The sequence below is a fragment of the Alcanivorax sp. genome, assembly GCF_002726155.1.
Classification (GTDB): domain Bacteria; phylum Pseudomonadota; class Gammaproteobacteria; order Pseudomonadales; family Alcanivoracaceae; genus Alcanivorax.
Genome location: NZ_PBSH01000026.1, coordinates 1 through 55,177, shown reverse-complemented (window position 1 = coordinate 55,177; position 55,177 = coordinate 1). Strand labels below are relative to the sequence as shown.

The following is a 55,177-nucleotide window of genomic DNA, read 5'->3' as shown; positions in this document are numbered from 1 at the left end:
ATGATCCATAAAGATATGGGTGAGTTACTGTGCTGGATCGGCGTCGCCAGGCCTGGCTTTGGAAGCCAGTTTCCAATAATGGAGATGCAGGCGCGGTATTTTGCACTGCTTTGTGCGGGTCGGCTGAAGCTGCCTGACGAAGCGGCTATGACGGAATCAATAAAGCAGGACTATGAGGACAACACAGCGCAGTTTGGCAAAAACGCAAAACGGATCCGGAGCCTGGTGGATTACTTCAGGTACATGGATGGCCTTGCCGACATCATCGGCTGCAAGCCACCGTTAAAGGAATATTTTAGGCGCCACCCGCTTATCTGGCTAACTATTATGTATGGTCCGACTCAGGCTACTCAGTATCGGTTGGTCGGCCCAGGAAGCAAGAAAAGAGAGGCACACAAAATAATAAAGCAGTTGCCCGTGAGCAAGTTCAACAATGTGGTAAAGATTGGCTTCAGGATGCGTTTGGCCCATGCGCTGGACTCGATTAACGGTTTTGCTCAACAGAAGCTTCTGTGATGAATATTCGAGTCGCTGACATAAGGAAAAGTGTCCTTATTATTCCCAATATTGGGAATTTGACAGTAATGCGTATCGTTTTTTATATGCTTAGCTGTGTCATTCTTTTTAGTCTTGGTGAGTCCATGCTGAGTCAACTGCCAGCAGATGAACCCTTCATGACCGGTCGTGCTTTATTGTTCTTCTTAATGGGTATTGTTGGTGCGACCATTGCCAGCTCTACAGGCGCTGGAGGTGGAATTGTCTTTCTGCCGATATTTATCAGTCAAGGGTTTTCCCCGCTTGAATCGTTGTCCACGAGCATTGCGATACAGTGTTTTGGAATGAGCTCCGGCGCCTTGGCTTGGGTTCAGTATCAGAATAGTGAAAAGGTAGATTTTCCTAATCAGTGGAAAGGGTTTTATCCAGTTCTTCTGGTCGCTTTACTCTCATCTTGTGCGGGTATTCTTCTGACGCTACGTCTATTGCCCGATCCATATATAGACATAGAACTCCTTTTCTCCGTTTTTTCTTTGTTTGTCGGTTCATACATTCTGGCGAGAACACTAAAAGTTACTGTTGAATTGAAAGGAAGGGAAAGTGCGCTTTCAAGATTGGAGCTGATGGGGCTTGTTCTGGTTAGCTTTTTCGGAGGTGTAATTACAGCATGGATATCAGTGGGTGTCGGGGAGTTGCTGCTGATTTTCCTCATCATTATTGGTGTGCGTCTTAATGTGGCCGTCGCCGTGGCGGTATGTGTAAGTGCGGTTAGCGTTCTTGCGGCAGTTCCCTACTTTATTTCTAAGCAAGCGATCAGTCTCGATGTCCTGGTTTTCGCTGCTCCAGGCGCGTTGATAGGGGGCTTTCTCGCTCGACATCTGGCGGTGTGGCTCGGAGCACACAAGCTAAAGATCGCCGCTTCCGGATGGATAATATTGAGTTCATTACCATACTTAACGTTTCACCTTATAGATTAGATCTTGATCGTCTCAATGTCTGGGCTTTTAACTAACAGGGGTTTGCAATGGAAATGCGCAGCAAAGTAAGCATAGGGATTTTGGTAATCGGGATGGCGTGGATGCCGTTGGACCTCAAGGCCCATGACTTTTCAAGCCAGCGAGTTGATGCTTCCGGTCAGCTTAAGCAGGACTGGTACTGGCAAAAAAACAAAGGACGCGGTCGAGGCCGAGGTCACGGACATGGTCATGGTCATGGTCACGGCGGAGGTGGGGATGGCAGTGAAAATCATGAGCCTGATATCACTGTGACGTATACCCCCGCAGATGCGCTTGATAACGATTTTGTCACGGAAAGCGGTGAACTTATCCAGGATATTATCCCGGACCGGGAGATAGCTCGTCTTCATGCGGCCAGTGAGTATCAGACTATTCCGCTGGAGCGGCATCTTTTACCGGCCTACTACTATTTACCTGCCATGAACACGGTTGAAGATTACGTCACAACTGAGGATGAATTCGTCAACATTAACCCGGCTCCTGGTGAATGGGTGCGAATAATGGAAGGCAAGCGTCACGGCTTCCAGTCAACCACTGTGGGCATTACCTATACCCAGCAAGGTGGCGGCGCGCCACTGCATACCCATGAAAGTGAAGAAACCCATGTTCTCAAAGAAAATGGGAAAGTCAGATACCAATTGGGAAATGAGGTCTTTGAAGTTGAAGGGCCCTACGTGATTAATATCCCGCCCATGGTTCCCCATGCCTTCATGAATCTTAAAGAAGAGCCCATCGAGCTGGTTGTCTTTTTCCCCTATAACAAATGGGAAGCTGATTTTGTTCAGCATGACGATGCAATGAACTTCTTTACGTTACCCTGAGTATCCAGCCTCTCACCCATTGGTTTATGTGAGGGGGGCGTCAGAATAAATTTCTCTTAATAGCGGATGGTAATGGCTGTTATGGCTTTGTTTTGCCATTTTTATGTCTTGGCAGGGTATCCGCGAAACTTGAAAACAAGGAAGTGAATCCTGATGAGCACACTGCTTATGGATTGTAGTGCCAGAAACGAGTTGTCGATAAGCAGGGAACTGACTCGTTATCTTGCTGAAGGTCTGGGTGAATCGATTACTGATCGTGATTTAGGGAACACCTCCTTTCCTTCTCTTTCTGGACAAGACTTGATTGATCTGCATAACGGGAAGCGTATTGATCGGCCTAGTCTGGTCAGGCATCACTTTTTTGCTGACCAGTTCATCGAGGAGCTCCGTAGCGCGACTTCGCTTGTGGTGGGGGTGCCAATCTATAACTTTACGGTTCCTGCTGTTTTGAAACAGTGGGTCGACTATGTGCTCCAACCCGGTGTGACATTCAAGTACGAGTCGGGGAGCGCGGTTGGGCTTTGTGACAATCTCCGTAATGTCTACATTGTGACTTCTTCGGGAGGCACTCCGGTAGGTGGAGAAAAAGACTTTGCAAGCTCTTACTTCAGCTTTGTTTGCAAATTTATCGGCGCTAGAAACATCGAGCTTATTGATGCGGGCGGATCAAAGAGGGAGCGAGAGCAAATTGTTGTTCAGGCAAGATCCCGAATTGATCAAATTCTGTCGAATCAGCGGCTTGTCGCCATCAATTGATCAGGCTTTTCAGCCTTGGTATTAACCGTAATGAATAAACGGGAATTATTATGAAAGTCTGTGTTATTGGTGCTGGCCCTTCCGGGTTAACGACAATCAAACAATTGCTTGATGAAAGCCATGATGTCACTTGCTTTGATGCCAACGAAAGTGTCGGTGGCATATGGTATCGAGGTGGTGATGATGGGCAGCAGATGAAGGCCTATGACAACATGATGCTTACTGTTTCTATGAAAATGATGTCTTTTTCTGATTTTATTTTCAAAGACGGCAGGAAGTTTACGGACCATAAAGGATATCTTCGTTATCTTGAAGAGTATTCTGATGAATTTGGCCTTACCAGACACATAAAATTCAACAGTCTCGTCAAGGAAGTGATCCGAGAAAGTGATGGCTCCTGGATAGTAAAGGTAAAGGTGGGGGATAAAAGAGTTTCGTCTCACCGCTTTGAGGCTGTTGCAATTTGCAGTGGACCGTTTAAGACGGCCAATACTGAAATTAGTGAAATTGATGGCTTCACTGGCGAGGTTGTCCACTCCAAGTCTTATCGGAATAGTAAAGACTTTGAGGGTAAGAAAGTTTTGGCTATCGGCCTGGCTGAGTCGGGTGCGGATATGCTTAGAGAAGTTTCCAATGTTGCCCAGAAATGCGTGGTTTCGATCAGGTCCCATACTTTTCTTATTCCCCGTCTTATCTACGGGAAGTATTCGACGGACACGTTAACCACCCGGTCTCATCATTATGAAATGTGGAACAGGGCTTCGAAAATAAAATTCCAGATGAAATCCTATAGCCAGGATAGTTGGGCCCTCAGGAATATTTTTCTGGGGGTTGTGAATGCCTATGGTCTGGCCTCGATCCCGGCTAACTTTCTTTCCAGAAAGATAATGGGTGATAAAAAAAATAATGATCCTGGAAAGAATAATATGGGCCAGGATGGCGACCCATCAAAAATTGACTATGATACAAAAAATGAAAAAGAGGTGGTGGATTTCATTAATAAATGGAATAAAAAATCCCATCATGAAAAAGGGAATTGGTCTCAAAAGATTATTTTCTCAAAGAATGTAAGTTTTGTCCCTAATATCCTTAACAACAAGCTTGTTGTTAAGGATTGTGGCATTGGAAGGGTTGATGGGGGCACGGTTTACTTTAATGATTCAACTTCGGAAAAATTTGACAAAATTCTGTTGTGTACGGGGTTCAAAAAAGATTTTTCGTTGCTGAGCAATGTGGAAATTAAAGACAATAACGTTCGAAATCTCTACAAGCATGCTTTTCATCCGGATCATAATGGGCGCCTGGCCATGATCGGTTTTGTTCGTCCTATTAGTGGCGGAATTCCAATTTGCTCAGAAATGCAGGCGCGCTATTTTGCCCTTTTATGTAGCAATAAGATCAACCTCCCTGAAGACGTTGGCGATCGAATTGAAAAAGAGAAGGATTGGGAAGAACAATGGATGTGCCTCAGTCCGAATCATACTGAATCCATGCCTTCTCAGATCATGTTTCTGGACTCTATTGCAAGAGAAATTGGTTGCCACTACCCGTTTCATAAACTGATCACCAAGCCTCGGCTACTAGTAAGGTTATGGTTTTATTCCTTTAACCAGTCTTGCTACCGAATGATCGGCCCTCATCACCATTATGATGAGGCGGTTGAAGATATTATGACTGAGGAAGTTCCTCTTCATGACTACGGGTTTATGCTGACGATGATAGCGCTGTCTTTCATGCCATCATTTGTACACCCCAAAAATCTCGATTTCCAATACGGTGTAAAGAACTGACATCAGTGCATGGATGCTTAAGGATATTGAAAATGGAACCCAATAATACGGACAATTTGAATATTGAATCTCAGTTCATGCTGGTCAACCCTGAACAAATTAAAACATCTATGCCAGTGTCTGAATCGGGTGCAAAAACGGTTAGCGATAGTCGCCGTGTCATCAAGAACATTCTTGAAAAAAAGGATCACCGCCTCATTGCTATTGTTGGTCCTTGCTCTATCCATGATGTGGAATCGGCACTTGAGTATGCAAAAAGATTAAAATCGATATCCGAGAAGCTTTCCGACACGCTCTATATTGTTATGCGGGTTTATTTCGAGAAGCCCCGAACTACTGTGGGTTGGAAAGGGCTTATCAATGACCCTCATCTGGATAACAGTTTCAGGATAGAAGAAGGGTTGCAGATCGCGAGAAAACTCCTAGTGGAGATCACTTCAATGGGGGTTCCTGTGGCTACAGAAGCTCTCGATCCGGTAGCACCACAGTACCTGTCTGATTTGATCAGCTGGTATGCCATTGGTGCGCGAACCACCGAATCCCAGACCCATCGGGAAATGGCCAGTGGTCTCTCGTCGCCGGTGGGGTTCAAGAATGCCACTGACGGTAGTTTGATGTTGGCGGTTAATGCGCTGAAGTCTTCTGCGCATCCTCATCGCTTTCTTGGCATCAATGGTCAGGGTCAGGTGGCGGTTATCAAAACCAAAGGCAATGATTATTCACATATCGTGCTGCGTGGTGGTGATGCTGGGCCAAATTATGACAGGCAGAGTGTCGGGACGTGTGAGGCTGTATTAGCGGATGCCGGGTTGGAACCCACCATTATGGTGGATTGCAGTCACGCCAATTCAGGGAAGGATCCCACACGCCAGCCCTTGGTGGTGAGTGATATTGCCTCCCAGATTCAGCAAGGTAATCGCTCCGTCGTTGGCTTCATGATGGAAAGCCATCTTAACTTTGGCAATCAAAGCCTCGACGTTAAAGGCAAGGAAGAGCTTCGCCACGGGGTTTCCATAACGGACTCTTGCCTTGATTGGTCAAGTACGGAGAGCTGCCTGATCAATTTAGCCAATGATATTCGGGTCGCCTTGAAGGCCCGTTGCCAGTCGGAGCTTGAGCCCGCCTGAAAGGTGGGGCGGATCAGCGATAGCTCCCGACTTTGCGAGTCGGGCTTGATCCGAGGGAAGCCGGATCAGGCCGGGCTTGGTCTGCCAGCGCTTGCCCTCCCCTGTTTCTGTACGAAATTCTCCCAGGTTGGTCCTCTCGGGGCTCCTTGAGCTTGCAGCGCTCCTCCCCTCCCCGGATACTGTCCCCATGGAAAACACACCCTTGAAGCACCAGTTGCTGGTGGCCATGCCACAAATGGCTGACCCGGACTTTGAACATTCCGTTACCTATATCGTTGAGCACAGCAGCGAGGGGGCCATGGGGCTGACGCTCAACCGCCCGGTGCAGATCAGCCTTGGCGATATCCTCAGCGACATGGATATTGAAATCGAAGTACCGCCGTCCGAGCGGCACCGGGTGGTGGCGGGTGGGCCGATCCAGCAGGAAGCCGGCTTTGTGCTGCACAGTGCCGCCACCCGCTGGCACGCCAGCACCGTCCTCAGTGATGGCCTGATCCTGACCACCAGCCGTGACATTCTCGAAGCCATCGCCATTGGTGAAGGCCCGGAGCAGTCCCTGATCTGTCTGGGCTACGCGGGCTGGGATGCCGGGCAGTTGGAGCAGGAGCTGGTGGATAACGCCTGGCTCAGCACCCCTGCCAGCCGCGAGCTGGTGCTTGATACTCCCTTTGAGCAAACCTGGCATGCTGCCGCCGCGCGCATTGGTGTCGATATGAGTCTGATTGCCACGCAGGCGGGGCACAGCTGAAAGGCAATTAATAATGAATAGTTAATAATTAATAGCGGCGCGGTTGAAGTTCTTGTTCTTGCAAGGTTAGAAGCCGCGGTCGCAACACCGGGCGCGGCGACGAACCTTGCAAAATCAGAGCAACGAGATCGCGCAACTATTAACTATTCATTATTAGCTATTTATTACCTCTATGATTCTTGCCTTTGACTACGGTACACAAAAAATCGGTGTGGCCAGTGGCAACGAGCTGCTGGGCACCGCCACGCCCTTGAAGGCCCTGCCCTGCAAGAATACCCAACCCAACTGGGATGATATCGCCGCGCTTTTGAAAGAGTGGGAACCGGAAGCTCTGGTTGTCGGCTTGCCGTTGAACATGGATGGCAGCGATAGCGAGTCCACCGGCCGCGCGCGTAAATTTGCCAATCGTCTGCATGGCCGATTTGGAAAAAAAGTGTGGCTGGTGGATGAGCGTTTGAGTACCCGCGAAGCCCGTGAGCGTACCGGCATTCAGAAAGCCGATAGCCGGGTGGATTCCATGGCGGCGGTGATTATTGCCGAAGGCTTTTTTGCGGGTGATGCCGAGGCCATTGGCTAATGGGTGGTAAAAGGTAGGTCAGGTCCACCCGGCCGGCACAAAGAGCCGTAGGCGTAACCTGACATCCTCTGTTCTTCTTGCGTAAAAGTGTGGAGGTCGGATTACGCCTGTGGCTAATCCGACCTGCGAAAACCAGCAGAGCTTACTGCTTGATCCCTTCCACAGAAATAATAATTTCCACGGTTTCTGATGCCGGCCCCAAATTCTTGGTGATGCCGAAGTCTGCCAGTGTCAGTGTTGTGCTGGCTTCCAGGCCCATGCGGTAGCCGCCCCAGGGATCATCGCCGTAACCGATCAGTTTGGCATCCAGTGTTACCGGTTTGGTCACGCCATGAAGGGTGAAGTCGCCGGTGATTTTTGCGGTTTTCTCGCCGGTTTTTTCAATGCTGGTGCTCTTGAAGGTGGCTGTTGGATATTCGTCCACGTCCAGAAAATCATCACCGCGCAGGTGCTTGTCACGTTCAGCGTGGTTGGAGTCTACGCTGGCCGTCTGGATGGTCGCGGTTACCTGGCTGTTCTCCGGGTTTTCAGCATCCACGGTGAAGGTGCCGTTGAAATCATTGAAGCGGCCATACAGCCAGCTGTAACCCAGATGAGAAATTTTGAAGGTGACAAACTGGTGGGCGCCTTTTTTGTCGAACTGATAAGTGCCTCCGGGCTGGTCGGCGAACGCCATGCTACTGAGCAGTAGCGCCAGGGCGGGGATCGTGACTTTTTTCAATAACGTCGACATAAGCATCAAACTCCGTTTCAGGTGATTAAGATAGGTTGTGAGTGTCGTTTGGGATTTGCGTTGTGGCTCGTGGCGCCAGGCCAAGAATGCGGCGTAAGGTGTCGTCGCGATCAAAAAGATGATGTTTGACGGCGGCCAGCGCGTGCAGGCCGGCCAGGCCGATGACGGCCCAGGTGGCCCAGTAATGAATCAGCCCGGCGGTGTCTTCCAGGCCGGTCTGGTGGCCGCTCACCGAGGGAACGGCGAACCAGTTGAACACATCCACGGAAGAGCCATCGGCACTGCTGATCAGGTAGCCGCTGATCATGGCTACAAATAGCAGCAGGTACAGCGCCCAGTGAGTGAGATGGGCGCTGATTCTTTCCCAGGGTTTGTGGGTGGGCAGCGGTGCCGGCGGCGGTGAAATAAAGCGCCAGGCCAGTCGCAGCAGCATGGCGATAAACAGCAGTATGCCGATGCTGCGATGCAGATCCGGGCCTTCGCGATACCAGGGGTCGTAATAGCCCAGGTCCACCATATAAAAGCCCAGCGCAAACAGGCCGATCACCGCCAATGCCACCAGCCAGTGGAATAATAGCGCAATAGCGCCAAAGCGTTGCGGGTCGTTGCGCAGTTTCATGATGGTTCCCTTCCGGTGTTGCTGCCCGTGTTGCCGGGCGATCCCTTCTTGTTCAGAGTCCGCACAGCGCGTCAGGTTCCGGCTTATACAAAACTTACAGGCGTTATGCGTCAGCGACCAGCTTGTCGGTATTTCAGGCCGGGACACAGCGCAAAAAACTGAACGGTTTGATCAGCTGTTCCGTTGATTGCCTCAGCAGCCCGGCCTTCTGCTACTCTTACCGCTCTGGATATGCCTTATGGATTGTGGGAGAGCGGCCTTGAGCTGGGACGAGCAACAATTGCAGACACACCTGGATGCCATGGCGGTGGCCATCAATGAGCGCTTTGCGGACAAGTCGCCGTTGCTGGTGGGGATTGAATCCGGGGGCGCCTGGGTGGCGCAGGCACTTAATGAGCGTTTGCCTACGGCGTTGCCGCTGGGGTCGTTGAATCCGGCGTTCTACCGGGACGACTTCGATACCCGTGGTCTCAAGCCCACGGTGACGCCATCCAAGCTGCCGTTTGATGTGGATGGCCAGCATATCTTGTTGGTGGATGATGTGTTGATGACCGGGCGTACCATTCGCGCGGCCATGAACGAGTTGTTTGATTTTGGTCGCCCGGCGTCCATCTCCCTGGTGGTGCTGTTCGACATCGGCCATCGGCAATTGCCAATTCGTGCCGATATTTGCGGGGAAACTTTGGCATTGCCACCCCATCAACGGGTAGAATTACGGGGGCCCTCTCCGTTGATTGCCGAGATTCGCAATCTGGTGGTTGAGGACGACACAGAGACAAGGTCATAAGAATGACGCCGACGCTTGCGCCATCCTCCCGAGTACAACTTACCGACGACGGTAAGCTTCGCCATTTCCTCACTACTGAGCACCTTCCCCGTTCCTTGCTGGAAGATATTCTCGATACCGCAGCCAGCTTTGTGGATGTGGGCGGTCGGGCGATCAAGAAGGTCCCCCTGTTGCGCGGCAAGACCGTGGTGAACCTGTTTTTCGAGTCCAGTACCCGCACCCGCAGCACCTTTGAGCTGGCGGCCCAGCGGCTGAGCGCCGACGTGCTCAACCTGGATATCGCCAAGTCCGCCACCAGCAAGGGCGAAACCCTGCTCGATACCCTGCGCAACCTGGAAGCCATGGCGGCGGACATGTTCGTGGTGCGCCACCAGGATTCCGGCGCGCCGTTCTTTATAGCCAACGAAGTGACGCCCAGCGTGGCGGTAATCAATGCCGGTGACGGGCGCCATGCCCATCCCACCCAGGCCATGCTCGACATGTATACCATCCGCCACTACAAGGGCGGGTTTGCCGGGCTGAAAGTGGCCATTGTCGGCGACATCCTGCATTCCCGGGTGGCCCGCTCACAGGTTCACGCATTGAATATTCTCGGCGCAGAGGAAGTGCGCCTGATCGGCCCCAAGACGCTGCTGCCGGTGGATGCGGAAGCGCTGGGCGCCACCGTGTTCACGGACATGGCCCAGGGCCTGAAAGACGTGGACGTGGTGATCATGCTGCGGTTGCAGAAAGAACGTATGGATTCCGCCCTGTTGCCCAGCGAAGGCGAGTTCTTCCGCCTCTATGGGCTGAACAACGACAAGCTTCAGTTCGCCAAGGATGACGCCATTGTGATGCATCCCGGGCCGATCAATCGGGGCGTGGAAATCGCCTCGGAAGTGGCGGATGGTCCCCGTTCCGTGATTCTCAATCAGGTGACCTTCGGCATCGCCGTGCGCATGGCCGTCATGTCCATGGCCATCAGCGGCCAGGACAGCGACAGCAATGCCCTGGCCGCCTCGGCAGAAAACATGGAAGGAGCAGGAGGTGCCCGTGGCCAGCGCTAACCGTAACCGCGCCCATATCCTGATCCGCAAGGGCCGTGTCATCGACCCGGCCAGTGGCCGTGATGACGTGGCCGACCTGCTGATTGAAAATGGCCGCCTGACGCGTATCGGCGCCAGCCTGGATGCACCGGGGGCGGATATTGTGGAGGCCGAGGGGCACTGGGTGCTGCCTGGCCTGGTGGATGCCTGTGTGCACCTGTCGTTGCCGGGCAGCGGTCGCACCGGCGATATCGCCAGTGAAACCCGCGCCGCGGCGGCCGGTGGCATCACCCACCTGGCGGCTCAGCCGGACTGCGGCCCGGTGGATTCCACTGCCGTGGTGCGGTTGATCCGTGAACAGGCCGGTCAGGCCGGGTTTGCCCGTATCATGCCCATTGCCGCCATGACGCAGGGACTGCTGGGCGAACAGCTGGCAGAGATGTCGACTCTGGCGCGGGCCGGTTGTATTGCCGTGGGCAATGCCGGCGGCAAGGTGGCCAATGCGCTGGTGCTCAAGCGCAGCCTGGAATACGCCGCCACCTTCGATTTGCCGGTCATGTTTCGTCCGCAGGATTCGGCGCTTAGTGTGGGTGGCTGTGCCCATGAGGGGCCGGTGGCGACCCGTCTCGGTTTGCCCGGTATTCCCGCCGTGGCGGAAAGTGTGGACCTGTCCCGCGATCTGCTGCTGGTGGAAGCCACCGGGGTGCGGGCGCATTTCCAGCAGATCTCTAGTCGCGATTCCCTGCGCCTGCTGCGGGCCGCCAAACGGCGAGGCCTGCCAGTGACGGCAGATGTAAGTATTCAGCACCTGCTGCTGGACGAGTCGGCCTTGGAAGGCTTCAACAGCCATTGCCACGTGATTCCCCCGCTGCGTAGCGCCGAGGATCGGGAGGCACTGCTGGAAGCGGTGGCCGATGGCACCATCGATGCTATCTGTTCTCAGCATACCCCCATTGGCTCTTCCAGCAAGGCGGCCCCGTTCCCGGCCACCAAGCCGGGCATGGCTGGGGTGGATGTATTGCTCTCGCTGGTTTTACAGCTGGTGGATGACGGCAAGCTGGACCTGCTGCGTGCCCTGGATGCGGTCACCGCGGCTCCGGCCCGTTGCCTTGGAATTCAGGCCGGCCAGCTGGAAACCGGTCGTCCAGCCAGCCTCTGTGTGCTGGACCCGGTGGGCGTCAAAGACCTCCGCGAAGACTGGCTGTCCGCAGGCAACAACTCCCCCTGGCGCCATGCCCAGCTCAAGGGCAGCGTGAAACTGACGGTGTGCCAGGGCAAGGTGAGCTGGCTGTCGGATTGAGTCAGCGGCCAGCTACGAAGCCGCTGTAGGAGTTCCCTTCCAGGGGACGAACCGCGCGTAGCGCGATATTGGCGAAAGCCAATCCTCTGTTCACCGGGTGATGCTTTTCCTGTAAGGCGAGCTGCAGTCAAAGGCGGCCACTGCTTCGCTGTCGCTCGGTTCGTCCCCTGGAAGGGAACTCCTACAAATAGCGTTTACCTCTCTTCGAGCTGAAACACTTCCTCCCTTAGATCGGCTTCCCCAACGACCCCCGGCGCCACACGCCAGCGCCCCTGGCTGTCCTGGAAAATCAGGGCCGGTGTGCCTTGCAGGCCCAGCCCGATCATCAGCCCGGTGTTGCTTTGAATCTGGCTGCGGATGGCATCGGGCACCCGTTGCAGCGGGCGAATGCCGCCGTCATCGTAGTTCGCCTCGTGCTCCGCTAGGGCGGCGGCCGGGTCCGGGGCAGCCAGCACGGCACCGCCCTGGGTGAAGCTGCGTTTGGGATTGATCAGCCCGACGATGATGTGGCGTACCTGCAGCACGTTGTCCTCATTCTCGATCATTGGCTGCATGTTTTCCCACAATCTGGCGCAGTAGGGGCAGGCCATATCCGTGAAAACATAAGCCACCCGTTGCGGCTGCTGTGCGCCTTCCGCTACCCAGGTGCTGGCTTCCAGCTTGGCCAGCAGGCTGTCCATGGAGGGGCCGTCGTCGGCCTGGCCGATCAGGGGCATTAGCAAGGTGAGCAGCAAGGCAACAGGTTTGATCATGGGGTGTCTCCCGGAAGGTGTTGGCTGAGGAAATGATGCAGGCTGGCGTCGGACAGGGGGCCAAAATGGCGCCCTACTTCTTGGCCCTGCTGATCGAATAAAAGGGTTAGCGGCAGGCCACGATTGCCCGCATAGCGGCCCAGATCCGCATGTGGATCCAATAACAGGTGCTCAAAGTGCAGCTGCCCTTCGGTGAGATACTGGCGGACCTGATTGGGGTTTTCTCCCTGATTGGCAAGAATAAAGCGAACACCGGGATAGCGCTGCTGCCCGGCCTCGAGCACGGGCATTTCCCGCCGGCACGGCGGGCACCAGGTGGCCCACAGGTTCACCAGCGTTACTCTGCTGGAGGCGGCGTTCAGTGTGGTGGCCTCTCCTTGCAGGTTATACAGGGTGACTTCCGGTAGCGTGCTGGGCGTTGGCGACAAGGCTTCCAGTGCGGCAAACGTCAACGTCATGCTGAGCAGTGCTGCGGCACTGGCAGACATCAGCGCGGCGCGAACACGGGGCTGCCGGTACAGGCCCACGGCCAGCACCGGCAGTGCCAGTAATGCCCCGGGCCACCACCAGCCCCCGTCACGGATATCCAGCATGGCCAGCCAGGATTCATATTGGCTGTGATAGCGCAATAAGAACGCCAGCCGTGCGCCGAGCACGGCAGTGATGGCAATCAGCCAGAGCGTTGCTTCGATGTGTTGCCCACGCCGTTGCCACCAGAGGCTGGTCAGGGTGGCGGCGAGAAACCCGATCAGGACCATGAAGGTGCCTGCCGGCAGCGCGAGGGGGCCAATAATGACAGCGTCCACGGTATCTCCAGTCAGGGAAGCGCCAGTGTGGCCCGGCCGTATTAACCGTGGGTTAACCGGTGGCACCGACACTGGGCTGCAACTTGCGCAGCCTAACCGGGTCAGAGCCACATGCATATTTTATTGATCGAAGATGACGCCTTGCTGGGTGATGGTATTCAGGCCGGGCTGCAGGCCATGGGGTTTACCGTGGCTTGGGTGACGCGTGCGCGCGAAGGGCTGGCTGCCTGGAAAAGTGTGGAGTTCGATGCGCTGGTGCTGGATCTGGGGCTGCCTGATCAGGATGGGGGCCAGGCCCTTTGTCAGTGGCGCGACGCCGGGCTCACTGCGCCGGTATTGATCCTCACTGCCCGGGATGCGGTACAGGACCGCATTGATGGCTTGCAGCGCGGTGCCGATGATTACCTGGTCAAGCCGTTTGATCTGGGCGAGCTGGCGGCGCGTTTGCAGGCGCTGCTGCGCCGTAGTCGCGGGCAGGCGAGTCCGTTGATTGAACATGGCCGGGTGCGGGTGGACCCGTTTCGGCAGCAGGTCTGGCTGGTGGATCAGGAGGTGGAATTGCAACGTCGGGAGATGGCGTTGTTGCTGGCCTTGTTGCAAAGCCGGGGTCGGCTGCTCACGGCGGACCAGCTGGCTGACCGCGTCTATGGCTGGGTGGATGGCGTGGAGAGCAACGCGCTGGCGGTGCATATCCATAACCTGCGCCGCAAGCTGGGCAGCGGCATTGTGGAAACCGTGCGCGGTGGCGGGTATCGCCTGGGGGCGCCGTCGTGATGGCGCGCTCGCTGCGTTCCCGGGTGTTGTGGCTGGTGGCGTTCAGTTTGCTGAGCGTCTGGCTGCTGCTGGCACTGTGGTTGCACAATACCGTCAAGCAGCATCTGGGCACGGCGCTGGACCAGCGTCTGGCGGCGTCCGCACGGATGGTGGCGTCCATGGCTAATGCCAGTGCACCGGCGTTATCTGCCAAGCCGGAGCTGCAGGCGGTGGTAAATAGCGGGCTGTTTTGTCAGGTGATGAATTTGCGTGGCGAGATTCTGGCGCGCTCCGGCGGCGCGCCGTCCGCCCACCTCGCCAGCAGCCAGGACGGCTTTACTGAGCGCTCTCTGGCGGGTGAGCGCTGGCGTGTTTATACCGTCAGCGAGGGGCAGGTACGGGTTGCCACCGCTGAACCCATGGCGGTGCGCGAATCGTTGCTGGCGACGCTGGCCTGGGCGTTGCTGGTGGGGTTGTTGCTGGCCCTGCTGGGGGCGTGGTTGGCGGTGCGCTGGGCGGTGAGCCGCGGCCTGGCGCCGCTGGACGCGGTGCGCAAGGAGTTTGAGTCGCGCCCGGTACAGGCGGCGTCAGCGACGCCCAGCGCGGCCGGGATCACGGAGCTGGTGCCCCTGGTGGCGGCGCTGGATCGCTGGGCCGATCAGGCCCGGCAAGCGCTGTTGCGCGAGCGGCGCCTGACCGACGATCTGGCCCACGAACTGCGTACGCCACTGGCTGCCCTGAAAACCCAGTTGCAGGTAGCCCGCTTGAAGTTGCCCCCGGATGCACCGGCCATGGCGGCGCTGACGGCGGCGGAAAATGCCAGCTCGCGAATGGCAGATAACCTGCAGCAGCTGCTGGCGCTGGCCCGCCTGGATGGGGTGCCGCAGAGTTATCCGCGCCCGGTGCAGGCGGTTATCGATGACAGTCTGGCCCAACTCGCCGGACATCCGCAGCGTGCGGCAGTGCAGCGCGATGACGTGGCGTGTGCTGCAATGACCTTGGCGTCCCCTTCCCTGGCCAGCCTGGCATTACGCAACCTGCTGGAGAACGCGTTGCGCTATACGCCGCCGGGCGAGCCGGTGTGGATTCGGGCGGTGGCGGATGCGACGGACCTGCACATCCATGTGGAAGATCAGGGGCCGGGGATAACGGGCAATGCGGAGGATTTGTGTACGCGCGGGCACCGGGGAGACCGGGGGCAAACCGGTCTGGGGCTGGCCATTGTCGCCTCGGTGATGGCCCGCAGTGGCGGTCGACTGGCGCTGGAGAACCGTGCCGGCGCCGGGCTCCGCGCGACCTTGAGCTGGCCGCTTACGGGTAGCGCTTGAACATGTCCTCGACGGCTTTTTCGATATGCGCACTGCGGCGCTCGCTGCTCATGTCATCGTGGAGCTCGTCGCGGCTGGTGGCTTGCCAGACCACATCCTTGCTTTGCTGATCGATCAGTTGCACCACCAGTTTGTATTCCTCGGTGATTTCACCCTCGGTGGGAGTGCTGGCGCCCAGGCCAATGTTGTTGCGGGTAAAGCCGAAGCCGAACTGTAAGGTGGAGCCATCGAAGCGCTGCTCGCGTTTAAAGAAGTGTTTTACCTGCACATCGGCCTCGGCAGCGGTGGCGGCCGTCAGGCCCTTGGCGGCCAGTGCTTTTTTCAGGGCGGCCTGGGTGCGTTGGTCATCCAGTTCGCGGGGTTTGTCCTCGTCCTGGGACACAAAGGCGTAGGTGCGGTATTGCTGCAAATCGGCGCCCGACTGGCTGTCGATCACCACCGGGCTGACACAGGCGCTGAGCAGCAGTGTAGCGGCGAACACCCATAATGCCTGAATCGGTAATCCTTTCATGGCAATCTCCTGACGTTGAGCTGGTACTCTCATCTACGTCTTGCATTGTACGCCTTGTGCGTCATGTCCGGGTGAGGACGGCTAAACCGTGACCCCCGGACAAGATAAGGCAGCAGCATCGCGAATCCGTTCCCCGAGATAGCGTGCGGCCTGGCCGGCATACTGGCCATCGGCGTAAATCAGGTACAGGTCCACCATGCGCTCCACGCCTTCATCCAGCGCCAGTATCTTCAGCGCTCCAGTGTCCAGGCCGTCGCCGATTTCCGCTTCCGGCACCCAGGCAAAGCCCAGCCCACGGCGAATGGCCGCGATACGGGTGGTGGCGTGGGAGACGGTCCAGCGCTGTTCGGCGCCCAGCCAGCCGGAATCAATGCGGCGGCTGCCGGAATCGCGTATCACGATCTGGCGGTGCTGGCGCAGGTCTTCGTGGGTAAGGTGTTCGGCCTGGGCCAGCGGATGGTCGGCGGCGGCCACCGCCAGAAAACGCACCCGCATCAAGGGGTCGCCGAAAAACCCCGGTGGCACACGCCCGCCCACCACCACATCTGCTTCCTTGCGCAGCAGGGCTTCATCGGAGCCTGACAGGATGGTTTCGCTGTACTCCACCCGGGTCAGCGGGCTGTGCTGGGCAAAGGCATCCAGCGCGGAAAGCATGCAGTGCTGGGGGAACAGGCCGTCGGCGGCCACCCGTACCAGCGGCTCCCAGCCCTGGCTGAGCTGGATGGCGGCACTTTCGATGCGGCTGGCCTCTTCCACCAGCACCTTGGCCTGGCGGTACAGCATTTGCCCGGTTTCGGTGAGTTTGGCGCGGCGCCCTTCCAGGGTGAAGGCGCGCACTCCCAGCTCGGTTTCGATTTTCTGCACGGCGTAACTGATCGCCGACTGGCTCTTGTCCAGCGCTTCGGCGGCGCTGGCGTAGCCGCCCTCATCCACCACGGCGAGCAGGGCGTGCCATTGATCCAGCGTGATTTTGGCCGACATATCGAAATTCCTGAGCTAAATGTGCAGTTTTATCCCGTTTTATATCTTATTTACTGAAACCACAATAGCCCCATCGAAACAATCCCGTCGGCGCATGGGTGCCGACCGCACCATGCAAAGACAGAAAAAGGAGTTGGGGTCATGAATATTCTGGTCATCAAAAGCAGTGTTTTCGGCGATAACGGCAATTCCTCTTCGCTGGTCAACAGCCAGTTGGCGACGCTGCAAGCACAGCACCCGGATGCCACCGTGGTGGTCCGTGATCTTTCCACAGACCCGATTCCACACCTGGACGGGGAGCGCGTAGGGGCCTTCTTTACGCCGGCAGACCAGCGTAGTGAGGATCAACAGGCGGTGGACGCGTTTTCCATGGCGCTGATCGACGAGCTGAAAACGGCAGATCACATCGTCCTGGGCTTGCCCATGTACAACTTTGGTATTCCCAGCCAGTTGAAGAGCTGGATCGATCATGTGGCTCGGGCGGGTGTTACTTTCCGCTATACCGAAAATGGCCCACAGGGTTTGCTGGACGACAAACCCGTGACGGTGCTGTCGGCCCGGGGTGGTCTGTATGCCGGCACCGAGAACGATACGGTGACTCCGTATATCAAATTGTTCTTCGGGTTTATCGGTATCACCGATGTGAACTTCGTTTACGCAGAGGGGTTGAACATGGGTGACGAGGCGAAAGAGAAAGCCATGAGCGAAGCACAGGCGGCGCTGGCGGGTTAGTAAGCGCGAGTGACGCGTTGCGAGTTTCGAAAACCAAGACAGAGTTTTGTCTTTTGTTTCTCGTCACTCGCTCCTCGATAGTCAACTTAGGGAGGCAATGATGGGACTGTTGGTCGACGGCAAATGGCAAGACAAGTGGTACGACACTAAGAGTACCGGCGGGCGATTCAAGCGCTCCGAAAGTCAGTATCGAAACTGGGTGACGGCGGACGGCAGTGCCGGGCCCACGGGTGACAGTGGTTTTGCGGCTGAGAGCGGGCGTTATCACTTGTATGTGTCCTATGCGTGCCCCTGGGCCCATCGCGCCCTGGTCATGCGTGCCCTGAAAGGGCTGCAGGATCACATCGGTGTGTCCGTGGTGCATCCGCACATGCTGGAGAGTGGCTGGGAACTGGATGACGGGTTTGATGGTGCCACCGGCGATGCCCTGTACGGTTTCGGCAAATTGTACGAGCTGTACCTGAAAGCGGACAGCCATTACACCGGCCGCGTGACTGTGCCGGTGCTCTGGGACACGCAACGGGAAACCATCGTCAGCAATGAGTCTGCAGACATCATTCGCATGCTCAACACCAGCTTCGATGCTCTGGGTGCTACGCCGGGAAATTATTACCCGCAAGCGCTCCGGGCGGACATTGATGCCATTAATGAGCGGGTGTATCACGACGTGAATAACGGCGTGTACAAGAGCGGTTTTGCCACCAGTCAGGAGGCGTATGACGAAGCGGTGGTGACCCTGTTCGACCGTCTTGAAGAATTGGAGCAGCGCCTGGGCGAAAGCCGCTATCTGGTCGGCAACACCCTGACCGAAGCGGACATTCGGCTGTGGACTACCCTGGTGCGTTTTGACCCGGTTTACGTCACGCATTTCAAGTGTGACCGCAAGCGCATCAGTGATTACCCGAATCTGCAGGGGTTCTTGCAAGAGCTGTATCAGCTACCCGGTGTGGCCGACACCGTGAACATGGCGCATATCCGCCATCACTATTTTTGCAGCCACCCGACGGTGAACCCCCACGGGATTATCTCCATCGGACCACAGTTGGACTGGACCTCACCCCACGGCCGCGAACGTTTGGGCGAGCGAGAAATTATTAACCAGTAACGAGTGACGAGTCACGAGAATCGAAAGGCAAAAGCATTGTGTATTTTGCGTTTCTAAACTCGATACTCGAGTCTCGAAACGGCTTATCAGGAGGCACCCATGGAACGCACAATACTCAATACGCTTCGGGCGATGGATACATCCGACGGTGCCGGTGTTCGGCTGAAGCGGGCACTGGGGTCGACGCCTGCCGTGCGCCTGGACCCGTTCCTGATGCTGGATGCATTTTCCTCCGACAACCCGGAGGACTACATCGCCGGTTTTCCGCCGCATCCACATCGCGGTTTTGAAACCGTCACCTATCTGGTGGAAGGCCACATGCGTCACCGGGATCACCTGGGTAATGAAGGCGATCTTAAACAGGGTGGCGTGCAATGGATGACGGCCGGACGTGGCATTATTCATGAAGAAATGCCGCAACAGAAAGATGGCTTGCTGCGCGGTTTTCAATTGTGGATCAACCTGCCGGCGGCGGAAAAAATGCAACCTGCCGGGTATCGGGATGTTGCCGACCATGAGATGCCGCGGCTGGACCTGGCCAGTGGCGGTCAGGTCAAAGCCATCGCCGGTGAAGTGACGATCGCCGGGCAGACGTTGAGCGCGCCGCTGAAAGGGGGCAAAACCGATCCCTTGTATCTGGACGTGATCCTGCGCCCGGATGAAACCCTGACGGTGCCTGTACTGTCCGGCTATAACGCCTTCATGTATTTGTTCGAGGGCCGTGTCAGTGTGGCGGAGGCGACGCTGGAAAGTGATCACCTGGCCACCTTCACCGATGGCGATAGCGTTACTCTGGTGGCGGGAAAGAAAGGTGCGCGCTTGTTATTGCTGGCGGGTAAACCACTGGGTGAGCCCATTGCCCAGTACGGTCCTTTTGTGATGAATACCCAGGACGAAATTAATCAGGCCCTGCGGGATTATCGCGATGGCACGCTGACAGCAGAAGCGTCACGGCTATAGCACCTGCTAGTCGCCTCGCCAATGGGGCGGTAGATCGGGATACCAGGTGGAGCCGGCCATTCGAAAGATACGAATGAGCGCGGCTTCCGCCTGCTCCAGCCGTTTGGCGGGGACCAGCAGGTCAACGCTGTTGCGGGTGCCACCGTTGTAACCGTTATCACTGGCGGCGGCGCCAGGCATGAAGGTCAGGCTTTGAATCGCACCGGGCCGGGTGTGCAAAAGCAGATGTCCGCGCCCTCCTTCCAGCGTTACCCCTTCAATTTGTTCCACATCCTGACGATGAAAGCGGAAGGCCATGCCAAAGCGGCTCTGGCTGCTGCCACGAAACAGCGTAATGTGTTGTTGCTGATCAAGGCTCAGGTGCTGGATTTGTTGGGATTCACTTTTTTTGTCGCTTAGCCCGAGAATCAACAAACCATTGAGAATAGCCAGCTGTTGGTAGAGGGCCGGGCCGGGAATAAAGGGCGCGCTGGAGGGGGTGATATCAATGGGCATTGCGATCAGGTATCCGTGAATCGTTCAGGAATTGTATGCGGGGCATGACAGAAATGCGTCACCCATATGGGGGATAAATGGCCCGGCGATGATGAGGCTTATCTCTTGTCACTGGCGCGCGTGTGGAGGAAGCTGGAATGCGCGTTCGCTTTAGTGTGGCTTCGCGCTGACCGATTCAGGAAACAGGGAGTAATGGTATGAAGGTTCTGGCGATAGCAGGCAGTCTCAGGGAGCAATCCTATAACCGGGGTCTGGTGCGCGCCGCTCAGGCACTGGCGCCATCCGGCATGACCCTCTCCATCGGGGACATCGCCCCGCTGCCGCTGTATAACGGTGATGATGACGGAGATAACCGGCCCGCGTCTGTGATGGCGCTGGCCGAGCAGGTGGCTCAGGCGGATGCCTTGCTGTTTGCCACCCCCGAATACAATTACTCGATCCCCGGCGTGCTAAAGAACGCCATCGATTGGTTGTCGCGTGTGCCGGGTGATATTTTTATGGGTAAGCCTGCGGTCATTATGGGCGCGTCCATGGGCGGCATGGGCACCAGCCGCAGCCAGTATCACTTGCGCCAGGTACTGGTGTTTCTGGACATGCATCCACTGAACAAACCGGAAGTGTTTGTCTCGGCCGCTCATGAGAAATGCGATGAGAACGGCGATCTGGTGGATGAGAAAACCCGGGAGATGGTGGCCAAACAACTGGTCGCCTTACAGGAATGGCATCAACGGTTGTCGTGACCTTTCCTCTGTGGGGCTGTCGATTAACGATAACCCGATAACAGAAAATGAAAGGGGTGGGCTACGGCCAAGTCATAGCCCACCCGTGTTGCCACTGTCATATCTTCGGGCCGCGGCCTCTCACCGCATTGGCCACCAGGCTGATGACCAGCAATACCAGAAAGATAAAGAAAATAATTTTGGCAATGGAAGCTGCGCCGGAGGCGATGCCGCCAAAGCCGAGTACGCCGGCAATAATTGCCACAATAAGAAATGTCAGAGCCCATCCAAGCATAACCGTTACCTCGTCCATGGTTGGTGTGTGGTTGCACTGTCCATGTCACCGTAACGGGTTCCGGTTGGTCTTGGCCCGGAACGATTCGACTATTTGACCTTCTTTCACATTGTTTTTGTTACAGCTGGGATTGGCGATCCAGCCATTTATCCACCGGGGGTGGAGAAAAATTCTGAAAATGATCCAGCAGTGTGGCCGGGTCCGTGTGGGCTTGCAAAAGTTGGTGGTGCTCCGCTTTCAGGAAGCCTTCCGCCACACTGTGTTCCAGAAAGTTCTGAAGGGAATCGTAATAGTGGTTCACGTTTAGCAGCGCGCAGGGTTTTTGGTGAAAGCCCAGTTGTGCCCAGGTAAGAATTTCAAAAATTTCCTCCAGGGTGCCCATGCCGCCAGGCAGGGCAATAAAGCCGTCGGACTGATCCGCCATGGCGGCTTTTCGCTCATGCATGGAATCGACCACCTGCAGTTCCGTCAGATGATCATTGCCGATCTCACGACGCATCAAGGCCTGCGGAATAATGCCGACGACCTCGCCGCCCTGGCGCATCACTGCGTTGGCAATGGCGCCCATCACGCCGACGCTGGCGCCGCCATAAACCAGCCCGATATTACGACTAACCAATGCATCGGCCAGAGCTTCGGCGGCCTGAATGTAGACCGGATTATTGCCGGGACTGGAACCACAATAGACGCAGATTCTTTTCATAAGTTTCGCTCATGCTCTGTGCTGATGGAGACGTGGTACAAATATTTCGACAAGGCCGCTGTAGGAGTGCCTCTTGAGGCGCGAATCCGTGAGTAAATGGGAAAGGGACAGAACTCGCCGCCTCTGTTTAACAGCCGGTCGCTGCGGGCGGCGATTCTGTAGACTCGCTACGCTCGGTTCGTCCCTCAAGAGGAACTCCTGCCGTGTTTTTACCCCGCCACCGCTGTCGGCTTGCTTACCAGCCGGTCCGCCGGGAAATGGCAGGTGAAGGTGCTGCCTTTGCTGAGTTCGCTGGTGATTTCCAGGCGACCGTTATGGCGGATCATCACGTGCTTGACGATGGCCAGTCCCAAACCGGTGCCGCCGGTCTGGGTGACGCGGCTGTTGTCCGGTCGATAAAAACGTTCGGTCAGTCGGGGGATATGGGCCGGGTCGATACCGATGCCGTTGTCGGTGACGGACAGGTGGGCGCCGTGGGCATCCTGCCACCAGCGGATGTGGATGGTGCCTTCGGCCGGGGTGTACTTCACCGCGTTGGTAATCAGGTTGCCGAAGGCGCTTTCCAGTTCGGCAGGGTTGGCGATCAGGCGGGCCTCCAGGGGCACATCCAGTTCAATCCGGTGGTGTTTGTCGCTACTGATGGCCAGCGCGTTGTCTTTCATGCGGTTCAGCATGCCGTGCACCGGTACGGCCTGGCGGACGCTGTCGGCTTCGGTGCCTTCCAGCCGGGCCAGCAGCAACAGGTCGGCGACCAGGGCTTCCATGCGGTTGGACTGGTTGTCCATCTGCACCAGCGCCCGGCGCAGGCGGGCCTGCTCATCGGGGATGGTATCGAGCAGGGTTTCCAGGTAGCCCTTGAGTACGGTGAGCGGGGTTTTCAGCTCATGGCTGACGTTGGCAACGAAATCTTTGCGCATCTGCTCCAGGTGATGCAGGCGGGTCACGTCACGGGCGATCAATAGTTGCTCACCGACACCAAACTCGGTGACGCGGAACTGGAGGATGCGGTTGTCGTCTACCGGTGAGGGGATTTCCAGGGCGTCGTCAAACTCGCTCTTGTTCAGGTACTCGGTGAAGCGGGGGTGGCGAACCAGGTTGGTGAGCGGTTGCCCCAGATCCTGGCCGGCATTGAAGCCCATGGCGCGTTCCGCAGCATGGTTCCAGTATTCCAGGTAACCGTGTTGGTCGATCAGGATGACCACGTCGTCCAGGGCATTCACCGATTGCTGGGCACGATGAATGATGCCCTGCAGGTTTTCCTGGGCGCGGCGTTCTTTCTGGAATAAATGCTCAAGGCGGGTATAAAACTCGCCCCACAGGCCGATGCTGTCCGGCGGTTCAGTGTGGTCATCGCGAACCAGCCAGCTGTACAGGGCGAACAGTTGGCGGGTGCTCCAGAAAATATACCCCACCAGCCCTGTCAGCAGCGGCCAGATATGCCCTACCGCAAGGGCAGCAAGGGCGGCCAGAAAAATCAGGCCGGCAATGCGATTTACTTCCTTGGCCAGGCTGGCTTTCATGCGTCAGTCACCGCGATTGGTTGCCGGGTTCGCAGGTTGTCGGGCGAGGGCTCGACAATGGGTTTCCAGTATAGGCAGCTGCGTGGCTGCTGTCTCAGCCTGCTTTGGCCGATTTTACTGAAAAGCGGTAGCCGGTGCCGCGTACGGTCTGGATAAAGCGGTCATAGTCGAACGGCGCCAGGGCCTTACGCAGCCTGCGGATATGCACGTCGATGGTGCGGTCTTCCACGTACACGTTGGCGCCCCACACCTGGTCGAGCAGTTGGGTACGGGAGTAGGCGCGCTCCTGGTGACTCATGAAGAACTCGAGTAACCGGTATTCGGTGGGGCCCATGTCCACGGGGTAATCGTCAGCGCTGATGCGGTGGCTGACCGGGTCCAGACACAACCCTTCCACTTCAATGGCCTTTTCCGCTGCCACACTGGATGCGCGACGCAGCACCGCTTTGATGCGCGAGATCAGTTCGCGGGTGGAGAAAGGCTTGGTGATGTAATCATCGGCCCCCACGTCCAGCCCCTGAATCTTGTTATCTTCCTCGCTTTTTGCGGTGAGCATGATGATTGGCACCTCGTTGGTGGTTTCATCACGCTTCAGGCGGCGGGCCAGTTCGATGCCGGTGACGGATGGCAGCATCCAGTCCAGAAGCACCAGATCCGGGCGTTCATCCACGATGATTTCATGGCCGCGCTGGGCGTTTTCTGCTTCCAGCACATCGAAATCAGCCAGCTCAAGGGCGACGGCAACCATCTCACGGATGGCGGGCTCGTCATCAACAATCAAAATGCGGTTACGGGACATGGCTTACCTTCCTTGCCTGTCATGGGCGCGCATGCGCTGCCCGGAATGTTGCCCTATTAGATTGCCTTTTTATGACATCCGTATGACAGATAGAGACGCGGCATGCAACAAGCAACATGCGACAACGCGGATCTGGGCTTGTAAGAAAGGGCAGAAATGTGGAGGGCCGCGAGCCATGAAAGGCGGTTTCTACGGTGTCCGGCATGGCTCGGCCGAAGGCCGCAGATGAAACTCCCCGGCGCGAAGTGATGCGGTTTCCCGTTCCCTGCAGGGGGTAGTTCGTGTTGTTGCGTGGCGCGTACAGCGTGCTGCGTCTCTCAAAAATACTGAAAATACAGCCCGATAAACACGCAGGCCCCGGCCCAGTGGTTGTTCAGGAAGGCGTGGAAGCTGGGCCAGCGTTCGCGGTAGCGGATCAGGCTGTGCTGGTAGGCAAAGCTCAGCGCCATGCCTGCCAGGCCCACGTACCAGGGCCAGCTAAAATCCAGCCGCTGGCCGACCATGATCAGTGCCAGCAGGGTTAGACCCTGGAGGATGGCGATCATCAGCCGGTCCGCATCGCCGAACAGGATGGCGGTGCTCTTGATGCCCAGCTTCAGGTCGTCTTCACGGTCGCACATGGCGTATTCGGTGTCATAGGCCACAGTCCACAGCACATTGGCCACATACAACAGCCAGGCGATTTCCGGCACCTCGCCGGTTTCGGCGGCAAACGCCATGGGAATTGCCCAACTGAAAGCGGCGCCCAGGAACAGCTGGGGCATAAAGGTGAAACGCTTGGTAAAGGGGTACAGCACGGCCAGCCCCAGCCCGCCAAAGGACAGCCAGAACGTCAGCTCGTTGAGGAACAGGACGAGGCCAAAGGCCAACAGGCCCAATCCGCAGAACAACGCCAGCGCCTGTTTGGCGCTGAGCGCGCCGGTGGCCAGTGGGCGGCCCTGGGTGCGTTCCACGTCGCCATCGAAATCCCGGTCGGCAAAGTCGTTAATCACGCAGCCCGCCGCCCGCATGATCACCACACCGAGGAAAAACACCACAATGACGGTCAGGCTGGGAGTGCCCGCCCCGGCAATCCACACCGCCCACAGGGTGGGCCAGAGCAGCAACAGCGTACCGATGGGGCGATCCAGGCGCATTAGCTGGATATAGGGCCAGAGGGCGGGGTAACGCTGTTCAACGAAGGCAAACATGGGACATCCGGTTGTCAGGGCGAAGAAGAGTTTCAGGCGACAAGCTGCAAGTTTCAAGGTGCGAATCGGGCGGCCCAGGCGGAGCCGCCTGCCCGAAATCAAACCGCCTGTAGGAGTACCTCTCGAGGTGCGAACCGAGCGAAGCGAGGAAAAAGCGTGGTCTCCATGCCAATCCATTCTATAGGGATTGATGAATTATTCGCCCGCCATCCGCATTGATACGCGGGTTCGTCCCTCGAGAGGAACTCCTACAGTGATTCTGTTCCAGCGGGGACGGTTGCAAATACCTTCTCCCACAACGCCGGCAGAAAATACTCGGCCACCAGCAGGGGGGCGCCGCGTTTGAGAAAGCGCGACTGCCGGCCCCAGCACACCGGGTGGTTCTGGCCCGGTGAGGCCAGCCGTGCCCACACCTGATCCCGCTGGCAGACCGGGCGGTTATATAACTCCAGGCCCAGGGAGCGGCTGCCCATGTGGCCAAGGGAGCGGTTGGCGCCGGCCAGGCTGGTCAGCGGCAGCACGCTGCGGGCCGCGACCACCGGGGTGCCGTCCAGATGCAGGGTGACTTCGCGGATCAGCGCAGCACGACGATCGGGCAGCGCCAGCAGCTGCCGTTCGTCGGCCCGCGGAAAGGCAATGGTATGCAGGCCAGGCATGACACTGAAGTGACCGTGACGTTTGAGGCGCCGGGTCAGGGAGTCCGGGTCGGCCATCCAGTCACGAATCACCGGGGGCAGCACCAGCTGTTCCAGCGGGCGCCAAAGGCTGTCAGGATGCAGGGCGGCAGGCAGCATGGCTCTCTCAGGATATCGCGTACTCTCGCGGGCGGCAGGACTATGGCCCATGTCTTGCAGCAGAGCAAGCGGTCGTCAAATTGCCCCGGGGGGCAGAGAAATGGCGCCCTCGCGTCCCAATATGACAGCGCTTGCTGTCATTGATTTTTGCGCCGCACGCCGATAGGTTAACGCCCCCCGAGATACACCCTGTATGTAGCGCAGTGAGCAAGTGCTCACTTTTACCGATGAGGTTCACGATGAAGAAGTGGGAATGTGTAGTGTGCGGTTTCATCTATGACGAAGCCGAAGGTCTGCCCGATGAGGGTATCGAACCGGGTACCGCCTGGGACGACGTGCCGGAAGATTGGGTTTGCCCCGATTGCGGCGTGGGCAAGGAAGACTTCGAAATGGTGGAAATCTAGACCATTACGTCAGCCACATCGCCCGTCCATTAATCGTTAAGGATTGCTCATGCACCCTATTGTCATCATCGGTACCGGCCTGGCCGGCTTCAACACCGTCAAGGAATTCCGCAAGCTGGACAAGGAAACGCCTATCGTCATGCTCACCGCTGACGACGGCCGCAACTACTCCAAGCCCATGCTGTCTGCCGGTTTTACCAAGGAAAAAACCGCCGATGACCTGTGCATGGCCACCCCGGAAAAAGTGGCCGAGCAATTCAATGTGGACGTGCGCACCGGCGTGCATGTGGCCGGCATCGACGCCGCCAACAAGCGCGTGCTGCTGCCCGATGACCACCTGGATTACAGCAAGCTGGTGCTGGCACTGGGCGCCGACACCTGGACCCCGCCGCTGGAAGGCGACGCTGTGGGTGAGGTGTTCTCCGTCAATGATTTGATGGACTACGGTAAATTCCGTGCGGCGGTGGACGGCAAGAAAACCGTGACCATCCTCGGTGGCGGCCTGATCGGCTGTGAATTCGCCAATGACCTGTCCAACGGTGGTTTCCAGGTATCCCTGGTCGAGCCCATGGGCCGCTGCCTGCCGCTGCTGCTGCCGGAGCAGGCCTCCGAAGCCGTGGGCCGTGGCCTGGCGGAACTGGGGGTGCAGTTCCATTTTGGCCCGCTGGCCAAGGCGGTACATCACGGTGATAACGGTCAACTGGTCACCGAGCTGTCCGACGGCAGCAAACTGGAATCCGATGTGGTGCTCTCGGCCATTGGCCTGCGCCCGCGCATCAGCATGGCCAAGGAAGCTGGCCTGGACACCAATCGCGGCATTCTGACCGACAAGACCCTGCGAACCAGCGCAGACGACATTTATGCGCTGGGTGACTGCGCCGAAGTGCAGGGCCATGTGCTGCCCTACGTCCTGCCACTGATGGCCTCTGCCCGAGCCCTGGCGAAAACCCTGGCCGGCGACACCACAGAAGTCAGCTACGGCGTGATGCCGGTGACTATCAAGACCCCGGCGTGCCCGGTGGTGGTCTGCCCTGCTGCAGAAGGCAGCGAAGGTGACTGGGAAGTGGAAGCGGATGGCAATACCGTGCAGGCACTGTTCCGTGGCAAGGATGGCAGCCTGTTGGGTTATGCCCTAACCGGTGAAGCGGTGAAAGAAAAAATGAAACTCAACAAGGAACTGCCGGCGGTCATGCCGTAGGGACGCAGCAGGCAACACGCTGCACGCCTCACACGCGTGATGCGTGTAGTCTGTGGCGTGTTGCTGATTTGATTTAAGGACGCTCGATGAAATTTTCACTGGTATTGCTGGTTCTCGGCTGGCGGCTGCGCTGGCTGGCGTCGCGTAACGCCGGCTTTCAAAAGCAACTGGAGAACCGCAATGTGGTGATGCAGTGGCGGACGTTTGCGGGCAAGCCGGCGCGCAGCTTTCACTTTATGCCCGGCAAAGTGGTGTCCAAAGGGGGGATCCATGGCGAGCCGACTGTGATCCTGAACTTCAAGAACGCCAGCTATGCCTTTGCCACCCTGCAACAGGCGGGCAAGAACCAGATGGCCTTCATGGAAGGCATGCAGGCCGGTGATATCAAGATCGAAGGCGACCCGGGCCAGCTGATGTGGTTCATGACCCTGATGAAATTCATCATGCCCGGAGGTAAGAAATAACCAGTCTCGAGATACGAGAAGCGAGTTTCGAAAGGCAAAACCGTTCCTGCAGCAGGTTGTCGCAACTCGAAACTCGTTACTCGCTCCCCTCCACCTAGCAATAGCGACCAGGCTGCGTTTCTGTCGCGGCCACTGATATTCCGCTGGCGCGGCGCTTTTCGCTGTGGCCTCTGTGCGTAAAACGCCTTACTCTGTCAGCACTTTACTTTGCATATCGAAGGATTTCCCATGCAGATGGTTCAACGTGCCTTTGTTTTCTGTGCGGTACTGTTGCTGGCGGCCTGTGCCACCACCACCGAAACCAATTCCACCTGGCAAACCAAAACCGGCGAAGCACGGCCGAGCTTTGCGCACCTGTACGTGCTGGTGCTGTCAGAGAATGCAGTGGCCTCTGCGGCGGTGGAACAACAAGTGAAGAAGAGCCTGGCCAAGCGCAAGGTCGAGGCGACCCTCGGTAGCGCCACGTTGCCGGCAGCTAACCAGCAGGCGGCGGATTTCCGGGGCAAGGTCGAGCAAGCGGTGAAAGACAGTGGCGCTGATGGTGTCATGGTGGTGACGCTGCTGAAGAGCCAGGAGCGTGATGAATACATGCCGCCCACGGTGGATTACCTGCCCATGGCCTCTGCGCCCATGTATCTTGGCTATGGCCCCTACGTCGGCTATAGCTACAGCGCTGTGTACCAGCCGGGGTACTACCAGAATGCGACGGACTACTACCTGCAAACCCAGCTCTACAACGTCGAGACGGAAAAGCCGGTGTGGCAGGCCCAGTCCCGCAGCATGAATCCTTATAATCTGAAGAGCGGTGCGGAAGGCTATGCCAAGAGCGTGGTCAGCAAGCTCGACCGTGATGGTGCCCTGAAGCGTTAGGGTATCGCGTTAACCGGTATGCCTGGGTGCTGTGGTGCGACGCCACAGCACCCAACCCATCAAGATGCCCCGCCCGGCCATAAAGCCGTTCATGGTCAGCCACAGGCCATGGTTATCCCAGCCCCGTGTCAGCGCCCATAGCGTAAAGAACAGCCCCATGGCGACCAACATGGTGTTGCGCATGGCGGCCCCCCAGGTGGCGCCGACAAAAATGCCATCCAGCCAGAAGCCGGCACTGGCGGTGAGCGGCAATAGCAGCATCCAGGGAAGATAGGCCACCGCCGTATCGCGGATCGATGGCAGGTCGGTGAGCAAGTGAATCAACGGCACGCCCCCCAGCGCAAAAACCAGCATCGCCAACGCCGCGCAGCCCACGGTCCAGCGGCCGGTGGCGCGCACTGCGGCCTGGAGGGCTGAGCGATCGCGTTGCCCGTGGGCCTCGCCGACCAGTGCCTCGGCGGCATTGGCAAAGCCATCCAGCAGGTTGCTGAGCAACAGCAAGAAAGTAATCAATACCGCATTGGCCGCCAGCGTCGCATCGCCGAGTCGGGCCCCCTGGGCGGTGAAGAAAAAGAAGCAGGTGAGCAGCGCCAGGCTGCGGATGAAGATATCCCGATTTACCGCCATCAACGCCAGAATCGCCGACGGCTGCCACAGGGTTTCCCGGTTGGCAGGTGGGCGCAGGGCGGCACGTAGCCAGAACAGCCCGCCGGCCAGGCCCACATACTCCGCACAGGCGCTGGCGATGGCCACGCCGCGCACATCCAGATGCCAGACCTGCACCAACAGCACATCGAGTAAGGCGTTGGTGCTGTGCATCAGCACGGTCATCTTCAGGGGAACGCGGGTGTTGTGGGTGCCGATGGCGAAGCCGATCAGGGCGAAGTTGGCCAGCGCGGCGGGGGCGCCAAGAATGCGGATGTTGATGTAATCCTGCGCCAGGTGTTGTACGGCGTCACTGCCACCCAGTAACCACAGGCCGGTATCGCGCAGCAGCGGTGACAACAGAATCAATCCCAGCCCGAGTAACGCAGACAGCAGCAAGCCACGCAGTAATACCACCCGGGTGTCCCGTTCCCCGCCCCGTGCTTGCGAGGCAAAGCCGGTGGTGCCCATGCGCAGGAAGTTGAAGGAGAAATACAGGAACATGAAAAAGTTGCTGCCCAGCGCCACGGCGGCCAGATAGCGGGGATGATCCAGGTGCCCCACCACCGCCGTATCCACTAGCCCCAGCAGCGGTGCGGTCAGGTTCGACAGCAACAACGGCCAGGCCAGCATCCAGATGCGTTGGTTAAGGGTCAGATTCATTCAAACTCCGGAAAAACCTTTTAACGAAGCCGCTGTAGGAGCTCCCTTCCAGGGGGCGAACCGTGCGCAGCACGGCATCGACCGAAGGGCGATCAGGCATGTCTGGTCGCGACAGGTCCAGAGAGAAACCGTCAGGCGGGTTTGCGCAGCAACGTCAGCACAAACAAACTGCTGGCGGCCACCACGATAGACGGCCCCACCGGGGTATTGGCGAACCAGCTCACCGCCAGCCCGGCCAGCACTGATGCGGTGCCCAGCACGCTGGCCACGGCGGCCATCTGCGCCGGGGTGTGGGTCAGGCGGCGAGCGCTGGCAGCGGGAATCACCAGCAGCGAGGTAATCAGCAGCACGCCCACGGTGCGAATGGCGCCGGCAATCAGCAAGGCCAGCAACAGCATCAGCAGTAACCGGGTGCGCTGCACCGCGATGCCTTCCACCTGGGCCAGTTCTTCGTTGACGGTAATACTCAGCAATGCCCGCCATTGCCATAGCATCAGCAGCAAGATGACGATGGCGCCCACCCACAGGCCAATCACATCCTGCCAGCCCACGGCCAGCAGGTCCCCGAACAGATAGGCGAACAAGTCCACCTGGATACCGGTTTGCAGGCTGATGGCAATCACCCCCAGCGCCAGGGTGGTGTGGGCGACAATGCCCAGCAGGGTGTCACCGGCCAGTTGCCGTTGCCGTTGCAGGCCGCTGAGTGCAGCGGCAAGCCCCAGGCACACCGCCACCACAGCCACGTACAGGCTGATATCCAGGGCCAGCCCCAATGCCGCGCCCAAGAGCGCGCCGTGGGCCAGGGTGTCGCCGAAAAACGCCATGCGCCGCCACACCACAAAGGCGCCCATGGGGCCGGAAACCAGGGCCACGGCGAGCCCTGCCAGCAGCGGCGGCAGTAACAGTTCAATCATGGTTACAGGGCCCGTCGTGGTCGTGGTGATGGCTGTGGCTGTGCTCGTGAGAATGGGTGGCGTTGCCGTGCAGGTCATGGTCGTGATCATGATCGTGGGTATACAGCGCCAGGTTCGGGGTGCCGGCGCCGGGGCCGAACAGCTCGTGGTAGGCCGGGTCCCGGCTCACTGACTCCGGGCTGCCGGAACAGCAGACATGGCGCTGCAGGCAGATCACCTCGTCGGTGGCGGCCATGACCAGATGCAGGTCGTGGGAGATCAGCAGAATGGCGCAGCCCAATTCGTCTCGCACCGTTTTGAGCAGGCCATAGAGAGCGTTCTGCCCGGCCACGTCCACGCCCTGGGCCGGTTCGTCCAGCACCAGCAGGTCCGGTTTGCGCAGCAGGGCCCGGGCCAGCAATACCCGCTGCATCTCGCCGCCGGACAACTGCTGTACACCGCGCCGGCGCAGATGTGCCACCCCGGCCCGCTCCAGCGCGGCCCGCCGGGAGGCCGTAGGCCCCGGTGCGGCCAGCCACAAAAAACGGTCCACGGTGAGTGGCAGGCTGTCATCAACCTTGATGTGCTGGGGCATGTAGCCCACCCGCAGGCCCTTGCGGCGGCTGACGGTGCCACCGCTGCCGTTGCCGTTATCCGGTTGCACCAGCCCCAGCACTAGCCGCGCCAGAGTGCTCTTGCCGGCCCCGTTGGGGCCGATCAGTGTGGTGATGCGACCGGGCGCCAGGGTCAGGCTGACGTCAGAGAGCACGGCATTGCCGCCGAGGGTGACGGACACCGACTGCACCGTGACAAGAGGTTCTGACATAAGAAAGGGCCCGAAGTACAAAGGCGCAATGATATACTGCCGCTCTGTCGCCTGCACGAAGCAGGCTTGCTGTAGGGGCGCCGCCAGCGACGCGATAAACCCAGTGACGAGTAATGAGTAACGAGAAGCGAAAATCATCGGGCTTTCCCCCTGTTTGAGGTTTGCCTTTCGAAACTCGCTTCTCGCAACTCGATACTGCATCTATCGTATCGCGCCGCCAGCGACGCTCCTGCAGGGGGCTATTTGAGGAAGTGATGCGCAGTTTGTGGTTGGTAATGTTGATGGTACTCAGTGCTCCGGCAATGAGTCAGACGGTGGTGGCCAGTGTGGAGCCGCTGGCCAAGGTGCTGCGCAGTCTTTACGACGATAGCGTTACGGTAACGACCTTGTTGCAGGCCAACCAGAATCCGCATCAGCTGGCGCTCTCCCCCCGGCAGGCTCTGGCCGTTCAGCAGGCCGATCTGATGGTGTGGCTGGGGGCCGGAGTGGAAGCGCCACTGGCACCACTGGTGGCTCGTCGCCAAGGGCCATCGGTGGCCTTGCTGGGATTGGAAGGCGTACACCGACGCAATGGCGGACACGATCATCATGAGGGTCATGACCATGATGAGCACCCCGGCCATGACGCCACCACTGACCCACACCTGTGGTTGTCCGTGGATAATATGGCGCTACTGGCGGGGGCGGTGGGCCAACGTTTTCCGGCGGGGTTGCAGCCGGGCCAGCCGCAGCAGTGGCAGCAGGCGGCCGCGAATCAGTTGCAGGCGGAGCGCGCGCAGCTGGCGTCGCTGGCCCGGGTGCCCTGGCTTAGCTATCACCAGCCCTGGGGCTACCTGAGCGAGAGCCTGGGGTTGGCGGAGCCGTTGGTGGTGTCGGAACAGCTGGATGCGGGGCCGGGCAGCCGGCGTTTCGTTACCCTGGCCGGGCAGGTGCGTGATCAGCAGGTACGCTGCGCGCTGCAGGAACCGGAGGCGCGGGCCGGCTTGCTCAAGCGTTTGTGCCCGGACTGTTATGTCCAGCCCCAGGACCCGTTGGGTCGTGATTCCTCGCAACAGGAATACCTGCCCTGGTTGGCGGAGCTCAGCGCCGGTTTCGCCCAGTGTCTGCGGGCGGCCGATCAGGGCTGAGTCCCAGTCAGCCCTTATGCGAGGCCGGGTGACAGTGGGCCACTTTACAGGTCGCGTATCGGGATCAGGTTGGGCGGTGCGGGTGGCGGGGTATTGTCTGGCACTGTTGCCGGGCGCACGGTTTCGGCCTGCCGCTGGCGCATCTCCTGCTGTTCGTTTTCCAGATAGCGCGCTTCTGCACTCAGGGCATTGAGCCCTCGGCTTTCGTCGCTGGTATCCAGCTCCACCGGTGATTGCAGGTACAGGGAATCCATCTCCTCGCCATCCATGGGGTGGGCGGGGCCTTTTCCCCGGGTTTGCGGGGCCGCATCGTCCGGCGGCGCGGTGTCCGGCAGTTGCTCGGCCGCCCAGGCCAGGCCCGGGGCCAGAATCAGTGTTGTCAGTATTGTTTTCATGGCATTGATAATAGCGCTCCCGGGGAGAAGGGGGAATCGGTTCGCACTTTTGAGCGTTTTTATGGGGGCCTTGAGTGTCAAGGCGGGTCAATACGCGGGTGACAGGGTGTAGAGCCATTGAGGCAACCTCCGAAACGGGTATGCTGATGCGCTTGATCTAAAAAGGCGGTAAGACCTGCATGGCGCAACACGATGCACAACCATTGGCGATGGCCTGCTGGGATATATCCTGGCTGCTGCAGCGCGATATTCGCGATGGCGCCTATGCTTCGTTGGAGCGCGTGCTGGATGAGACCGAGCGGCGGGGCTTCAATACCCTGCGCCTGGACCCCTGCCCCCACCTGATCGCCACCCCGGAAAACGGTATCCACATGGACCGTTGCGAGCTGATGCCCCAGGGCGCGCCAGCGGTGGAAGTGAAAATCCGTCATCAGCTTCAGCAGTTACTGCAGTCGGCCCATGAGCGTGGCTTCAAGGTCTGGTTCAGCAGCCGTTTTATCAACGACAGCCGCGCGCGCCGTTCCTTTGTGCGTCGCCCGGAAGATTTTGTCGCGGTGTGGAGTGAAACCCTGTCGCTGGTGGAGCAGTGGGGGTATCTGGGTGACGTGGCGGGGCTGGATTTCTGCTACCAATTTCCGTCGTTGCCTCACGCCCACGGGGTCGCCCGGCGCGTGTTCCGGCGCTCCCCGGAACGGTCACTGCCGTCGCACTGGTCCCCTGCGTCCAGTGAACGTCTGGAAGAGTATCTGCGCGATATTCCCCGCGCCTTGCACGCCCTGTTTCCGTCTGTGCCCGTGGGGCTGAGCACCACGGCGGCGCTCAGTGAGCAGCTGCGGCAGCTGGATACCAGTGAGCTGGATTTCCTCGATTTCAGTTTGTGGCTGGATGATGACCCCCGCTACCGGCTGGCCAGTGGTGAGGCCATGCCGGCCGCCGGCCTGCTGGGCAAGCTGGCCAATCCCATGAAGCAGCTGTTGCTGGACGCCGGTGGCATGCATTGGCAGCGGCGGCTGGAAGACCAGTTGCAGAGGCGTATGGCATTCACCCGGCTGCGCCGCCTGCAACCGGTGATCAGCGAAGGCTTTGTGCGCCAGCCACAGGGTTTGCGCAAGCTGCCCACAGGGTGGGCGGACTTGCATGAAATGATGGTGGTCAATGCCCTGACCCAGGGCGTGGAAGCGCTGACGCCCACCTCGCTGGCGTGCCCCAGCTACCCCTGGTTATGGCAGGAAGAGGAATACCTGGCGCACCTGAATCATCTGATTCTGTCTGGCGCAAGTTAGGGTGGAGCGGAAAGTTGAAAGTTCAAACGCGAGGAAGGCCATTGCAGCATCGAAGGCTGTGCCCGCGCCTTTCAACTTTGAACTTTACACTTTTAACTGTTTCTTAAACCGTTAACGCCTTCAGCCGCTGCCGATAAATCCGCGCAAACTCCTCCGGGTCCTTGCTGCCCTGCCCTTCGCTGTCGTCGGACACCGGGCCGGCCAGGCGCGATAACCAGAATCGCAGCGCGGCCACGGCCAGCGCTTCGCACAGGCGGCTGTGGTCCACGCTGCGGCCCTGTTCCCGGTAGGCAGACAGCAGCGCCTGTTCCCGCTCGGGTTCGATCTGGCCATGGGCGTCCACACACCAATCGTTGAGCGCCACGGCCAGGTCGTATTCCGGATGGTCCAGGCAGGCGTTGTAGAAATCCAGCAGGGCGCTGATCTGCCCGTCTTGCCATAACAGATTGTCGCGAAACAGGTCGCCGTGGATCAGGGTGCTGCCGGCGGGCTGGGCCAGCCAGTCGTGCAGCAGGGCGGCGGCGGTGTCGCGGTCGGCAGCGGGCAGTTTATCCAGGTGAGCGGTGAAGCCGCGCAGACGGTCGCGCTCGCTGGGCAGTGGGGCCAGTGGAGAGGTGTCGCTGGCGTGTAGCCGGGCCAGCAGGGTGCCCACCTGGCGGCAGCGATCCGCATCCACGGCAAAATCGTGTTGGCCAGGTAGCCGGGGCATCAGCACGGCGGGTTTGCCTGCCACGGTAATCTGGTCCTTGCCGTTGGTATCCGGCAGCGGCGCGGGGACCGGCAGGTGCTGCTCCGCCAGATGTTCCAGCAGGGTCAGATACGGCGCCAGGGCTGTTGGGTCCAGCGATTCGAATACAGTGAGGACCAGCGGGCTGGGCTGACCATGGCGATCACGGGCCTCGATCAGGAAGGTGCTGTTCTCGATGCCGTGGCTGGCGGCGTGGTAATCACGCAGCTGGAAACCGAACGGCGTCAGCACGTCTGCCAACTGGGCGTGGCTGAGCGGGGTGTAGACCGACATCACAATCCTCTTGCTTGATGAAAAAAGGCCGCAGATGACCAGACTCTGCACGCGGGCAATGGTATAACAGGCCGTCGGTGCGCATCAGCAAAGCGCATAATCCCAACAATAACAAAAAGGACGACAGGCAATGCGTTACTGGATGCTTTTCGGGTTGTTGTTCAGTCCCGCTCTGTGGGCGGACCCGGTGGCCCACTATCAGGATCAGCGTTCCGCCTATGTGGCCGGTAACCTGATGCACCTCAATCTCGATTATGACAGCCGGGAGGTAACGCCCTCCGGGGTTGGCCTGCGTCTGGGTGGCATGGTTAATCCCTACTGGGGGGTGGAGCTACGCGCGGCCACGGGGCCATCACCGGACACCTACCGGCCGCAAAACAGCCGCACCAAGGTGGATTATACCGTAGACCACGTGGGCGCCTTGCTGGCCACTGGGCGCTTCCCGTTCAAGTCTCCGGTGGCCCTGCCCTATGTGGAAAACCTGTTTGTGCAGGGCTTTGCCGGTATTGCGGATGTGAAGGTGAAAACCGTTACGCGTAAATGCAATGCGCAGGGCTGCCGGGACGATACGGCTCGCAATGACGACACCAGCCTGGCCTTTGGTGCGGGCATTGGCCTGCGCACGGAATTCAATCTGGGGCTGACCCTGGAATACATGCAATACATCGATGAAGAGTACCTGACTGTCACCGGCATTGAGGGTGGTCTGGAATGGTATTTTTGATAACGCGGCATGCTTCACGCTGCACGCAACACGGTTACGGATTTTAGCGTGGTGCGTGACGCTTGTTGCGGTACTTAAGGAGAACTCATGAATCCTGCTGTTTTTGAGCGGGCGACCGTACGCGCCCTGATGACGTTGCCCGGGCCGGTGCTGGCGCGTTTTGCTGCCGGACTGGAAACCCACAGTCGTTCGCATCTGGATGCGCGGCTGCGTTTTCTGCTGGCACTCAGCAGCGCCAAGCCAACTCTGGATTCAGGCACGGTTGAGCAGGCCCGGCGCACCTACCGTGACATGATCGCGCTGCTGGATGTGGCGCCGGTTCGTCTCCCCGTGGTGGTGGATCATCAGGTCACGGTGGACGACGGCAGCCAGATTCTGGTGCGCCGTTATCGTCCCGCCAATGCGCCGCGCGTGGCGCCTGCGATTCTGTTTTTCCATGGCGGCGGTTTTACCGTGGGCGGCGTGGAAGAGTACGACCGGCTGTGCCGCTATATTGCGGATCGCACCAATGCGGTGGTGCTCAGTGTGGATTACCGGCTGGCCCCTGAGCACCCTGCCCCAACTGGCATGGATGATTCATTGGCGGCCTGGCGCTGGTTGCTCGACAACACCGCGCAGCTGGGGCTGGACCCGCAGCGTCTGGCGGTGATGGGTGATAGTGCCGGAGGGTGCATGAGCGCAGTGGTCTCTCAGCAGGCGGCGTTGGCAGGCCTGCCAACGCCGGCGTTGCAGGTGTTGATCTACCCCACCACGGACGGTGCGCTGGCCCACCCTTCCGTGCAGACGTTGGGACAGGGTTTCGGGCTGGACCTGGCCTTGTTGCACTGGTTCCGTGACCACTTTATTCAGGACCCGGCACTGATCGAAGACTACCGCGTCTCCCCCCTGCGCAACCCGGATCTGGCCGGTCAGCCCCCGGCGATTGTGATTACCGCGACGGATCCGTTGCGGGATGAAGGTCTGGAGTACGCCGAAAAACTGCGTGCAGCGGATAGCGCCGTGACCTCACTGGATTACCCGGAACTGGTGCATGGATTTATTTCCATGGGCGGGGTGATTCCGGCAGCCCGCAAGGCGCTGAATGACATCTGTGATGCCACCGCCCAGCGATTGTGATTCAGCTACAAGCTACAAGCGGCAACGCGACTTAAGTCTTTATATTTTTTAACGCACAGAAGTCGCGGCCAAAGCATTGGGCGCGGCTTCTATGATTTTGGAGTGCGCAGGCCTTTACCGCGTTGCCGCTTGTAGCTTGTAGCTTGCAGCGGGTCTTTAAAATTCCCCCACAAACTGGTTATAAAACTGCCGTGCGGTGCGGCCAGAGCGCACGCCCTTCTCCATGGAAAAACGCCGGGCCCGCACGTGCAATTGTTCACGGTCTTCCACTGTGCCGAACAGATGGTCGACGATGTCAAAATACTGGGCCTCATTGATCGGATAAAAACTCAGCCCCAGACCGAAGCGGTCGGACAGGGAAATTTTTTCCTCCACCACATCGCCGTGATGCAGCTCCCGGTTCACCACCTGAGTCTGTTCGTTATCTTTCATGTATTCGGGGAGGAGGTGACGGCGGTTGCTGGTGGCATAGATGCGCACATTCTCCGGCGGCAACTCCAGTGACCCTTCCAGCACGCTCTTCAAATGCTTGTACTGGTTCTCGCCATCTTCAAAAGACAGGTCATCGCAATAAATGATAAAGCGCTGACTGCGATCGCGAATATCGTCAACGATATCCGGCAGATCGTGCAGGTCATCCTTGTCCACCTCGATCACGCGCAGTCCGCGCGGGGAATATTCATTGAGCAAGGCTTTGACGATGGAAGACTTGCCGGTGCCACGGCTGCCCCACAGCAGCACATGATTGCAGGGCTGGCCGGCCAGAAAACGTTCCGTGTTCTGCACCAGCTTGGCTTTCTGGGTGGCGATGCCGAGCAAATCGTCCAGCCGTACCGGGTCCGGGTGAGGAACAGGGCGGAGCGTTTGCGAACGGCCGCGCCAGATGGCCGCCGGGGTGTGGCGCCAGTCGATGGGTCGATGGGGGGAGTGCATGGTAAGCCTCACGGGCAACAGAAAAAGAATGGCGGCCAAAGTTTAACGCACCCCATAAGCAAACGCAGGCTGCGTTCGTGGCGAACTTTATCTATGCTTGGGTCTCAGAGATACCCTGTGTAATGCGCATTCACGCGTGCGCTCATGCACGCGGCACACGCGCTGACACACGCGACAAGGAGAGCAATATGAAAGCTGCCGTTCTGGCTGCAACAGGCCTGGCCCTGGTACTGGCGGGCTGTAGTTCCTCGTACGACAACGATTACCCCATGGGCCTGCCGGACGACACGCTCACCTGCCCGGATGATCCGCCCGATGTGTGCACCATGGATTACCGTCCGGTGTTTGGTTACGACCAGCAGGGTGGCATTCTGGGTGAGTTCTCCAACGCCTGTGGAGCCTGCGCCACCGATGGCGTGAAATATACGTCGGAAAAGAACGATCCGAATATGCCGGGCCCGGTGCCTGAGACGCCGGCAGCACCTGCGGATGAAGCGGCTCCGTCTGCGACTTCTTCCGCGCCGTCCCGTTATTGATCTGCCCTGACCCGAGGCCGCTTTGGCGAATGCATTAACCCTGCTGCTGGATTTTGACGACCAGTACCGCCGCGATGTGGATCAGAACCACGCGTTCCTGCATCGCCGCGACCGGCGTTTTGCCCAGCAGCAACAGGAACAGCGGCAGCCGCTCACGGTGCCCGTCTGGCTGGCCTCTCTACATGCCCTCAATGGTCAGCGTCAGGTAGACAGTGGCGCCGATCCGCGCCTGCGCGGCTGGCGACAGGCGCGCTGGGTGTTTGCCGGCCTGGGTGCAGTGCTGGGCGTGGTCTTCATGCTGGGCCTGCTCTATTACGATGGCGGCCAGCAGATCAATGTGACCCTGCTGGTCGCGCTGGTGGCCCTGCAAGGGCTGCTTGCGCTGTTCACCAGCGTGCAGGCCTGGCTGGGCTGGCAGCCCTGGCGCAGCCTGCTGGGTCGCTGGCGCGGGGAGGACGATGCGCTGGCGCCGTTGCGCCCGGTGTTGTCCGCCCGGGTCGCCCATACCGGTGGTTTGATGTTTGCCCTGACCGGCCTGTTGACCTTGCTGTTGCTGGTGGCGGTGCAGGACCTGGCCTTCGGCTGGAGTACCACGTTGCAGGCGTCCGCCGCCGGTTATCACCAGTGGGTCAGCGCGCTGGCGCTGCCCTGGCAATCCCTGTGGCCAGACGCGGTACCCTCGCTGGCACTGGTGGAAGGCTCCCAGTTCTACCGGTTGCAGCAGGGCAGTGGCGTGGCCAACCCGGCCTTGCTGGGTACCTGGTGGCCGTTCGTGTTGATGCTGTGGCTGGTCTATGTGCTGCTGCCCCGCTGTGTGTTGCTGATGCTGGCGGCGCTGCAATTACGCTGGCAAAGCCACCGTGCCCTGCGCGCCCACCCCGGCTGGCAGCCGCTCCATTACCGCTTCGATACCCCCTGGGTGGACACCCGGGGCGACGATGAGGGACAGGCAGCCCCGGCCCCGGCCCACACTGCCCTCTCGCCACTTCCTGCCAGCGCCACCCTGATTCACTGGGCCGGCGCGGGCCTGCAGTCTGCATCACTCGGTGCCGCCCTGTCGGCGGACCCGGCGCCGTTGCAGTTGCGTGCCGGCGGCAATAGCAGTCTGGATGAGGATGCCCGGGTGTTGGCGCAGGCGGCGGAATCCAGGCAACCGGTGATTGTGGTGGCCCGGGGGTGGGAACCGCCCACCGGTGAGCTGAGCGATTTTATTTTTGATGCCCGCGAACAGGGCGTGTCGGCGCTGCTGGCGCTGGTGCCATTGGCTGATGAAGGTGGCGCGGCGTTGACCGACGCGGGATTGCTCGCCCAGTGGCAACGCTTTGTGGACCGCCAGCGCGATAGCCAGTTATTACTGTGTGCCCCGGTGGCGGCAGAGAAGGAGCAGCAAGCCTGATGCACGAACCAGACAACGCCACTCCCGCGCCTTCCGTTGATCTGCCGCGCTTTGCCGTGGTGGGCCACCCCAACAAGGGCAAATCCAGCGTGGTGGCGACGCTCGCCCAGAACGACAGCATTGCCATCGCCATGGAGCCGGGCACCACCCGCGACAGTCACCGTTACCCCATGAAAGTGGATGACGTGACGCTCTATGAGCTGATCGACACCCCCGGTTTCCAGCGCCCCCGCAAGGTGCTGGCCTGGTTGCAGGGGCATAGCCTGTCCGCCTCGGACCGGCCGGAAACGGTGGCCGCATTCGTGACCCAGCACCGTGACGATCCGCGTTACCACGATGAATGCGAGCTGCTGCGGCCCATCGTGGAAGGTGCCGGGATTATCTATGTGGTGGATGGCTCGGTGCCCTACAACCGCGAGCACGAAGCGGAAATGAATATCCTGCGCTGGACCGGCCGGCCCAGTCTGGCGCTGATTAACCAGATCGGCCCGGATGATCACAGTGCCGCCTGGGAGGCCGCGTTGGGTCAGTATTTCCAGATCGTGCGGCGCTTCGACGCGGTGCGCGCTCCGTTTGAAAAGCACCTGGATTTGCTGCGCAGTTTTGGCCAGCTGGCGCCCCACTGGCGCGAGCCGCTGGATGCCGCGCTGGAATATCTGCAGGCGCTCAAATTTGGCCGTGACAGCCAGGCTCTGGAGCGCATCGCCGACGCCCTGATCGACATGCTCGGCCATCAGGAAACCGCACGGTTGAGTGAGTTCGAAGACGCCAGCCCTCTGTTGCCCAAGCTACAACAGCGCTGGCAGAACTGGCAGCGCGAGCGTGAGCAACGGCTGCGTGTGGCGGTGGAAGACTTGTACCAGCATCGCCGCCTGCAGCGTCAGGAAGAGGCGCTGGTAACCCCGCAAGGCGGCGACCTGTTCAGTGAGCGCACCCGTCAGCTATGGGGCATCAGCAAGACCCAGCTGGCCGCCGCGGGTTTCGGTGCCGGTGCTGTGGGTGGCGCGGGGATTGATGCGGTGGCGCTGGGGCATTCCCTGGGGGCTGGCGCACTGATCGGTGGGTTGCTGGGCGCGGCGGGCAGTTACTACTACAGCGACAAGCTCACCAAACTGAAATTCGGGCCGCTCAGTGGCGGTTTCCGCGAGGCGGTCTACGGTCCCCTGCGGGATCCGCAATTTGCCTATGTGGTGCTGGGCCGGGCGTTGGTGCACTGGTATCAGGTGAGCCAGCGCAACCATGCCGGTCGCGATGTGCTGGTGGTCACCGGCGCGCAGGACCACTGGCTGGCACAGATGGAACGCAGTCACCGCAATGGCTTGCAAAAAAGCCTGCAGGCCCTGGCCAGCCGCCGCTTTGACCCCAGCAAACGCCAGCGGTTGATCGAGCAACTGGAGTTGGCCCAGCAGGCGTTTGCCCAGTGGCAGCTACAGCCGTTCCAGGAATCTGGCGAGCTCTCCCCAGAGTAAACCCTTTTAAATCATATCGTTATTTCTGTTCGTGAAGTGCGAAGAGCCTTTCTACAACCAAATAGTTCATTTGTGTACTATTTGGTTGTAGAATAAATGAATCATGTTCATAAAGATTCAGGAGGGCTGCTTGAGCCGCTTCGACGCCACCGAAAACCGCATCAACCTGACCCACCAGCGTTTTCCCGATTATCCCCGGGAACCGGCCATGCTGGTGCGGCTGGTAAAAGCCATCTCCCAGCACGTCCACGACACCGCCAACCTGGTGCTGCGCCAATACGGCCTGAATCACACGGACTACAACGTGCTGATGATGTTGTATGGCTGCCAGCAGGAGGGGATGACCGTCACTCAGCTGCGTGATGCGGCGGCGGAGAAGTCGGCCAACGTGACCCGGGTGTGCAATATTCTCTACGACCGGGGCTGGATGGCCCGTTTTGCCGACCCCCAGGACCGGCGCCGTGTGCTGGTGTCCCTGACTCCGGAAGGAGAGGCGCTGGTAGAGCAGTTTCTGCCATCCATGTCTTCACTGCTGAATGAGTACGGCTCGGCCTTTGATGCGCAGGAAACCGCCATGCTGGAAATCTTGCTCAAGCGGTTGCTGGGCGTTGCCGAGCAGATCGAACGGAACCTGTGAGCGCCGCGCCATGAGTGCCCGCCACGACGACACCGCCGAGCCCGGCCCACAGCTGGCAGGCGTGCTACGCGAAGCCGCGCTGGACTGGTTGTACGTGGGCAAGGTGCTGCTGGCCATTTTTATCGGTGGCTGGTTGGCCATGCGCCTGGACCTGCAGCAGCCGGCCACCACCATGATGACGGTGGCGCTGGTGATGCATCCGGCCAGTGGCATGGTGCTGGCGAAAAGCTTTTACCGGGCCATGGGGACGCTGGTGGGGTGTGCTGTGGCCATCGCTTTAGTGGGCCTGTTCCCGCAACAACGTGAGTTATTGCTGGTGGGCATGGCCCTGTGGATTGGCCTGTGTGCGGCCGGGGCGTCCCTGTATCGCAACTTCATGTCCTATGGCTTTGTGCTGTCCGGTTACACCGTGGCCATTGTGGTGCTGCCGGTGGTGCAGCACCCGCTGGGGTTGTTTGACTCGGCGGTGATGCGGGTTAGCGAAGTAATGCTGGGCATTCTGGTGGCCGGGCTGGTGGGGGATGTGCTGTTCCCACAGCGGTTGCGCATGGCCCTGCGTCAGCAATTGGCCGATCAATACAGTGGTTTTCTGGCGTTTGTGCGCGCCAGTCTGGGGGGCGTGCTGGCCCGTGATGCGCTGGAAGAGGCCCACATGCGGTTTGTCGGCGAGACCCTTCAGGTGGAAAACCTGCGCAGTTCCGTGGTGTTCGAGGATGCCGGGGTGCGGGCGCACAGCCCACGATTGCGCCAGCTCAACCAGCATTTCATGGAGGTCTCCACCAGCTACCAGACCCTGCATCACCTGATGAATCGCATGCACGCACCCCATCACCGCGATACCCGCGATCGGTTGATGCAGTTGTGCGTGTTCACCGCCACGGTGTTGGACGGCGATTGCCAGTCCAGCCCGGAGGCGGCGGCACGCTTGTCGCTGGCGTTACAACAGACCGAGCGGGAATTGCCCGGGCAGATCAGGGCGCAACGCCAGGGGCTGACATCCCGCCGGGAGCGGCTGGATTTCGACACCGGGGCGGAGTTGCTGGTCCGTTGTGTGCAGGAATTGCAGGCCTATGTGCAGGCCTATGCGGTATTGCGCCGCCCTGGCGTGTCCTCGGCGGCGCAGAAAGAGGTGGTATTTCAGCACGGTAATGATCGCCTCGGCGCGTTGTTGAGCGGGGTGCGGGCCACACTCACCATGCTGGTGATGGGCAGTTTCTGGATTCTGTCCGGTTGGGTGCATGGCGGCAGTGCCATGATGTTGGCGACGATCTTTACCGGCCTGTTTGCCAGTGCGCCGAACCCGTCGGCGGTGGTGCGCCAGATTTCACTGGGCTTTGCTACAGGGATGCCACTGGCCTTTCTTTGCCAGTTTCTGGTGCTTACCCACATGGATGGTTTCGGGCTAATGGTGGCAGGCACCGTACCGTTTCTGCTGACCGGGCTGTATCTCACTACCCGGCCGACACTGGCCGGTTATGGCACCGGTTATGTGCTCAGCTTTATCTACCTGCTGAACCTGCACAGCCCGATGACGTTCGATCCGGTGTATGTGGCCAACGAGGCCATTAGCCAGATCGCCGGGGTGCTGGCCGTGGCGGTGGCGTTTAGCCTGTTCGGCAATGCCTCCAGCAATGGCTGGTTGCGGCATCGCCTGTTACGTCAGTTGCGCTATCAGGTGACTCGCGCCTGTGAGGCGCCCCTGAGCGGACTGCGGCACCGCTTTGAAAGTGCCACCCGGGACCTGTTCATGCAGATCATGGTGCATGCCGGCCCGCGTGCCCGTGACTGGCTGGCCTGGGCGCTGTCGGTGCATGAAACCGGCCGGGCAGTGGTGGAGTTGCGCCGCCTGCGCCTCGCCCTGCCCCAGGCACAGCAAGCCGCGGTGAGGGCGGTGCTGGCGGTCTTTGCGGATTTGTATCGCAGTGATGCGGATAAACAACCGCATGTCCATGAGCGCGCCTTGCAGGCGCTGGATGAGGCCATGCTCACGGTGACGCACCGCCCTGCCCTGCGTCAGCTGCACCTGTTGCGCCTGGCATTGCTGGATACCCGTTCGGTGCTGATGGCGACCCCGGAATCATCTCATTCGCAGCCGTGTTTATCGGCAAGCGCAGACCAGGAGGGAGTGACCCATGCCCCGTGAAATCGCCTTGCTGGATGCGCTGGTGCCCAGCCTGCTGCTGGTGTTCGTCTTTAGCTTGCTGCTGCAGTGGGCGGTGGACTGGGTCGGCGGCCGCTATGGGCTGTATCGCTATGTCTGGCACCCACCCTTGTTCCGGGTGGCGGTATTTTTTTGCTGTTTTGGCGGCCTCGGTTTGCTGGTCATGCAGTAGCTGAACAAGAAAGGAGAGAGGCGGATGAAAACCCAATCCCTGCTGCGTGTCATGGTGACCCTGGTCATGGTGGTGCTGGCGTCACTGCTGGCCTGGGCCCTGTGGCAACACTATATGTATTCCCCCTGGACCCGTGATGGCCGGGTACGGGCACGGGTGGTTCAGGTGGCGCCGGATGTGACCGGTCTGGTCACCGAGGTGGCTGTCGAGGATAACCAGAGCGTGCAGCGGGGGGATCTGCTGTTCGTGATCGATCGCAGCCGCTACCAGAATGCCCTGCAGCAGGCAGAAGCAGACCAGCAGGCCGCCGAAGCGGCCGCACGGGCAGCCGGAGCGGATATCCGTGCAGCCCAGGCCAGTGCGGCCAAGGCGCGGGCGGAGTTTGCCATGCGCCAAGCGGAGTCCCGTCGCCGGGACCGCATTGCTGAAGCGGTGTCCCGGGAGGTACGCGATAACGCCCACAGTAACGCTGACGCGGCGCAGGCCCAGCTGCAGGCGGCCCAGGCCAGCCACCAGCGGGCCACCGCCAGCCAGCAGCAGTTGCTGGCTCGCTTGCAGCAGGCCAATGCGGCGCTGGCCTTGGCGCAATTGAATCTGGAGCGGACCGAAGTGCGCGCGCCGGTGGACGGCTACGTCACTAACCTGGCGCTGTATCCGGGGGATTACGCCCACGCCGGGCAGGCGCACATGGCATTGATCGATCGCCATGATTTCTGGGTCTACGGCTACTTCGAGGAAACCAAGCTGCCCAATGTACACGTGGGAGATGCGGTACAGGTGCGTTTACTCAGTGGGATACGCGCACGGGGTACGGTGGAGAGCATCGCCCACGGTATCGCCGATCGGGATAACCCCACCGGTGCCAACTTGCTGGCGGATGTGAACCCCACCTTCAACTGGGTGCGCCTGGCCCAACGGGTGCCGGTACGGGTATCCATCGATGCCGATAGCCTGCCTGAAGGCACGGTGCTGGCGGCCGGCATGACCGCCACTTTGACCCTGAAATCCTCCTGAGCGCGGAGTTACCGCGGGCATAAAACCGGGCTTGGCAGTTAATTGCACGCCGCTCAACCGGAAAAAACGGCCTGGCAGCGGGTAACGGAACCGGGTTCATTGCGTCAAGGTTGCGTGAAGACGAACATGAAACGACCGTACGAGGACGAGTCATGTTGCCCGAAGAAATCAAACACAAGCTGTCTACCCTGGCCCGTCCCGGGTGGCGACCTCGGGTCGGCCCGGCGGTGCCGGGCGCGCGCTCCAAGTTTGGCGGCTTGCCGCTGCTGAAAACGGATGAATCCTGGCCGTGCTGTGGCCATTGTCATCAGCCCATGCAGCTGTTTGTGCAGCTCGACTCCCAGGATCTGCCGGTGGATAGCCGCGCAGGGTTCGGCGACGGCGTACTGCAGGTGTTCTATTGCACCAATGGGGAGGAAGACTGTGAAGTGTTGGGGCACGCACATCTGCCCTTCTCTGACGCCAATCTGGTGCGAGTGATTCCTCGCCAGCAGGCTGATGGCTTCGATGCCTTGCCGGTGGGGATACCGGATGCGTTTACCGAGCAGGCGCTGACGGGCTGGCAGCGCGTGACAGATTTTCCCGACCGGCAGGAAATGGCGGCCCTGAATGATGACGTGCCACAGGGCATGGTCGCCCTGCTCCAGGCTCACCGCCCTGCCCCGCAGCCGGGTGACAAGTTTCTGGGTTGGCCGCACTGGGTGGCGGAAGTGGATTACCCATCCTGTTCCTGTTGCCAAAAACCGATGAAATTTCTTTTTCAGATTGATTCCACCGATACCCTTCCCTTCTGGTTTGGTAACAGCGGTTGTGCCTATGTTTTTCAGTGCGAAAGTAACCTTCAGGTGTTAACCATGAGCTGGGAAGGTAGGCCGTAATTTTTAGAAAAAATCACAAAATAAACGTTAAAGTAAAATTACTTTTTCCCTCTTTCCTGTCGGTATTTCTGCGGCGAAACGCCCATCACTTTTTTGAACAATCGAGAAAAATAATAGGGGTCGTCATAGCCCAGTTGCAGAGCAATGGCGGCCACTCCCTGATCACTGATGTCCAGCAGGTAACAGGCATGGCTCACCTTGATGCGCAGGAAAGCCTGCATGGGGGTCTGGCCGGTCTGGCGTTTGTATTCACGAATAAAATGATAGCGGGACAAGTCGCTGGTGGCGGCGATCAGGGCGTCCAGGCTAAGGCGCTGATCGATGGCCGTTTGCAGGTGACTGTTTACCCGGTTTACATCCAGAGTGGCGTGGCGCACCTGGTGCTGGCGGCGCATCAGCGCTGCGTAGGCGAGCAGGCTGCGCAGTAAATTGGCTGCATACATCAGGTGCTCTGGCTGGGCGTTAGTGGCCGCCGCCATCAGCGCCTGAAAATCCTCTGCCAGCCGCGAGTGCACGCCCACGTTAACCTTGCGGATGCCGGGCTGTGACTGTCCGGCAATTTCGTCGAAATATCTCTCTACCTCATGCCCCCCCAAATGTACCCAGTAAATGCTCCAGGGCTGCTGCGGGTTGGCCTGGTAGCGGTGGGCCGGGCCGGCAGGGAACAGCAATAGCTCACCGGCTGTCACTGGCTGGCTCTGGCCTCCGTACGTCACTTCCCCGGCGCCGGCTACACAGTAGATCAGCAGGTCATCCGCCGGCCGGTGGCGTGCCATGCGGTGCCCGCTAGCGTGAGGGTAAAAGCCCACACCGTGGGGCATGCAGCCTGCGCAAAGCGGGTGCTGGCTGACTCGGGAAAGCACCGCAGGCGGGATCACGGTACGCTGCCCGCTAGCGGGAAGCGGCCAGTGTGAGGTTTCTGCGGTTTGACGTTGTTCGGTTTTCATAAACAGCAATATAGTCCATCTTTGTTCAAAAGTGGCTATCTGCATGACAAACAAGCTGTGCTACAACAGTGTCAACGCTTGCACGCAGACTTGCTCTACGCTGGCCGCCAGCCTGGAGTACGGACAATCATGGAGATTTCGATGGCCCACCAACTACCCTTACTGATTAATGGCGAATTTGTTGCCAGCCAGACTGACCAGTGGATTGCGGTAACCAACCCGGCCACGCAGGAAACCCTGTGCGAAGCCCCGGCGGCCACCGCTGAGGAAATGGAGCGGGCCATTGCGGCGGGCAAGGCGGCGTTCCAGACCTGGAAAGAAGTGCCAGTGTCCGAACGTGCCCGGTTGATGCTGCGCTATCAGGCGCTGTTGAAAGAGCATCACGACGAAATTGCCGAGATTCTCAGCCAGGAAACCGGTAAGACCTTTGAAGACGCCAAAGGGGATGTATGGCGTGGTATCGAAGTGGCCGAGCAGGCCGCCAATATCGCTTCGTTGATGATGGGCGAAACCGTGGAGAACGTGGCGCGCAGCATCGACACTCATTCCTGGACACAGCCGTTGGGCGTGTGCGCCGGGATTACCCCGTTCAATTTCCCGGCGATGATTCCCCTGTGGATGTTCCCGCTGGCTATCGCCGCCGGTAATACCTTCGTGCTCAAGCCCTCTGAACAAGACCCCATGACGCCAAACCGTCTGGCCGAGCTGTTTCAGGAAGCGGGGGCAGCACCGGGCCTGTTGCAGGTGGTGCACGGTGGCAAGGAGCAGGTGGATACCTTGCTGTCACACCCGGACATCAAGGCAGTCTCGTTTGTGGGCTCTGTGCCGGTCGGGCAGCACGTGTACCGCACTGCCACCGCCAATATGAAACGCGCACAGTGTTTTGCGGGCGCCAAGAATCACATGGTCATCATGCCCGATGCCAACAAGGATCAGGTGGTCAGCAGCCTGGTGGGGTCGTCCTGCGGGGCGGCGGGGCAGCGTTGCATGGCCATCAGTGTGGCGGTGTTCGTGGGCGATTCCAAAGCCTGGATCGACGAGCTGGCCAGCCAGTTCGCACAGATTCGGCCCGGCGCCTGGAATGACCCGGATGCGGCGTATGGCCCGCAGATCAGCCCGGCAGCAAAACAACGGGTGCTAAGCATGATCGCGCAGGGTAAGAAAGAAGGCGCTACCTGCCTGTTGGACGGCTCGGACTGTACCGTGGACGGCTTGCCAGACGGCAATTGGGTCGGACCGACTCTGTTCACCGATGTGACCGCTGACATGGCGATCTATCAGGAAGAAATTTTTGGCCCGGTGTTGTGCTGCGTCTGCGTGGACTCGCTGGATGAGGCCCTCGAACTGGTCAACAACAGCCCTTACGGCAACGGCACGTCTATCTTTACTGCCAACGGCGCCGCTGCGCGCAAATACCAGCACGAAGTGGAAGTCGGGCAGGTGGGTATCAATGTGCCGATTCCTGTGCCGCTGCCATTCTTCAGCTTCACTGGCTGGAAAGGATCGTTTTATGGCGATCAACACGCTTACGGCAAGCAGGGCGTGCGCTTCTATACGGAAACCAAGACCGTTACCAGTCGTTGGTTTGATTCCGACATTCCGGCTGCCGCAGGGCCGAACATGAGTATTAATTTGAAGTGACGGGGTTTTCCGTAGGAGCGTCGCTTGCAGCGCGATTCCAGCGTCAGGTTATCGCGCCGCCAGCGACTTTATTCGCTGCGCTCCTTCGGCAGAGTCTTGAATGATTAAACGGTCTTGAAAGGATCAATGCGTGGACTTTTCTTTCACTGAAGAACAACAGGCATTCCGGGAAACGGCACGGCAGTTTTCTGAAAAAGCGCTGGCGCCTTTCGCCGCAGAATGGGATGCCAAAAGCCTCTTCCCAAAAGACGCCATTCGCGAAGCCGGGGCGTTGGGCTTCTGCTCCCTGTACTGCGATGAAGAACATGGCGGCATGGGATTGAGTCGGCTGGATGCGGCATTGATCTTTGAACAGCTCTCCCAGGGCTGCACCTCCACCACCGCCTTCATTACCATCCACAATATGGCGACCTGGATGCTCACCCGTTTCGGTAACGAGGCGACGCGGGGGCGCTGGGCCGATGCGTTGATGAGTGGTGAAAAGCTGGCGTCCTATTGCCTTACCGAGCCAGGTGCCGGTTCCGATGCCGCCTCGTTAAGCACCACCGCAAAAAAAGACGGCGATGGTTATGTACTGAATGGCGCCAAGGCGTTTATTTCCGGCGCCGGCGATACCGATGTGTTGGTGTTGATGGCACGTACCGGCGGGCCAGGCGCAGGGGGTATTTCCTGCTTTGCTGTGCCGGCGGATACGCCGGGCATCAGCTACGGCCGTAATGAAGCCAAGATGGGCTGGAAAAGCCAGCCTACCCGGGCGGTGATTCTCGAAGACGCACGAATTCCTGCGGACTGCCTGATCGGTGAAGAAGGGCAGGGCTTCCGTATCGCCATGGCCGGCCTGGATGGTGGCCGTATCAATATTGCCAGCTGTTCTCTGGGGGCGGCCCAGGCGGCGTTGCATCAGGCGCAGCAATACGTGCAGGAACGCAAACAGTTTGGCCAGGCCATTGGTGATTTTCAGACCGTGCAATTCACTCTGGCCGACATGGCCACGGAGTTAGTGGCGGCGCAGCAAATGGTCCGACTGGCGGCCTGGAAACTGGATCAGAATCACAGCGATAAAAGCATGTTGTGCGCCATGGCAAAGCGTCTGGCAACGGACCTGTGCTTCAACGTCTGTAACCAGGCGCTGCAACTGCATGGTGGCTATGGCTATATCAGTGAGTACCCGCTGGAGCGTTACCTGCGCGATGCGCGGGTGCACCAGATTCTGGAAGGCACCAACGAAATCATGCGCGTGATTATCGCGCGCAATGTGTTGAAAGATTTGTCATTCCTGTAGAGCTTTTTGTAGGAGCGGCGCTTGAGCCGCGAAGGGTTTCAAGCGTATTCGCGGCTCGAGCGCCGCTCCTACATCTCCAACAACGCGAGGGAGAGATAAAAATGAAAATCGGATTCTTCGGTGTCGGTCATATGGGCGGGCCCATGGCCGCCAATCTGGTTAAGGCCGGGCATGAAGTGGTGGCCTTTGACTTGATGCCCGCCCTATTGGAGGCCGCTGTTCAGGAAGGTGCTAGGGCGGCAAGTAGCGCGGCTGAAGCGGTGGCGGGCGCCGACGTGGTTGTCAGCATGCTGCCGTCAGCGGGTGCAGTTCGTGGTCTGTATCTGGGGGACGAAGGTGTGCTGTCGCACATTGATAAACGCGCCCTGATTATCGACTGCTCCACCATCGATGCAGACACCGCCCGTGACGTGGCTGCCATTGCCAGGGAGCAGGGCAGGGTGATGATCGATGCGCCGGTGTCCGGCGGCGTCGGCGGTGCCAAAGCCGGCACGCTCACCTTTATCTGTGGCGGCCCCAGCGACGCCATCGACCGGGCCCGCCCGGTGCTGGAATGCATGGGCGCCCAGGTGTTCCGTGCCGGGGACAACGGTGCCGGCCAACTGGCAAAAATCTGCAACAACATGCTGCTGGCCATCCACATGATCGGCACCGCCGAAGCCCTGCAAATGGGCGCCGACCACGGCCTGGACCCGGCCGTACTGTCCGACATCATGAAAGCCAGTTCCGGCGACAACTGGTCGCTGGACAAGTACAACCCCTGGCCAGGTGTGATGGAAAACGTGCCGTCATCGAAAAATTACGAAGGCGGTTTTGCGGTGAAGCTGATGAACAAGGATCTGGGGCTGGCGCTGCAAGCCGGCCTCAGCACCCAGTCCGCCACGCCCATGGGTAACCTGGCAAAAAGCTTGTATGCGGCCCATGGCAATCATGGTTTTTCAGATAAGGACTTTTCCAGCATTCAGGCATTCTTTCGCCACGATGACGATTGATTTATATCAAAAGGGTGATGTCGGCTTACGCCTACGGCTAAGCCGACCTACGGCAATGTTGGGCTGCGAAAAAGGTTGTGTAGGTCAGGTTAGCCGTAGGCGTAACCTGACGACACCCCAGACAGCCGAGTATGCCCATGACATATAAAGCCTTATAATCATGGGCGAGCCTTTATCTGCTCATATGCCCAATCCAAGCCCCAGGCCAATGACTGTGAACACCCGCCATAAAAGCAAGAAAAGCCAGTCCAAACCGGTTCGCAAAGGCCTGCACCCGAGAAACCTGCACAACCAGGGCTATGATTTTTCTGCTCTGGTAACCAGTTACCCGGCGTTGGCCTCCCATGTGAAGCCGAACCCTTACGGCAATCTTTCCATCGATTTCTCCGATCCGTTGGCAGTCAAAACCCTGAACGCCGCGTTACTAAAGCGACACTACAACATTGCTGATTGGGATATTCCGGACGGTGCACTTTGCCCTCCCATCCCGGGCAGGGCTGACTATATCCACTACATTGCCGATCTGATTGGCTCTGATAATCCAGGCATCAAGCTGCTTGATATTGGCACTGGCGCAAACGGCATCTACCCGCTACTGGCCTGCCGGATTTACGGCTGGCAGTGTGTGGGCAGTGACATAAGCACCCGGTCGCTTGCGAATGTGGAAGCGATTATCGCCAGCAATCCCGATCTCAAAGAGCGTTTTTCCCTGCGCACCCAAACCGACAATAACCATATTTTTGAAGGCATCATCCAGCCGGATGAGTTTTTCGATGTCAGCGTATGCAACCCGCCTTTCCATGCTTCGCAGGATGAGGCACTGAAAAGTACCCAACGAAAAGCCTCGAATCTGGCGCGCAATCGCGGCGAAGAAAAGGTAAAAACAAAGGCGCCGAATCTCAATTTTGGTGGGCAGGGCGCTGAGCTCTGGTGCAAGGGCGGAGAGCTGTTGTTTCTCAAGAAAATGGTAAGAGAAAGTCAGGTGTATTCATCGCAATGTCACTGGTTTACCAGTCTGGTTTCAAAAGCCGACAATGTGAGGCCGTTAAAAAAATTGATGATGAAGGTCGGCGCCGTTGAGGTGCGGGAAATTGAGATGAGGCAGGGTAACAAGATTTCCCGAGTGCTGGCCTGGACATTTGCCCAGTAGGTGAATCGGAGATAGGGCATTGTAGGTCAGGTTTTGCCTGTTGCTACTTGGGAAACGGGGCAAGATCTTACCCTCGTTACTCCAGAATTCCATGGAGGTTTGTGAAATGTGAGGTTTGACCCCGTTCCTTGCTCAGAAGTCGCGGGCAATCCTCTCAAGTGAAATCACCTTCGACCTCAACGACTCAAATGTAGATTTCTCCGAATCATCTGACTTTCCCAACTGCCCCAAGGAATCGAAAAGCCGGTCATACTCTGCATCAGTCTCTAGTATGACGTATGAGATGTCAGATAAATCGAACTTCAACAAGCACTTATCGAACGTATATCTATCATATTCGTTCTTTTCTTGGCGGTGCTTCTGGATAGGTATGCACTTTCGTCCCTGCGGCAACTTTGGTGTATAGCGCCACTCATTTTCTAAACAAAAGTCCTTCTCAAATTCCGTACCATCAACGCGGGGCATTCTCCCGGATAGCGGTTTTATGAGAGCCAAGACTTCAAAAAAATTATCTGTGTAGATGGATTTATTCGACGGCGTAACGAAGTGCTCAGGCTGCGCCAATCTCAAAATGCTTTTTCTGAGTTCGCTGTTAGGAGACAAGTAGATCACAGGATTCAAGCCCGCATTTATTGCCCACTCCCGCGACATACCTAGCCCGAACCGGCCGTAGAACGAGGTGTGTTCACCTATTCGAGTCAGCGGAATATCGCAGAAACTGACGATCGGATATGAAACATACCCCAAGCCTTCGTTGTACCAGCGGAAGTCTTCCGCGCAATAACGCGGCCAAAAACCTGTATCGATGATCTTCACCAGCGTTTCAAGGCTATCGGTGAAGTGGAAAAGCGTGTGAGATCTAGGATTCAAACTCACCTCTATGTGCTAACGCCAAACTCAGCGGACTAGTTGAGTGCAGCGAAATTTGATCCGCTGCAGTTTCTTGTTATGTGCCATATGCCTCATCGTAGGTTGCTAGAATTTGATGAATATCCCAGTTTCTGGTTGCCCATATTGAATATGCAGCCCACGTTACCTGCCATATAGAATTTCCCTGACAACGCACCTTCTCTGCCACCTGATTTCTTATGGAAAGCGAGGCCAACCTAAGCCCAGGATACCTATCCATACACTCTGTAGCATATAGCCCCTCTCTAACCTGACAGCGCATATGAAGAATGTAGCCATATACTGTTACTGGCTTAACCCTAGGATCGCCAACCTCTTTTCCTTTCTTCCAAATCATTAACTCACGATCTGGGCTCAATTGATTTTCAGATGGCCTTGGAGGCTGATCCAAATTCGAAAGCCCCCACCAATAAAGAAATAGTGGCGAGAGAATCACCAAGACCAATAGCAATAAAAACGACCAACCAATTTTTATTAGCATCACTTACACATAACGCCGCGCTCTGCCGCTTGTCGGCAGCAGCGCCTTGTTATGCATTTTCACTTTTGATAGCAGAGTAAAGCTCACCGCAACTCCCAAGGCTGCCACACCATTAGCAACCCAGCCACTAACAGAAAAGCACCCATTATCACTGCTTCCTCAGGTGAAGCATGGATAGACCCTCTCATTCCTGAGGGAGACTTTACCCCTGCGCCATTCAATCCATTGAAAACGACGGCGGCTCCTAGGCCGGAGAATAAAACACCAACAATCATCAGACCCGAATCTTGCCGCATCGCTTATCCCCCCCGGCATAACAGCGTATTATGCATCTTGATCTAACTGCTTGGTGAGAAGCTTGTAATTTTCAATGTAGTGATGGCCATCGGGAAGAGTGACCGGCCCGCCGCACTTTGGGCAAGTGACGTTCGTTACATTGATTTTGCCGTTATAGGTGACACCTTCTGGCATATCCATTGTGATTGTGAAGCTGGCACCACAGGGACACGTGTGGTCTCGTGTTACCTGAACATATACCTCTGCGGAAAGTACTCCATCCTTAAGTGTTATCTTTGGCATGTGATTATCCTTCTGGCTGTGAATGTGCTGGCGATGCATAACGCCTAGCTCACAGGAAAATTGCGAGCTCGCGAGTAAATTTTCCTGTGCAGCTAATTGTTAGGTGACTCCGAAAGCGCCCGCTTCAGCCGAGG

Annotated in this window: 59 protein-coding genes (1 of these 59 cut by a window edge); 37 read left to right on the top strand and 22 right to left on the bottom strand. The window is 58.6% G+C overall.

Annotated elements, in window-relative coordinates:
- The 8 genes from CL546_RS07890 to ruvX form a co-directional block, all read left to right on the top strand.
- On the top strand, nt 1–516 hold the 3' end of the coding sequence (locus CL546_RS07890; RefSeq protein WP_290494024.1) for a flavin-containing monooxygenase. The gene continues 1,038 nt to the left of window position 1, outside the view; 516 of the gene's 1,554 nt are visible here — the last part of the coding sequence; the start codon falls outside the window, past its left edge; the stop codon is at nt 514–516.
- Complete coding sequence (locus CL546_RS07885; protein ID WP_290494023.1) at nt 516–1,472, top strand: sulfite exporter TauE/SafE family protein; 957 nt, start codon at nt 516–518, stop codon at nt 1,470–1,472. Before CL546_RS07890 ends, CL546_RS07885 begins: the two co-directional genes overlap by 1 nt.
- A gap of 47 nt (nt 1,473–1,519) precedes the next feature.
- Nucleotides 1,520–2,332: a cupin domain-containing protein gene (locus CL546_RS07880; protein ID WP_290494022.1), complete on the top strand. Its 813-nt coding sequence runs from the start codon at nt 1,520–1,522 to the stop codon at nt 2,330–2,332.
- 153 nt (nt 2,333–2,485) lie between these two features.
- The gene (locus CL546_RS07875; RefSeq protein ID WP_290494021.1) at nt 2,486–3,088 is read left to right on the top strand and encodes an FMN-dependent NADH-azoreductase; all 603 of its coding nucleotides are present in this window, start codon (nt 2,486–2,488) and stop codon (nt 3,086–3,088) included.
- Nucleotides 3,089–3,138: 50 nt separating this feature from the next.
- Nucleotides 3,139–4,878, top strand: coding sequence for a flavin-containing monooxygenase (locus tag CL546_RS07870; RefSeq protein ID WP_290494020.1), 1,740 nt, complete (start codon nt 3,139–3,141; stop codon nt 4,876–4,878).
- A gap of 32 nt (nt 4,879–4,910) precedes the next feature.
- Nucleotides 4,911–6,005, top strand: coding sequence for a 3-deoxy-7-phosphoheptulonate synthase (locus CL546_RS07865; RefSeq protein WP_290494019.1), 1,095 nt, complete (start codon nt 4,911–4,913; stop codon nt 6,003–6,005).
- A 187-nt stretch (nt 6,006–6,192) separates the two neighbouring features.
- A complete protein-coding gene (locus CL546_RS07860; protein ID WP_290494018.1) occupies nt 6,193–6,753 on the top strand; it encodes a YqgE/AlgH family protein in 561 nt (186 codons plus the stop codon).
- 172 nt (nt 6,754–6,925) lie between these two features.
- Nucleotides 6,926–7,330: a Holliday junction resolvase RuvX gene (ruvX, locus tag CL546_RS07855; protein WP_290494017.1), complete on the top strand. Its 405-nt coding sequence runs from the start codon at nt 6,926–6,928 to the stop codon at nt 7,328–7,330.
- A gap of 142 nt (nt 7,331–7,472) precedes the next feature.
- Here ruvX and CL546_RS07850 read toward each other — a convergent pair whose 3' ends face one another.
- Nucleotides 7,473–8,063 carry a YceI family protein gene (locus CL546_RS07850; protein WP_290494016.1) on the bottom strand — a complete coding sequence of 197 codons (591 nt, stop codon included), beginning with the start codon at nt 8,061–8,063 and terminating at the stop codon, nt 7,473–7,475.
- 25 nt (nt 8,064–8,088) lie between these two features.
- Nucleotides 8,089–8,682: a cytochrome b gene (locus CL546_RS07845; RefSeq protein WP_290494015.1), complete on the bottom strand. Its 594-nt coding sequence runs from the start codon at nt 8,680–8,682 to the stop codon at nt 8,089–8,091.
- 238 nt (nt 8,683–8,920) lie between these two features.
- Between CL546_RS07845 and pyrR the strand changes: the two genes are divergently transcribed.
- Genes pyrR through CL546_RS07830 form a run of 3 tightly spaced genes read left to right on the top strand, consistent with a single transcriptional unit; the run spans nt 8,921 to nt 11,794 of the window.
- Nucleotides 8,921–9,469: a bifunctional pyr operon transcriptional regulator/uracil phosphoribosyltransferase PyrR gene (pyrR, locus tag CL546_RS07840; RefSeq protein ID WP_463671036.1), complete on the top strand. Its 549-nt coding sequence runs from the start codon at nt 8,921–8,923 to the stop codon at nt 9,467–9,469.
- Between the two features lie 2 nt (nt 9,470–9,471).
- Nucleotides 9,472–10,515 carry an aspartate carbamoyltransferase catalytic subunit gene (locus CL546_RS07835; protein ID WP_290494013.1) on the top strand — a complete coding sequence of 348 codons (1,044 nt, stop codon included), beginning with the start codon at nt 9,472–9,474 and terminating at the stop codon, nt 10,513–10,515.
- Entirely contained in the window at nt 10,502–11,794 is a 1,293-nt protein-coding gene (locus tag CL546_RS07830) for a dihydroorotase (RefSeq protein WP_290494012.1), read from the top strand. The genes CL546_RS07835 and CL546_RS07830 overlap by 14 nt, the downstream gene beginning before the upstream one ends.
- A gap of 194 nt (nt 11,795–11,988) precedes the next feature.
- Here the strand turns inward: CL546_RS07830 and dsbG are convergent, their stop codons facing one another.
- Complete coding sequence (dsbG, locus tag CL546_RS07825) at nt 11,989–12,546, bottom strand: thiol:disulfide interchange protein DsbG (protein ID WP_290494011.1); 558 nt, start codon at nt 12,544–12,546, stop codon at nt 11,989–11,991.
- Nucleotides 12,543–13,352, bottom strand: coding sequence for a TlpA disulfide reductase family protein (locus CL546_RS07820; RefSeq protein WP_290494010.1), 810 nt, complete (start codon nt 13,350–13,352; stop codon nt 12,543–12,545). The genes dsbG and CL546_RS07820 overlap by 4 nt, the downstream gene beginning before the upstream one ends.
- Nucleotides 13,353–13,463: 111 nt before the next feature.
- Here CL546_RS07820 and CL546_RS07815 point away from each other — a divergent pair, with 111 nt between their 5' ends.
- Both CL546_RS07815 and CL546_RS07810 read left to right on the top strand, forming a co-directional pair.
- A complete protein-coding gene (locus tag CL546_RS07815) occupies nt 13,464–14,126 on the top strand; it encodes a response regulator (RefSeq protein ID WP_290494009.1) in 663 nt (220 codons plus the stop codon).
- Nucleotides 14,126–15,433, top strand: a complete 1,308-nt coding sequence (locus CL546_RS07810; RefSeq protein WP_290494008.1) for an ATP-binding protein — start codon at nt 14,126–14,128, stop codon at nt 15,431–15,433. The genes CL546_RS07815 and CL546_RS07810 overlap by 1 nt, the downstream gene beginning before the upstream one ends.
- On the opposite strand, the gene CL546_RS07805 is transcribed toward CL546_RS07810, so the two are convergent.
- Entirely contained in the window at nt 15,417–15,944 is a 528-nt protein-coding gene (locus CL546_RS07805) for a DUF4136 domain-containing protein (RefSeq protein ID WP_290494007.1), read from the bottom strand. The genes CL546_RS07810 and CL546_RS07805 overlap by 17 nt on opposite strands.
- Before the next feature lie 81 nt (nt 15,945–16,025).
- On the bottom strand, nt 16,026–16,925 hold the full coding sequence (locus tag CL546_RS07800; RefSeq protein WP_290494006.1) for a LysR family transcriptional regulator: 900 nt from the start codon (nt 16,923–16,925) through the stop codon (nt 16,026–16,028).
- A gap of 141 nt (nt 16,926–17,066) precedes the next feature.
- Here CL546_RS07800 and CL546_RS07795 point away from each other — a divergent pair, with 141 nt between their 5' ends.
- The 3 genes from CL546_RS07795 (at nt 17,067) to CL546_RS07785 (ending at nt 19,722) form a co-directional block, all read left to right on the top strand.
- Nucleotides 17,067–17,657 (top strand): FMN-dependent NADH-azoreductase, encoded by a 591-nt coding sequence (locus CL546_RS07795; protein WP_290494005.1) that lies wholly within the window; start codon nt 17,067–17,069, stop codon nt 17,655–17,657.
- A 100-nt stretch (nt 17,658–17,757) separates the two neighbouring features.
- A complete protein-coding gene (locus CL546_RS07790; RefSeq protein WP_290494004.1) occupies nt 17,758–18,762 on the top strand; it encodes a glutathione S-transferase family protein in 1,005 nt (334 codons plus the stop codon).
- Between the two features lie 99 nt (nt 18,763–18,861).
- Nucleotides 18,862–19,722: a pirin family protein gene (locus tag CL546_RS07785; RefSeq protein ID WP_290494003.1), complete on the top strand. Its 861-nt coding sequence runs from the start codon at nt 18,862–18,864 to the stop codon at nt 19,720–19,722.
- A 6-nt stretch (nt 19,723–19,728) separates the two neighbouring features.
- On the opposite strand, the gene CL546_RS07780 is transcribed toward CL546_RS07785, so the two are convergent.
- Nucleotides 19,729–20,217 (bottom strand): hypothetical protein, encoded by a 489-nt coding sequence (locus tag CL546_RS07780; RefSeq protein WP_290494002.1) that lies wholly within the window; start codon nt 20,215–20,217, stop codon nt 19,729–19,731.
- A 197-nt stretch (nt 20,218–20,414) separates the two neighbouring features.
- Here CL546_RS07780 and CL546_RS07775 point away from each other — a divergent pair, with 197 nt between their 5' ends.
- A complete protein-coding gene (locus tag CL546_RS07775) occupies nt 20,415–20,957 on the top strand; it encodes an NADPH-dependent FMN reductase (RefSeq protein WP_290494001.1) in 543 nt (180 codons plus the stop codon).
- A gap of 97 nt (nt 20,958–21,054) precedes the next feature.
- Here the strand turns inward: CL546_RS07775 and CL546_RS07770 are convergent, their stop codons facing one another.
- The 6 genes from CL546_RS07770 to CL546_RS07745 form a co-directional block, all read right to left on the bottom strand.
- Entirely contained in the window at nt 21,055–21,231 is a 177-nt protein-coding gene (locus tag CL546_RS07770; RefSeq protein ID WP_290494036.1) for a DUF1328 domain-containing protein, read from the bottom strand.
- Between the two features lie 118 nt (nt 21,232–21,349).
- The gene (locus tag CL546_RS07765; RefSeq protein WP_290494000.1) at nt 21,350–21,934 is read right to left on the bottom strand and encodes an LOG family protein; all 585 of its coding nucleotides are present in this window, start codon (nt 21,932–21,934) and stop codon (nt 21,350–21,352) included.
- 209 nt (nt 21,935–22,143) lie between these two features.
- Nucleotides 22,144–23,454, bottom strand: coding sequence for a phosphate regulon sensor histidine kinase PhoR (gene phoR / locus CL546_RS07760; protein WP_290493999.1), 1,311 nt, complete (start codon nt 23,452–23,454; stop codon nt 22,144–22,146).
- 94 nt (nt 23,455–23,548) lie between these two features.
- On the bottom strand, nt 23,549–24,253 hold the full coding sequence (gene phoB / locus CL546_RS07755) for a phosphate regulon transcriptional regulator PhoB (protein ID WP_007148894.1): 705 nt from the start codon (nt 24,251–24,253) through the stop codon (nt 23,549–23,551).
- A gap of 317 nt (nt 24,254–24,570) precedes the next feature.
- On the bottom strand, nt 24,571–25,443 hold the full coding sequence (ubiA, locus tag CL546_RS07750) for a 4-hydroxybenzoate octaprenyltransferase (protein ID WP_290493998.1): 873 nt from the start codon (nt 25,441–25,443) through the stop codon (nt 24,571–24,573).
- Nucleotides 25,444–25,691: 248 nt separating this feature from the next.
- Nucleotides 25,692–26,237: a chorismate--pyruvate lyase family protein gene (locus CL546_RS07745; RefSeq protein ID WP_290493997.1), complete on the bottom strand. Its 546-nt coding sequence runs from the start codon at nt 26,235–26,237 to the stop codon at nt 25,692–25,694.
- Nucleotides 26,238–26,476: 239 nt separating this feature from the next.
- Between CL546_RS07745 and rd the strand changes: the two genes are divergently transcribed.
- The 4 genes from rd (at nt 26,477) to CL546_RS07725 (ending at nt 29,173) form a co-directional block, all read left to right on the top strand.
- On the top strand, nt 26,477–26,641 hold the full coding sequence (gene rd, locus CL546_RS07740; protein WP_007149887.1) for a rubredoxin: 165 nt from the start codon (nt 26,477–26,479) through the stop codon (nt 26,639–26,641).
- Between the two features lie 49 nt (nt 26,642–26,690).
- Nucleotides 26,691–27,839 carry an NAD(P)/FAD-dependent oxidoreductase gene (locus CL546_RS07735; RefSeq protein ID WP_290493996.1) on the top strand — a complete coding sequence of 383 codons (1,149 nt, stop codon included), beginning with the start codon at nt 26,691–26,693 and terminating at the stop codon, nt 27,837–27,839.
- 86 nt (nt 27,840–27,925) lie between these two features.
- Entirely contained in the window at nt 27,926–28,303 is a 378-nt protein-coding gene (locus CL546_RS07730; RefSeq protein ID WP_290493995.1) for a hypothetical protein, read from the top strand.
- A 228-nt stretch (nt 28,304–28,531) separates the two neighbouring features.
- On the top strand, nt 28,532–29,173 hold the full coding sequence (locus tag CL546_RS07725; RefSeq protein ID WP_290493994.1) for a hypothetical protein: 642 nt from the start codon (nt 28,532–28,534) through the stop codon (nt 29,171–29,173).
- A 9-nt stretch (nt 29,174–29,182) separates the two neighbouring features.
- Here the strand turns inward: CL546_RS07725 and CL546_RS07720 are convergent, their stop codons facing one another.
- From CL546_RS07720 to znuC, 3 genes are all read right to left on the bottom strand, one after another.
- Entirely contained in the window at nt 29,183–30,481 is a 1,299-nt protein-coding gene (locus tag CL546_RS07720) for an MATE family efflux transporter (protein WP_290493993.1), read from the bottom strand.
- 131 nt (nt 30,482–30,612) lie between these two features.
- Nucleotides 30,613–31,395 (bottom strand): zinc ABC transporter permease subunit ZnuB, encoded by a 783-nt coding sequence (znuB, locus tag CL546_RS07715; protein WP_290493992.1) that lies wholly within the window; start codon nt 31,393–31,395, stop codon nt 30,613–30,615.
- Entirely contained in the window at nt 31,388–32,200 is an 813-nt protein-coding gene (znuC, locus tag CL546_RS07710; RefSeq protein WP_290493991.1) for a zinc ABC transporter ATP-binding protein ZnuC, read from the bottom strand. The genes znuB and znuC overlap by 8 nt, the downstream gene beginning before the upstream one ends.
- A gap of 254 nt (nt 32,201–32,454) precedes the next feature.
- Between znuC and CL546_RS07705 the strand changes: the two genes are divergently transcribed.
- A complete protein-coding gene (locus CL546_RS07705; protein WP_290493990.1) occupies nt 32,455–33,327 on the top strand; it encodes a metal ABC transporter solute-binding protein, Zn/Mn family in 873 nt (290 codons plus the stop codon).
- Between the two features lie 44 nt (nt 33,328–33,371).
- On the opposite strand, the gene CL546_RS07700 is transcribed toward CL546_RS07705, so the two are convergent.
- Nucleotides 33,372–33,722: a hypothetical protein gene (locus tag CL546_RS07700; RefSeq protein WP_290493989.1), complete on the bottom strand. Its 351-nt coding sequence runs from the start codon at nt 33,720–33,722 to the stop codon at nt 33,372–33,374.
- Between the two features lie 179 nt (nt 33,723–33,901).
- On the opposite strand from CL546_RS07700, the gene CL546_RS07695 reads away from it, so the two are divergent.
- Nucleotides 33,902–35,005, top strand: coding sequence for a cellulase-like family protein (locus CL546_RS07695; RefSeq protein ID WP_290493988.1), 1,104 nt, complete (start codon nt 33,902–33,904; stop codon nt 35,003–35,005).
- A gap of 103 nt (nt 35,006–35,108) precedes the next feature.
- Here the strand turns inward: CL546_RS07695 and CL546_RS07690 are convergent, their stop codons facing one another.
- Nucleotides 35,109–36,026, bottom strand: a complete 918-nt coding sequence (locus CL546_RS07690; RefSeq protein ID WP_290493987.1) for a homoserine kinase — start codon at nt 36,024–36,026, stop codon at nt 35,109–35,111.
- 130 nt (nt 36,027–36,156) lie between these two features.
- On the opposite strand from CL546_RS07690, the gene CL546_RS07685 reads away from it, so the two are divergent.
- Nucleotides 36,157–36,750, top strand: a complete 594-nt coding sequence (locus tag CL546_RS07685) for an outer membrane beta-barrel protein (RefSeq protein WP_290493986.1) — start codon at nt 36,157–36,159, stop codon at nt 36,748–36,750.
- 87 nt (nt 36,751–36,837) lie between these two features.
- Nucleotides 36,838–37,866 (top strand): alpha/beta hydrolase, encoded by a 1,029-nt coding sequence (locus CL546_RS07680; protein WP_290493985.1) that lies wholly within the window; start codon nt 36,838–36,840, stop codon nt 37,864–37,866.
- A 156-nt stretch (nt 37,867–38,022) separates the two neighbouring features.
- Here CL546_RS07680 and CL546_RS07675 read toward each other — a convergent pair whose 3' ends face one another.
- Nucleotides 38,023–38,799 carry an ATP-binding protein gene (locus CL546_RS07675; protein ID WP_290493984.1) on the bottom strand — a complete coding sequence of 259 codons (777 nt, stop codon included), beginning with the start codon at nt 38,797–38,799 and terminating at the stop codon, nt 38,023–38,025.
- A gap of 188 nt (nt 38,800–38,987) precedes the next feature.
- On the opposite strand from CL546_RS07675, the gene CL546_RS07670 reads away from it, so the two are divergent.
- The 8 genes from CL546_RS07670 to CL546_RS07635 all read left to right on the top strand — a co-directional run bounded on the left by CL546_RS07670 (nt 38,988) and on the right by CL546_RS07635 (nt 47,062).
- Nucleotides 38,988–39,335, top strand: a complete 348-nt coding sequence (locus CL546_RS07670) for a hypothetical protein (RefSeq protein WP_290493983.1) — start codon at nt 38,988–38,990, stop codon at nt 39,333–39,335.
- A 22-nt stretch (nt 39,336–39,357) separates the two neighbouring features.
- Nucleotides 39,358–40,731: a DUF2868 domain-containing protein gene (locus tag CL546_RS07665; RefSeq protein WP_290493982.1), complete on the top strand. Its 1,374-nt coding sequence runs from the start codon at nt 39,358–39,360 to the stop codon at nt 40,729–40,731.
- Nucleotides 40,731–42,200, top strand: a complete 1,470-nt coding sequence (locus tag CL546_RS07660) for a GTPase/DUF3482 domain-containing protein (RefSeq protein ID WP_290493981.1) — start codon at nt 40,731–40,733, stop codon at nt 42,198–42,200. Before CL546_RS07665 ends, CL546_RS07660 begins: the two co-directional genes overlap by 1 nt.
- Before the next feature lie 130 nt (nt 42,201–42,330).
- Complete coding sequence (locus CL546_RS07655; RefSeq protein WP_290493980.1) at nt 42,331–42,837, top strand: MarR family winged helix-turn-helix transcriptional regulator; 507 nt, start codon at nt 42,331–42,333, stop codon at nt 42,835–42,837.
- A 10-nt stretch (nt 42,838–42,847) separates the two neighbouring features.
- The gene (locus CL546_RS07650) at nt 42,848–44,980 is read left to right on the top strand and encodes an FUSC family protein (protein ID WP_290493979.1); all 2,133 of its coding nucleotides are present in this window, start codon (nt 42,848–42,850) and stop codon (nt 44,978–44,980) included.
- Complete coding sequence (locus tag CL546_RS07645; RefSeq protein WP_290493978.1) at nt 44,970–45,170, top strand: DUF1656 domain-containing protein; 201 nt, start codon at nt 44,970–44,972, stop codon at nt 45,168–45,170. The genes CL546_RS07650 and CL546_RS07645 overlap by 11 nt, the downstream gene beginning before the upstream one ends.
- Nucleotides 45,171–45,194: 24 nt before the next feature.
- Entirely contained in the window at nt 45,195–46,184 is a 990-nt protein-coding gene (locus CL546_RS07640; protein ID WP_290493977.1) for an HlyD family efflux transporter periplasmic adaptor subunit, read from the top strand.
- 152 nt (nt 46,185–46,336) lie between these two features.
- Nucleotides 46,337–47,062: a DUF1963 domain-containing protein gene (locus CL546_RS07635; protein WP_290493976.1), complete on the top strand. Its 726-nt coding sequence runs from the start codon at nt 46,337–46,339 to the stop codon at nt 47,060–47,062.
- 38 nt (nt 47,063–47,100) lie between these two features.
- On the opposite strand, the gene CL546_RS07630 is transcribed toward CL546_RS07635, so the two are convergent.
- On the bottom strand, nt 47,101–48,009 hold the full coding sequence (locus CL546_RS07630; protein ID WP_290493975.1) for an AraC family transcriptional regulator: 909 nt from the start codon (nt 48,007–48,009) through the stop codon (nt 47,101–47,103).
- 141 nt (nt 48,010–48,150) lie between these two features.
- Here CL546_RS07630 and CL546_RS07625 point away from each other — a divergent pair, with 141 nt between their 5' ends.
- From CL546_RS07625 to rlmF, 4 genes are all read left to right on the top strand, one after another.
- Nucleotides 48,151–49,650, top strand: coding sequence for a CoA-acylating methylmalonate-semialdehyde dehydrogenase (locus CL546_RS07625; RefSeq protein ID WP_290493974.1), 1,500 nt, complete (start codon nt 48,151–48,153; stop codon nt 49,648–49,650).
- A gap of 130 nt (nt 49,651–49,780) precedes the next feature.
- Nucleotides 49,781–50,932 (top strand): acyl-CoA dehydrogenase family protein, encoded by a 1,152-nt coding sequence (locus tag CL546_RS07620; protein WP_290493973.1) that lies wholly within the window; start codon nt 49,781–49,783, stop codon nt 50,930–50,932.
- Between the two features lie 101 nt (nt 50,933–51,033).
- Nucleotides 51,034–51,924, top strand: a complete 891-nt coding sequence (mmsB, locus tag CL546_RS07615) for a 3-hydroxyisobutyrate dehydrogenase (RefSeq protein WP_290493972.1) — start codon at nt 51,034–51,036, stop codon at nt 51,922–51,924.
- Between the two features lie 160 nt (nt 51,925–52,084).
- Entirely contained in the window at nt 52,085–53,074 is a 990-nt protein-coding gene (gene rlmF, locus CL546_RS07610; RefSeq protein WP_463671035.1) for a 23S rRNA (adenine(1618)-N(6))-methyltransferase RlmF, read from the top strand.
- 132 nt (nt 53,075–53,206) lie between these two features.
- Here rlmF and CL546_RS07605 read toward each other — a convergent pair whose 3' ends face one another.
- Nucleotides 53,207–53,890, bottom strand: a complete 684-nt coding sequence (locus tag CL546_RS07605; protein WP_290493971.1) for an abortive infection system antitoxin AbiGi family protein — start codon at nt 53,888–53,890, stop codon at nt 53,207–53,209.
- 898 nt (nt 53,891–54,788) lie between these two features.
- On the bottom strand, nt 54,789–55,043 hold the full coding sequence (locus CL546_RS07600; protein WP_290493970.1) for a hypothetical protein: 255 nt from the start codon (nt 55,041–55,043) through the stop codon (nt 54,789–54,791).
- Nucleotides 55,044–55,177 lie beyond the last annotated feature (134 nt).

Excerpts from the sequence above, each read along its gene's own strand:
- CL546_RS07680 (WP_290493985.1), top strand. The coding sequence starts at position 36,838 with ATGAATCCTGCTGTTTTTGAGCGGGCGACCGTACGCGCCCTGATGACG.
- CL546_RS07625 (WP_290493974.1), top strand. The coding sequence starts at position 48,151 with ATGGCCCACCAACTACCCTTACTGATTAATGGCGAATTTGTTGCCAGC.
- CL546_RS07690 (WP_290493987.1), bottom strand. The coding sequence starts at position 36,026 with ATGTCGGTCTACACCCCGCTCAGCCACGCCCAGTTGGCAGACGTGCTG.
- CL546_RS07790 (WP_290494004.1), top strand. The coding sequence starts at position 17,758 with ATGGGACTGTTGGTCGACGGCAAATGGCAAGACAAGTGGTACGACACT.
- ruvX (WP_290494017.1), top strand. The coding sequence starts at position 6,926 with ATGATTCTTGCCTTTGACTACGGTACACAAAAAATCGGTGTGGCCAGT.
- CL546_RS07785 (WP_290494003.1), top strand. The coding sequence starts at position 18,862 with ATGGAACGCACAATACTCAATACGCTTCGGGCGATGGATACATCCGAC.
- CL546_RS07795 (WP_290494005.1), top strand. The coding sequence starts at position 17,067 with ATGAATATTCTGGTCATCAAAAGCAGTGTTTTCGGCGATAACGGCAAT.
- CL546_RS07645 (WP_290493978.1), top strand. The coding sequence starts at position 44,970 with ATGCCCCGTGAAATCGCCTTGCTGGATGCGCTGGTGCCCAGCCTGCTG.
- CL546_RS07725 (WP_290493994.1), top strand. The coding sequence starts at position 28,532 with ATGCAGATGGTTCAACGTGCCTTTGTTTTCTGTGCGGTACTGTTGCTG.
- CL546_RS07675 (WP_290493984.1), bottom strand. The coding sequence starts at position 38,799 with ATGCACTCCCCCCATCGACCCATCGACTGGCGCCACACCCCGGCGGCC.
- CL546_RS07765 (WP_290494000.1), bottom strand. The coding sequence starts at position 21,934 with ATGAAAAGAATCTGCGTCTATTGTGGTTCCAGTCCCGGCAATAATCCG.
- CL546_RS07770 (WP_290494036.1), bottom strand. The coding sequence starts at position 21,231 with ATGCTTGGATGGGCTCTGACATTTCTTATTGTGGCAATTATTGCCGGC.
- CL546_RS07775 (WP_290494001.1), top strand. The coding sequence starts at position 20,415 with ATGAAGGTTCTGGCGATAGCAGGCAGTCTCAGGGAGCAATCCTATAAC.
- CL546_RS07880 (WP_290494022.1), top strand. The coding sequence starts at position 1,520 with ATGGAAATGCGCAGCAAAGTAAGCATAGGGATTTTGGTAATCGGGATG.
- znuB (WP_290493992.1), bottom strand. The coding sequence starts at position 31,395 with ATGATTGAACTGTTACTGCCGCCGCTGCTGGCAGGGCTCGCCGTGGCC.
- CL546_RS07705 (WP_290493990.1), top strand. The coding sequence starts at position 32,455 with ATGCGCAGTTTGTGGTTGGTAATGTTGATGGTACTCAGTGCTCCGGCA.
- rlmF (WP_463671035.1), top strand. The coding sequence starts at position 52,085 with ATGGGCGAGCCTTTATCTGCTCATATGCCCAATCCAAGCCCCAGGCCA.
- CL546_RS07700 (WP_290493989.1), bottom strand. The coding sequence starts at position 33,722 with ATGAAAACAATACTGACAACACTGATTCTGGCCCCGGGCCTGGCCTGG.
- CL546_RS07685 (WP_290493986.1), top strand. The coding sequence starts at position 36,157 with ATGCGTTACTGGATGCTTTTCGGGTTGTTGTTCAGTCCCGCTCTGTGG.
- CL546_RS07695 (WP_290493988.1), top strand. The coding sequence starts at position 33,902 with ATGGCGCAACACGATGCACAACCATTGGCGATGGCCTGCTGGGATATA.
- CL546_RS07845 (WP_290494015.1), bottom strand. The coding sequence starts at position 8,682 with ATGAAACTGCGCAACGACCCGCAACGCTTTGGCGCTATTGCGCTATTA.
- CL546_RS07630 (WP_290493975.1), bottom strand. The coding sequence starts at position 48,009 with ATGAAAACCGAACAACGTCAAACCGCAGAAACCTCACACTGGCCGCTT.
- phoB (WP_007148894.1), bottom strand. The coding sequence starts at position 24,253 with ATGTCCCGTAACCGCATTTTGATTGTTGATGACGAGCCCGCCATCCGT.
- CL546_RS07670 (WP_290493983.1), top strand. The coding sequence starts at position 38,988 with ATGAAAGCTGCCGTTCTGGCTGCAACAGGCCTGGCCCTGGTACTGGCG.
- CL546_RS07810 (WP_290494008.1), top strand. The coding sequence starts at position 14,126 with ATGGCGCGCTCGCTGCGTTCCCGGGTGTTGTGGCTGGTGGCGTTCAGT.
- CL546_RS07660 (WP_290493981.1), top strand. The coding sequence starts at position 40,731 with ATGCACGAACCAGACAACGCCACTCCCGCGCCTTCCGTTGATCTGCCG.
- mmsB (WP_290493972.1), top strand. The coding sequence starts at position 51,034 with ATGAAAATCGGATTCTTCGGTGTCGGTCATATGGGCGGGCCCATGGCC.
- rd (WP_007149887.1), top strand. The coding sequence starts at position 26,477 with ATGAAGAAGTGGGAATGTGTAGTGTGCGGTTTCATCTATGACGAAGCC.
- CL546_RS07860 (WP_290494018.1), top strand. The coding sequence starts at position 6,193 with ATGGAAAACACACCCTTGAAGCACCAGTTGCTGGTGGCCATGCCACAA.
- ubiA (WP_290493998.1), bottom strand. The coding sequence starts at position 25,443 with ATGTTTGCCTTCGTTGAACAGCGTTACCCCGCCCTCTGGCCCTATATC.
- CL546_RS07720 (WP_290493993.1), bottom strand. The coding sequence starts at position 30,481 with ATGAATCTGACCCTTAACCAACGCATCTGGATGCTGGCCTGGCCGTTG.
- CL546_RS07600 (WP_290493970.1), bottom strand. The coding sequence starts at position 55,043 with ATGCCAAAGATAACACTTAAGGATGGAGTACTTTCCGCAGAGGTATAT.
- CL546_RS07635 (WP_290493976.1), top strand. The coding sequence starts at position 46,337 with ATGTTGCCCGAAGAAATCAAACACAAGCTGTCTACCCTGGCCCGTCCC.
- CL546_RS07865 (WP_290494019.1), top strand. The coding sequence starts at position 4,911 with ATGGAACCCAATAATACGGACAATTTGAATATTGAATCTCAGTTCATG.
- CL546_RS07875 (WP_290494021.1), top strand. The coding sequence starts at position 2,486 with ATGAGCACACTGCTTATGGATTGTAGTGCCAGAAACGAGTTGTCGATA.
- dsbG (WP_290494011.1), bottom strand. The coding sequence starts at position 12,546 with ATGATCAAACCTGTTGCCTTGCTGCTCACCTTGCTAATGCCCCTGATC.
- CL546_RS07800 (WP_290494006.1), bottom strand. The coding sequence starts at position 16,925 with ATGTCGGCCAAAATCACGCTGGATCAATGGCACGCCCTGCTCGCCGTG.
- CL546_RS07885 (WP_290494023.1), top strand. The coding sequence starts at position 516 with ATGAATATTCGAGTCGCTGACATAAGGAAAAGTGTCCTTATTATTCCC.
- pyrR (WP_463671036.1), top strand. The coding sequence starts at position 8,921 with ATGGATTGTGGGAGAGCGGCCTTGAGCTGGGACGAGCAACAATTGCAG.
- CL546_RS07850 (WP_290494016.1), bottom strand. The coding sequence starts at position 8,063 with ATGTCGACGTTATTGAAAAAAGTCACGATCCCCGCCCTGGCGCTACTG.
- phoR (WP_290493999.1), bottom strand. The coding sequence starts at position 23,454 with ATGAAAGCCAGCCTGGCCAAGGAAGTAAATCGCATTGCCGGCCTGATT.
- CL546_RS07730 (WP_290493995.1), top strand. The coding sequence starts at position 27,926 with ATGAAATTTTCACTGGTATTGCTGGTTCTCGGCTGGCGGCTGCGCTGG.
- CL546_RS07650 (WP_290493979.1), top strand. The coding sequence starts at position 42,848 with ATGAGTGCCCGCCACGACGACACCGCCGAGCCCGGCCCACAGCTGGCA.
- CL546_RS07780 (WP_290494002.1), bottom strand. The coding sequence starts at position 20,217 with ATGCCCATTGATATCACCCCCTCCAGCGCGCCCTTTATTCCCGGCCCG.
- CL546_RS07735 (WP_290493996.1), top strand. The coding sequence starts at position 26,691 with ATGCACCCTATTGTCATCATCGGTACCGGCCTGGCCGGCTTCAACACC.
- CL546_RS07835 (WP_290494013.1), top strand. The coding sequence starts at position 9,472 with ATGACGCCGACGCTTGCGCCATCCTCCCGAGTACAACTTACCGACGAC.
- CL546_RS07745 (WP_290493997.1), bottom strand. The coding sequence starts at position 26,237 with ATGCTGCCTGCCGCCCTGCATCCTGACAGCCTTTGGCGCCCGCTGGAA.
- CL546_RS07805 (WP_290494007.1), bottom strand. The coding sequence starts at position 15,944 with ATGAAAGGATTACCGATTCAGGCATTATGGGTGTTCGCCGCTACACTG.
- znuC (WP_290493991.1), bottom strand. The coding sequence starts at position 32,200 with ATGTCAGAACCTCTTGTCACGGTGCAGTCGGTGTCCGTCACCCTCGGC.
- CL546_RS07870 (WP_290494020.1), top strand. The coding sequence starts at position 3,139 with ATGAAAGTCTGTGTTATTGGTGCTGGCCCTTCCGGGTTAACGACAATC.
- CL546_RS07640 (WP_290493977.1), top strand. The coding sequence starts at position 45,195 with ATGAAAACCCAATCCCTGCTGCGTGTCATGGTGACCCTGGTCATGGTG.
- CL546_RS07815 (WP_290494009.1), top strand. The coding sequence starts at position 13,464 with ATGCATATTTTATTGATCGAAGATGACGCCTTGCTGGGTGATGGTATT.